Genomic DNA, 57671 nt, shown 5'->3' with positions numbered 1-57671 from the left:
TCTCGGCGGTCAAGCGCAGCGCCCTGAACGCGCGCATCGTCAACACCGAGTTCAAGGACTGGAAGAACGGCCAATACAAGATCATCAGCTTCTATGCGAAGAAGGCGCGCGGCATGATGAGCCGTTACGTCATTGAAGAGCGGATCAACGATCCGGCAGACCTGAAAGAGTTTGATATTGAAGGTTATCGGTACAGCGCCGAACAGTCTAAACCGGACAATCTGGTATTCCTGCGCAACCCCACTTCAGAGTAAGCATTTGATCGGTGTGCGACTTGCAAAACAGTCGTGCGCCGACGCTTGATCGTCTAACAATCCCCCGCCTATTCGTCGACCTCTTGACGCCAAAAAAACCACACTCCGATTTCTAACTTTTGTTTCACTCGACTTCCATGATTTTTTTCAGTAGTGGCACTGAAAATTTTTTTCAGTAGTGGCACAAAACTACCAAGCCGAGAATTAGCCAATATATAAAGGGCCAAACCGACATTGCTATCAGTGTGAAAGCAGTGCCATCTTCTTCAATATTTCAAGAAATTTCAGAAATCGCGATGGGTGGACAGGAACTATGTCCAAATGCGTAGTTCATACCACCGGTAACGATTATCTCAATGCGTGTACGAGATAACTTACGCAGAGAAGAGATCCACCTAGCAAAGTTGTCACATTAACTTCAGCAGACTGATCTTTGATTTTGGCAACACATTTAAGGACAGGAGATACGCCTATGACTATCCCCTTTCAAGGCCAAGGCTGCGCCCCTATAAACGTGCTCGCCTGAGCACTAAACCGCTTGATTTACGGGCTTCACGGCCTGGCTTTGAGCGCGCAAGACCTTTGCACGTTGTCTTCTGACTGGAAGACCGGCTGCATAACAGGGCACATCAGAATAATAAGGCCTAGTTGCGCACATTTTGAGTGATCTTATTTAGACGCTCGGAACTTTGTATGCCTGCACGCGGCATTGTGGCGCCTATAAGCCGCACTTGCGCGTGCACTATGACCGCTGAACACCATTAACTCCGGCCATGTAATGGCTTGATAAAACACTGAGGTAATTGCGATGCGCATCAGCATATTTGGTTTGGGTTACGTCGGCGCAGTCTGTGCCGGTTGCCTGTCTGCACGGGGCCATGACGTCATTGGCGTCGATGTTGCCAAAGACAAAATCGATATGATCAACGCTGGCAAATCGCCAATCGTTGAACCGGGTCTGGGCGAACTTCTGCAGAAGGGTATCGCGACAGGCAAACTGCGCGGCACGACCAACTTCGCCGAAGCGATTCGTGACACCGACCTGTCGATGATCTGCGTCGGCACGCCGAGCAAGAAGAACGGCGATCTGGAACTGAACTACATCGAAGCCGTGTGCCGCGAGATCGGTTTTGTCCTGCGTGACAAGACCACCCGCCACACCATCGTGGTTCGCAGCACCGTCCTGCCGGGCACTGTCGCAAACGTTGTCATCCCGATCCTCGAAGACTGCTCCGGCAAAAAAGCCGGTATCGACTTCGGTGTTGCCGTGAACCCTGAGTTCCTGCGTGAAAGCACCGCGATCGCCGACTACGACCTGCCGCCAATGACCGTTATCGGCGAGTTCGACAAAGCGTCGGGCGACGTTCTGCAATCGCTGTACGAAGAACTCGACGCACCGATCATCCGCAAGGACATCGCTGTCGCCGAGATGATCAAATACACCTGCAACGTGTGGCACGCCACCAAGGTGACCTTCGCCAACGAGATCGGCAACATCGCCAAGGCGTGTGGCGTCGACGGTCGCGAAGTGATGGAAGTGGTCTGCCAGGACAAAACACTGAACCTGTCCCAGTACTACATGCGCCCAGGCTTCGCGTTCGGCGGCTCGTGCCTGCCAAAAGACGTGCGCGCCCTGACCTACCGCGCCGGTGCCCTGGACGTGGAATCGCCGCTGCTGAACTCGCTGATGCGCAGTAACGAGTCCCAGGTGCAGAACGCCTTCGACATCGTTTCCAGCCACGACAAACGCAAAGTCGCCCTGCTCGGCTTGAGCTTCAAGGCCGGCACCGATGACCTGCGCGAAAGCCCGCTGGTTGATCTGGCGGAAATGCTGATCGGCAAGGGTTACGACCTGAGCATCTACGACAGCAACGTCGAATACGCTCGTGTCCACGGCGCGAACAAGGACTACATCGAGTCGAAGATCCCTCACGTCTCGTCCTTGCTCAACTCGGACTTCGACGACGTGATCGCCAACTCCGACGTGATCATCCTTGGTAACCGTGACGAGAAATTCCGCGCCCTGGCGCAGGAAGCTCCAGCCGGCAAGCAAGTGGTCGACCTGGTCGGCTTCATGTCCAAAGCCACCAGCGTGAGTGGCCGGACTGAAGGCATCTGCTGGTAACAAGCGGTATCGGGAGGGTTTGCGGTGCTCGATGAGACTGCAAACCCTCCCGGCTTTTTCGCCTGCCTTAACCCCATCGGGCCACCCCACAGGCTCGCCCGAGATAGAGACGGATGCAGATTATGCACAGGCTAAAGCACGGCCTACTTCAGGCCGCCGGTTGGCTGTTTTACCTAAGTTTACTGATGGGCATCGCCATGGTGTTGCCTACGTCCACGTTCGACTCCGAGTCGAAGGACTTTATCTTCCTGATCGGCTTCATCGGGATCTGGCGTTACTCGATGGGTGCCACGCACTTTCTGCGCGGGATGCTGTTTCTGTACGTGGTTTATCCGCACCTGCGGCGCAAAGTGCGCAAGCTGGGCGCAGCGGCAAACCCGTCTCATGTCTATTTGATGGTGACCAGTTTTCGCATCGACGCGCTGACCACGGCGCAGGTGTACAGCTCGGTAATCCGCGAAGCGATTGACTGCGGTCTGCCCGCCACCATGGTTTGCTCCATCGTCGAAATGTCCGATGAGCTGTTGGTGAAAAGCCTTTGGGCCCGGATGAATCCACCGGATCGGGTCAAGCTCGATTTCGTGCGCATTCCCGGCACCGGCAAACGCGATGGCCTGGCCTACGGTTTCCGCGCCATCTCCCGTCACTTGCCGGACGACCGTGCTGTTGTGGCCGTGATCGATGGCGACACCGTGCTCGCCCCTGGCGTCGTACTCAAGACCGTGCCGTGGTTCCAGCTGTTCGGCAACGTCGGCGGCCTGACCACCAACGAGTTCTGCGAAGTGCGTGGCGGTTACGTCATGGCCGAATGGCACAAACTGCGATTTGCCCAGCGCCACATCAACATGTGCTCGATGGCCTTGTCCAAGCGCGTACTGACCATGACCGGCCGGATGTCGGTGTTTCGCGCGACGGTCGTTACCAACCCGGACTTCATCGCCGACGTGGAAAGCGACTCGCTGCAACATTGGCGCCTGGGTCGCTTCAAGTTCCTGACCGGTGACGACAAGTCGAGCTGGTTCAGCCTGATGCGTCTGGGTTACGACACGTTCTACGTGCCGGATGCCGCGATCCACACCGTGGAACACCCGCCGGAAAAAAGCTTCATCAAGGCCAGTCGCAAATTGATGTTTCGCTGGTACGGCAACAACTTGCGCCAGAACGCCCGTGCCCTGGGCCTGGGGGTTAAACGCCTCGGTTTGTTCACCTCGGTGGTGCTGTTCGATCAGCGCGTGTCGATGTGGACTTCATTGCTGGGCCTGACGGTGGCGATCATTGCCAGCTTCAAGTACGGCACCGCGTTCATCCTCGTTTACCTGCTGTGGATCGGTATTACCCGCCTGATCCTGACCCTGCTGCTGTCGTTGTCCGGTCACCGGATCGGCCCGGCCTACCCGGCGATTCTCTATTACAACCAGATCGTCGGCGCGATGGTGAAGATCTACGTGTTCTTCCGCCTCGACCGACAGTCCTGGAGTCGCCAGCCCACTTCCCTGACCCGTGATCTCGCCAGCTTTCAAGGTTGGTTCAACACTTGGTCGTCTCGGACCATGACCTTCTCCGCCGGCAGCATTTTTGTTGCCGTGCTGCTGATGATGGTCTGACCGAACTCGCCTGAATTAACTAGGAAATCGCCCATATGAATACCGCCGTCAACGCCAACGTAGTGCATGAGTCAGAAGCCCAGCGCCAACACGCCCGAGTGAAAATTCCGGCCAAGCTGCGCTTCTTCGGTCCTGACCGGACCCCGATGGAAGCTCGAGTGCTCGACCTCTCCGCGGGTGGCCTGTCCTTCAACGCCGGTCAGATGCCACTGAAAATCGGCGACGTGTACAAGGCTCGCCTGCAATTCGTCATCGACAACCTCGGCCTGGCCATGGACGTGGAGCTGCAAGTGCGCTCCATCGACCGCCCGACCGGCCGTGTCGGTTGCCAGTTCCAGAACCTCGAACCGCAAGACATCTCGACCCTGCGCCACCTGATCACCTCTCACCTGGCCGGCGACATCGTCAGCATGGGTGAAGTGCTGGCGACCCTGCAGCGCGACAACTTCACCAAGGCGCGCAAGATGAAGGACGGCGGCCATGGCATGACCGCGTTCGGTCGTCTGCGTGCAGTGACCTTCAGCCTGGCGATTTTCCTCGTCGGTCTGGCGGCGTTCGGTTTCATCTTCAAGTCGGTGTACGGCATGTACTTCATCAGCCACGCACAGGCAGGCCTTGTCAGCGTGCAGGGCATGAACATCACCATGCCGCGTGACGGCACCGTGCAAAGCCTGATCAAGGCTGACGGCGTGGCTGCCAAAGGCGCACCACTGGCGACCTTCAGCACCAGCATGCTCGACGTACTCAAGGGCCATCTGGACGAAGACCAGCTGCAACCGGCCAAGGTTGAAGAGCTGTTCGGCAAGCAAATGACCGGCACCCTGACCTCGCCGTGCGATTGCACCGTGGCGCAACAAATGGTCGCCAACGGTCAGTACGCCAGCAAAGGCGACGTGATCTTCCAACTGGTGCCGCGCAACAGCGAAGCCAACGTAGAAGCCCGCTTCTCCTATCGCCAGTTCGCCGACGTGCTGCCAGGCAGCTCGGTGCGCTTCCTGATTGCCGGCGAGAACAAATCCCGCACCGGCAAGATCGTCAGCAGCACCAGCCTGAAAAGCGCCGACCTGTCGTCCGACATTCGCGTCCTGATTCAGCCTGACGAGCCGCTGGACAGCAAGTTCGCCGGTCGCCCTGTTGAAGTGAACAGCGATCGTGGCCCGAACCTGAACTGGTTGATCGACAAAGCCATGGCTTCCGGTCTTTAAGTAGAGGACATGCCCGTGACTAGCCCACTCAGAATCCTGCCGGTCCCGCTGACACTGGCCATGGCAATTGCCTTGGCCGGTTGCGCCGGCCTGCCCGACCAGCGTCTGGCCAATGAAGCCCTCAAGCGCGGCGACACCGCGCTGGCGCAGCAGAACTACAAGCAACTGGCAGACCTGGGCTATAGCGAAGCACAGGTTGGCCTCGCCGATATCCAGGTCGACAGCCATGACCCGGCGCAGATCAAGCAGGCCGAGGCGACTTATCGCGCCGCGGCCGATGTCTCGCCGCGCGCCCAGGCTCGCCTCGGTCGTCTGCTGGTGGCCAAACCCGGTTCTACCGAAGCCGAACAGCACGAAGCCGAAGGCCTGTTGAAAAAAGCCGCGGCCAATGGCGAAGGCAATACGCTGATCCCGCTGGCGATGCTGTACCTGCAATACCCGCACAGTTTCCCGAACATCAACGCGCAAAAGCAGATCAGCCAATGGCGCGCCGAAGGCAAGCCGGAAGCGGGTCTGGCCCAAGTGCTGCTCTATCGCACCCAAGGCACTTACGACCAGCACCTGGCCGAAGTCGAAAGCATCTGCAAAGCCGCGTTGAACACCACTGACATCTGCTACGTCGAACTGGCCACCGTTTACCAGAAACAGGCCAAGCCTGAGAAGCAAGCTGAGCTGATCAAGCAGATGCAAGCAGCTCACGCCCGTGGCACCGTTTCCGCTCAGCGCGTCGACAGCGTCGCTCGCGTGCTCGGCGATGCAACCTTGGGCAAGACCGACGAGAAAACCGCTCAGTCGCTGCTCGAAGGCATCGCTCCGGGCTACCCCGCTTCCTGGGTCAGCCTCGCGCAATTGCTTTACGACTTTCCCGAACTGGGCGACGTCGACACGATGATGAAGTACCTGAACAACGGCCGCGCCGCCGACCAGCCGCGAGCCGAATTGTTGCTCGGCAAGTTGTATTACGAAGGCAAATGGGTCCCGGCCGACGCCAAAGTCGCCGAAGAACATTTCCAGAAAGCCGTCGGCAAAGAAGTGGCCGCCGATTACTACCTCGGCCAGATCTACCGTCGTGGCTACCTGGGCAAGGTCTATTCGCAAAAAGCGCTGGATCACCTGCTCAAAGCCGCACGTAGTGGCCAGAACAGCGCCGATTTCGCCATTGCCCAATTGTTCTCCCAAGGCCGGGGCACCAAGCCCAACCCGCTTAACGCCTATGTCTTCAGCCAATTGGCCAAGGCTCAGGACACCCCGCAAGCCACCGAGCTTGCAACAACACTTGAAGCCCAACTGCCGCCTGCCCAGCTCGCCGAGGCCCAACGCCTGTTGAAACAAGAACAGGCCGTTCGTGGTTCCTTGAGCCAGAACACGCTGGATATGCATGCCCTGCAAGAAGAAGACGGCGAGGAATCCCTATGAAGTTGAATCCATTCATGAAGGCCGGCATCGGCCTCACGTTCGCGCTGATCTGGTCTTGCCCGACGCTGGCCGCGATCACTGAAACCAAAAACTTCGGCCTCGAAGTGAAAGTTACCGGCCAGTCCGAAGCCGACAGCGACCTCGGCACCAAGAGCGGCGGCGACGTCAACGGCGTCGGCCTCGACCTGCGTCCATGGGTCTATGGCGAGAGCGGCGCGTGGAGCGCCTACGCCATGGGCCAGGCAGTGACCGCCACCGACATCATCGAGACGGACACCTTGCAGGGGACCGCCAGCGACGGCACCACGCCGACCACCAGCGATGATCGCAAGACCAAGAAAAACTACCTGGCGATGCGTGAATTCTGGGTCGGCTACAGCGGCCTCACGCCGTATCCCGGCGAGATGCTCAAGCTCGGTCGTCAACGCCTGCACAACGCCGACGGCCAATGGCGCGACACCAACATCGAAGCCCTGAACTGGACCTTCGACACCACCCTGTTGCGCGCCAACGTCGGCGTCGCCGAGCGCTTCAGTGAGTACCGCACCGACCTCACGGAACTGGCCCCTAAAGACAAGGATCGCCTGCACGTCTACGCCGATGCGGACTATCAGTGGACACCGGGCAACTGGGTCGGCATTCGCGGTCATCACACCCACGATGACGGCAAGCTCGACTACCCACAACCAGGTGTTCCCACCGATTCGCTGGACAAGAAACAGAACGGTGATATCACCTGGCTGGGCCTGACCGCTGACAGTGACGCCTACAACTGGCGCAACACCAACACTGTCAATTACTGGGGCAGCATCACCGGCATGAGCGGCGACACCGACACGGTCAACCCGCTGAACGCCAACGGCACGCCTCCGACCGAAGCCAAACGCGGTCAAGACCTCAATGGCTGGGCCACGGATGTCGGCGTGCGTCTGCGCCTCGATCCGCAATGGCAAGTCGGTGCTGCCTATGCCCGCGCCAGCGCCGAGTACGAACAGAACGGCCTGGAAAGCAACCGCTCGAACTACACCGGTACCCGTTCGCGGGTTCACCGTTTCGGCGAAGCCTACCGTGGCGAAATGCAGAACATGCAGACCGCGACCCTGTTTGGTTCGTGGATGCTCAACGACGAATACGACGCCAGCCTGATTTACCACAAATTCTGGCGCGTCGACGGCAACAAGCCGGTTGGCAGCAACGGCATCAATGCGGTCGAGGACAACACCGACCCTACCGGCGCGATTCTTTCCACCACGTCCCTGCCACTGAACGATGGTGAAAAAGACCTCGGTCAGGAGATGGACCTGGTCGTCACCAAGTACTTCAAGCAAGGCTTGCTACCTGCTGCGTTGAGCCAGTCGATCGATGAGCCATCGGCCCTCGTGCGCTTCCGTGGCGGCGTGTTCAAGCCGGGCGATGCCTATGGCAAAGAAGTCGATTCGTACATGCACCGCGCATTCATCGACGTGATCTGGCGCTTCTGATGCGAACCGCGAAGGGAGTGCCCGACATGAACAGTGCAAAGCGAGGTTCGCTAACGCTATTGGCCGGCGCAATGCTGCTTGCCAGCGCCGCAGCCTTCGCCACCGTCGAACCGGTGGTGAAACCGGCTACAACGGCCAAAGGTCTGCAACAGGCCAAGAACTATACCGTCAGCAGCGCGCCAATCGCGCCGCTGGAGCTGGCCAAACCGACACTGCCGGACACTTCCGGCTACACCGCCGAAGCGATTGCCAAAAAGATCGTGCGCACCAAGGCCGGCAAGATCAGCGTGCGCCGGATGATGCAGGAAGACACCCTGAAGGACTTCATCGGCGGCGACAACAAGATGGCTGAGTGGGTGGTGCGTCAGCACGGCATCCCGCAGGCGATCTTTATCGACGACGGCTACATGAACCTCAAGGACCTGACGAAGAAGCTGCCTAAACAGTACTTCAGCGAAACGTCGCCGGGCGTGTTCCTGGCGAAGTTGCCGATCGTGGTTGGCCGTCATGGCATCCTCGAAATCGACAAACAGACCCAGGAATTGCGCCTGTCCCAAGAGTCCGGTTCGTTCCTGGTCAACGACGGCCAGCTGTTTGTGCGCGACACCAAAATCACTGGCTGGCGCGAGAAGGACAATGGGCCGGCGACGTTCAATTCGCCCAAGGAATTCCGTCCGTTCCTGCTGTCCTGGGGCGGCACCGAGACCTACATCGCCAACAGCAAGATCGCCAGTTTCGGTTACGCCAACAGTAAGTCCTACGGCGTGAGTATTTCCCAGTACACGCCGAACATGGCCAAGGTGCTCAAGCGTCCCGAGCCGACTGGCTGGATCGTCGGTTCCGAGTTCTCGGACATGTGGTACGGCTTCTACTGCTACGAAACCCGCGACTTCGTGGTCAAGGGCAACACCTACAAAGACAACATCGTCTACGGCATTGACCCGCATGACCGTTCCCACGGCCTGATCATTGCCGACAACACGGTGTACGGCACGAAGAAGAAGCACGGGATCATCATTTCCCGTGAGGTCAACGACAGCTTCATCTTCAACAACCGCAGCTACGACAACAAGCTTTCGGGTCTGGTGATCGACCGTAACAGCGTCAACAACCTGATCGCCTACAACGAGATCTACAAGAACCACACAGACGGCATCACCCTTTACGAGAGTGCCGACAATCTGCTGTACGGCAACAAGGTGATCAGCAACCGTCGCCACGGCATACGGGTTCGTAACAGCGTGAACATCCGCCTCTACGAAAACCTGTCGATGGCCAACGGCTTGACCGGCGTCTACGGCCACATCAAAGACCTGAGCGACACCGACCGCAACATCAAGCTCGATCCGTTCGACGCCCAGGTGTCGCTGATCGTGGTCGGCGGCGAACTGGCCGGCAACGGCAGCGGCCCGCTATCCATCGACTCACCGCTGAGCGTCGAGTTGTATCGCGTGTCCATGCTCGCACCGACCAAATCCAGCGGCATCAGCTTCAGCGGGATTCTCGGCGAGCGTCAGGACGAAATTCTCGACCTGCTGGTGCGCCAGCAGAAAGCCGTGCTGATCGACCCTGTCGAACGCCAGACTGAAATGCGGGACTGAGGATAATTTTATGCACTCACACTTGATCAAATTACTCAGCCTGTCGGCCCTGACCGCCGGCATTCTCGCGGCCAGCGGCGGTGTTCGCGCCGACGATGTCCAGGCACCGACATTCAGCGCCGAACCGTGCTGCAACCTGTGCCCTGAAGCGCATGACGCGAAAAACTACACCACGCGTTACCAGCAGAACTTCACCACGCTGGTGCAGGCCCAGGGCGATTGGCTGTTCCGTACGCAAGAAGACTTGCGCACCGAATTCGACACCTCCCCCGCCGGCTACAAACGCATGAAAGAACTGCACGATGCGTTCAAGAGCAAAGGCGTGGAGCTCGTTGTTGTTTATCAACCTACTCGTGGCTTGGTGAACCGCAACAAACTGAACCCGGAAGAAAAAGCCAAATACGATTTCGACAAGGCCCTGAAAAACTACAAGGCCATGCTGGGGCGTTTCGCCGCCATGGGCTACGTGGTGCCGGACCTGTCGCCGCTGACCAACGAAGCGCTGCCTGACACCCTGCCCGCCCACGACTTCTACTTCCGCGGCGACCAGCACTGGACGCCGTATGGCGCCCAGCGCACGGCAAAAATCGTCGGCGAGAAAATCAAGCAAATGCCTGAATTTGCGGGCATTCCAAAACGCGAATTCGAGAGCCACAGGTCGGGTCGCATGGGCAAGACCGGAACGTTACACAACATGGCCGGTCAACTCTGTGGCACCAGCTACGCGATCCAGTACATGGATCAATTCACCACCGAGCCAAAGGGCGAAGCAGCGGATGGCGACCTGTTCGGAGACTCCGGCAATCCGGAGATCACCCTGGTCGGCACCAGCCACAGTGGCAAGAACTACAACTTCGCCGGTTTCCTCGAAGAGGCCATCGGCGCCGACATCCTCAACGTGGCGTTCCCCGGCGGTGGCCTGGAAGGATCGATGCTGCAGTACCTGGGCAGCGAAGAGTTCCAGACCAAGCCACCCAAGATTCTGATCTGGGAATTCTCGCCGCTCTATCGCCTCGACCAGGAAACCATCTACCGCCAGATGATGGCGCTGCTGGACAACGGTTGCGAAGGAAAGGATGCACAGATGACCGCCAGCACCACATTGAAACCGGGCAAGAACGAATTGTTGGTCAACAGCACGAACCTGAACCTGCAAAACAGCGGTCACCAGGTCGATATCCGCTTCGCCGATCCGTCGGTGAAAAAGCTGCAAGCCACCCTCTGGTACATGAACGGTCGCCACGAGGACATCAAGATCGAAAAACCGGAAACCTCCGACACCGACGGGCGTTTCGCCTTTGAGTTGCGCACGGACGATGACTGGGCCTCGCAGAATCTGCTGGCCATCGAAGTCCAGGGCCCTGAAGCAGGTACCGCGCCACAGAAAGTCGAAACGAAAATCTGCAAACGCAACGTGTTCCCTGGCACTGGGCAGCGTACCGCTCAGGTTGGGCAATGAGGCAATCTCTTATGACCTGCATGCAAACCCGAATGTTGAAAAAACTGATCGCACCCTCCCTGTTGAGTCTGGCGATGTTTGCCGGCGCGACTCAGGCCGCCGCGCCGTTGCGTCCGCCACAGGGTTACTTCGCGCCGATTGAAAAAGTCAAAACCGGCGACAAGAGCGAAGGCTGTGATGCCATGCCGACGCCGTACACCGGCTCGCTGCAATTTCGCAGCAAGTACGAAGGCTCCGACAAGGCCCGTTCGACCCTGAACGAGGTCTCGGAAAAAGCCTTCCGCGACAGCACCGCCGACATCACCAAACTGGAGCGCGGCACCAGCAAGCGCGTGATGCAGTTCATGCGTGACGGTCGCCCGGAACAGCTCGAATGCACCCTGAACTGGTTGACGTCCTGGGCCAAGGCCGACGCGTTGATGTCCAAGGACTTCAACCACACCGGCAAATCCATGCGCAAGTGGGCATTGGGCAGCATGGCGTCTGCGTACATTCGCCTGAAGTTCTCCGACTCGCATCCGTTGGCAACCCATCAGCAAGAGTCGCAGTTGATCGAGGCCTGGTTCAGCAAAATGGCTGATCAGGTGGTCAGCGATTGGGACAACTTGCCGCTGGAACAAACCAACAATCACTCGTACTGGGCTGCCTGGTCGGTGATGGCAACTTCGGTCGCCACCAACCGCCGCGACCTGTTCGACTGGTCGGTGAAGGAATACAAGGTCGGCGCCAATCAAGTCGACGCCCAGGGTTTCCTGCCCAACGAACTCAAGCGCCAACAACGCGCCCTCGCCTATCACAACTATGCCTTGCCGCCGCTGGCGATGATCGCCAGTTTCGCCCAGGTCAACGGTGTGGACTTGCGTCAGGAAAACAACGGTGCCTTGAAACGCTTGGGTGATCAGGTGCTGGCCGGGGTTAAAGACCCGGCGATCTTCGAGAAGAAGAACGGCAAGGAACAGGACATGACCGATCTCAAGATCGACTCGAAATTTGCCTGGCTCGAACCGTTCTGCACGCTCTACACCTGCCCGGCCGATGTGCTGGAACAGAAGCACAAGATGCAGCCGTTCAAGACCTTCCGCCTCGGCGGTGACCTGACCAAGGTCTTCGACCCGGCCAACGAAAAAGGCAACAAGGGCTCCTAGGAAAAATACAAAACCTGTGGGAGCGGGCTTGCCCGCGATGGCGGTCTGACATTCAACATTGATGTCGACTGATCCACCGCTATCGCGGGCAAGCCCGCTCCCACAGGTTCAGTGTCGAGTTTGAGTTTTGTGTGTTACGCCCTCCGGATTTCGGTGGGGGGTTTGGGGGGGCTGCGGCCCTTGACTGTTGGTTAAACACGGAGAGATCGGGATGGTATTTTCATCCAACGTATTCCTGTTTTTGTTCTTGCCGATCTTTCTCGGCTTGTACTATTTGAGCGGAATACGCTATCGCAACCTGCTGCTGCTGATCGCCAGCTATGTGTTCTATGCCTGGTGGCGCGTGGACTTCCTTGCGCTGTTCGCGGCCGTCACGCTATGGAACTACTGGATCGGCCTCAAAGTCGGTGCCGCGGGCGTTCGGACCAAACCGGCCCAACGCTGGCTGCTGCTCGGCGTGGCAGTCGACTTGTGCATCCTGGGCTACTTCAAGTACGCCAACTTCGGCGTCGACAGCATCAACGCGATGATGACTTCGGTCGGTCTGTCGCCGTTCATCCTGACCCACGTGCTGTTGCCGATCGGGATCTCGTTCTACATCTTCGAGTCCATCAGCTACATCATCGACGTGTACCGTGGCGACACCCCGGCCACTCGCAACCTGATCGACTTTGCCGCTTTCGTGGCGATCTTCCCGCACCTGATCGCCGGCCCGGTCCTGCGTTTCCGCGACCTCGCCGACCAGTTCAACAACCGCACCCACACCCTCGACAAGTTCTCCGAGGGCTGCACGCGGTTCATGCAGGGTTTCATCAAGAAGGTCTTCATCGCCGACACCCTCGCGGTGGTGGCTGACCATTGCTTTGCCTTGCAACACCCGACCACGGGCGATGCCTGGCTCGGCGCGCTGGCCTACACCGCGCAGCTGTATTTCGACTTCTCCGGTTACAGCGACATGGCCATCGGCCTGGGCTTGATGATGGGTTTCCGCTTCATGGAAAACTTCAAGCAGCCGTACATCAGCCAGTCGATCACCGAGTTCTGGCGCCGCTGGCACATCAGTCTGTCCACCTGGCTGCGTGACTACCTGTACATCACGCTGGGCGGCAACCGCAAAGGCACGCTGATGACCTATCGCAACCTGTTCCTGACCATGCTGCTCGGTGGTCTGTGGCACGGCGCGAACATCACCTACATCGTCTGGGGTGCGTGGCACGGCATGTGGCTGGCGATCGAGAAGGCCCTGGGCCTGAACACTTCGCCGCGCAGCATCAACCCGATCCGCTGGGCGCTGACGTTCCTGCTCGTGGTGATGGGCTGGGTGATCTTCCGCTCGGAAAACCTGCACGTTGCCGGTCGCATGTACGGCGCAATGTTCAGCTTCGGCGAATGGTCGCTGTCGGAACTCAACCAGGCCAGCCTCACTGGTCTGCAAATCGCAACCCTGGTGGTGGCGTACGTGACCCTGGCGTTCTTCGGCATCCGCGATTTCTACACCAACCGGCCGCCTGAGAAGACCAAACCTGTTGTGAACGTCGAGGCTGACGGCCCGGCCACGGCAACACCTGGAATGATCAAAGCGGCACCGGGCGAGAACCCGGCGAGCATCCACGAACCTGGCTACACCGTCGGTGTTGAAGCGACTGTGCAACCGGCCTACTGGACCGCGGACTGGTCACGCTACGTGATGCGCACGCTGGTACTGGTGCTGTTCATCGCTTCGATTTTCAAACTCTCGGCGCAAAGCTTCTCGCCGTTCCTTTACTTCCAGTTCTGAGGGATCTGACCATGACCCGCTCATTACGCATCCTCTACATCGCCCTGTTCCTGCTGATTCTGCTGGTGCTGGGCGTGTGGTCCACGCGCAGTTTCTTCGGCTTCAATACGTCGGCCGAAACCACAGTGCTCAATGGTCGCTGGACCAAAGCCGTCGAGACTCACTACGACGCCGAGTTCCCGATCAAGCGTCTTGGCACCAACCTCTGGGCCGCGCTGGATTTCAAACTGTTCAACGAAGGTCGTCCAGGCGTTGTGCTCGGTCGCGATCAGTGGTTGTACAGCGATGAAGAATTCAACCCGATCGTCAACGAAGAGTTGAACCTGCAAGGCAACTACGCACTCGTAGAAGGCGTGCGCCAGGAACTGAAAGCCAAGGGCGTGAAACTGGTGATGGCGATTGTGCCGGCCAAGACTCGCCTGTACCCGGAACACCTGGGCGAGGTGAAGCCTTCAAGCATTCACGCCAACCTCTATGAAGACTTCCACGCTCGCGTGGCAGCCGACAAGATCCTTGCGCCCGACCTCTATGGCCCGATGCTCAAGGCCAAGCTGGACGGTCAGCAAGTGTTCCTGCGCACCGACACCCACTGGACTCCACAAGGCGCGCAAATCGCCGCCGAGACCCTGGCCAAAACGATTACTGACGAAGCCCCGCTTAGCGGCGAGCCGCAAAACTTCGTGACGACACCTGCGGAGAACGTGACACACAAGGGCGACCTGCGCTTGTTCCTGCCACTGGACCCGTTGTTCGAAAACATGATGCCGGCGCAAGAACCACTGCAAAAGCGCAACACCGTTGCGGTTGATGCTCAGCCTGCCGGCGACGACGCGCTGTTTGCCAACACCGACGTGCCGGTGGCCCTGATCGGCACCAGCTACAGCGCCAACCCTAACTGGAACTTCGTCGGTGCGCTGAAACAAGCGCTGCACAGCGACGTGGTCAATTACGCCGAAGACGGCCACGGTCCGATTCTGCCGATGCTCAGCTATCTGAAAAGCGACGCTTTCAAGAACAGCCCGCCTCAGGTGCTGATCTGGGAATTTCCTGAACGTTATCTGCCTGTGAACAACGAAATTGGTGACGCCGACCCGCAGTGGGTCGCAGAGCTCAAAGAAGCTGGCGTTCGCCAACAAAACGTAGCTGCAAACACTAAATCCGAGACGCCCGACCGGGCGCAAAACTGAAAGAGAGGTACTACCATGACTTTCACTACTACTCCTCGCCGTCTCGCCAAGACTCTTGCTCTGGTTGCTGGCATGAGCGTGCTGTCCATGCAGGCTTTCGCCGGTGGCGACTCCGCACTCTACGGCCCGACCGCACCGAAAGGTTCGAGCTTTGTGCGTATCTACAACGCCGGTAACGCTGAAGTCAGCGCCACCGTCGGCACTACCAACCTGAGCGACGTCGCGCCGTTGTCCAGCAGCGACTTCAGCTTCATGCCGGGCGGCGACTACAGCGCCAAGGTCGGCAGCCAGACCCTGCCAGTGAAACTGGCCGGCGATCACTATTACACCCTGGTCAACAACGCCAGCGGCGCGCCACAACTGATCGAAGAACCGCCGTTCAAGAACAAGCAGAAATCCCTGGTTCGTGTGCAGAACCTGAGCGACAAGGCACTGACCCTGAAAACCGCCGACGGCAAGACCGAAGTGGTTCCCTCCGTTGCGGCCAAGAGTCGTGGCGAGCGTGAAATCAACCCGGTGAAAGTCAGCCTGGCGCTGTATGACGGCGCGACCAAAGTCGGCGACGTGAAGCCGGTTGCCCTGGAACGCGGTGAAGCCGCCGTGCTGTACGTCACCGGCAGCGGCAGCAGCCTGTCGCCAGTCTGGGTTAAACGCCCGGTCTCGACGCGCTAAGCATTTTGCCCGACTGACGCAGCTCCCAATGTGGGAGCGAGCCTGCTCGCGATTGCGGTCTGACATCCAACATCGATGTCGACTGGCATTCAGTCATCGCGAGCAGGCTCACTCCTACAAGGAGCGAGGTGTCAGTCGGGACACGGAATAAGAACAAGAGTGAAACGACAGAACGCAGTAGCTCTGACCCATACGATTTTCAAGGAGTAACAACATGATTCCAGTGATCTTGTCCGGTGGTAGTGGCTCACGTCTTTGGCCGCTTTCCCGTAAACAGTTCCCTAAGCAATTCCTGGCCCTGACCGGCGAGCACACGCTGTTCCAGCAAACCCTGGAACGCCTGGTATTCGAAGGCATGGACACCCCGATCGTGGTCTGCAACAAGGACCACCGCTTCATCGTCAACGAGCAGTTGGCCAACCGCAAGCTGGAAACCCAGCGCATCCTGATGGAACCGTTCGGCCGCAACACCGCGCCGGCCGTGGCCCTGACCGCGATGATGCTGATCAATGAAGGACGTGACGAGTTGATGCTGGTGCTGCCGGCCGACCACGTGCTGGAAGACCAGAAAGCCCTGCAACGCGCCCTGGCCCTGGCCACTGTCGCTGCCGAAAACGGCGAAATGGTGCTGTTCGGCGTACCGGCCACCAAACCGGAAACCGGTTACGGCTACATCAAGTCGACCAATGATTCGCTGCTGCCGGAAGGCGTCAGCCGTGTCTCGCATTTCGTCGAAAAACCAGACGTCAAACGCGCCACCGAATTCGTCCAGTCCGGCGGCTACTTCTGGAACAGCGGCATGTTCCTGTTCCGCGCCAGCCGCTTCCTGGAAGAACTGAAAAAGCACGATCCGGACATCTACGACACCTGCCTGCTGACCCTTGAGCGCAGCGAACAGGATGCCGACACCATCACCATCGACGAAGCTACCTTCGCCTGCTGCCCGGACAATTCCATCGACTACTCGGTGATGGAAAAAACCCAGCGCGCCTGCGTCGTGCCGCTGACCGCTGGCTGGAGCGATGTCGGTTGCTGGGCGTCGCTGTGGGAAGTGAATGAAAAAGATGCCAACGGCAACGTCACCAAAGGCGACGTGGTCATCCAGGACAGCAAAAACTGCATGATCCACGGCAACGGCAAACTGGTGTCGGTGATCGGCCTGGAAAACATCGTGGTCGTCGAAACCAAGGACGCCATGATGATCGCCCACAAGGACTCGGTCCAAGGCGTGAAACAAATGGTCAACACCCTCAACGCGCAGGGCCGTACCGAAACCCAGAACCACTGCGAAGTCTATCGTCCGTGGGGCTCCTACGATTCGGTGGACATGGGCGGCCGCTTCCAGGTCAAGCACATCTCGGTCAAACCGGGCGCGTGCCTGTCGCTGCAGATGCACCACCACCGCGCCGAACACTGGATCGTGGTCAGCGGCACCGCTGAAGTGACCTGCGACGACAACGTGTTCCTGCTCTGCGAGAACCAGTCGACCTACATCCCGATCGCTTCGGTTCACCGTCTGCGCAACCCGGGCAAGATTCCACTCGAGATCATCGAAGTGCAATCGGGCAGCTATCTGGGTGAAGACGATATCGAGCGCTTTGAAGATATCTACGGTCGCTCGACCCCGGTCGAACGCGGCGTATCGGTGAAAACCATCGCGCAGTAAGCGTCAAGTAAACTAAAAGCCCCCGTCCAGTCCGCTGCGAATCCCCATCCGCAGCGGGTTGGTCGGGGGCTTTTTACATCTGGGTCGTTATCGTTAGAAAGGTTTCCACTCGGTGCTTTTCGCCTCCCTGTAGGCAACGATGTAGGCACTCGGAATCGGTGTAATAAAGGTCATTTCCACTGTCATCGGCGGAATCATCGCCACGAATTTCGACTGGTCAAGGGTTGACCCGCTCATCAAAAGTCTCGCATGCAGTCGGCCTTTGGGTATGAATTCGAAGGACGTATTGAGCCCCAGCGTCTGATCATTGATGGCTCGCTCCGCAAGACCCGGAATTTCCATCCGGTACAGGTAGGCCCTTGTGTCACCGTAACCCCCTGAATTTTCATCCATGCCAGTGGATACGTACCCGGGAACAGGACTTCTAACGTGCTCCTGGGACAAAGTGTTCATGGATTTGCCCACCGCGGCCTGTCTGAACTCATCCTTGATTTCGGGTCCCCTGTTATCCCTCGGGAAAAAACCACCCGCTTTACGGATTGTCTCGGGGGAACGATCGTCCCCCCTCATGGCGATGACGGCGCCTGATGGGCCAAGCAACAATTGATGTGAGCCCGCATTCATTGAACCACCGGCATAGGCAGGAAGCGCTCTATTTGACTTGACCGCGGTCGGCAGCGATATCGGTGGCGGTCTTTGAGGTGCGACCGCTGCACTCGAGGGCTGAACCGTCAATGCCGAATGGGGCCGAAACGGCCGCAATGGCACCACCGGCTTAACTGCAACCGGTGCATTAACAGACGATTGGGGAGGCCATGCGGGGACCCGAGGCTTATCGTTATTGGGTGCGAGCCCATCCGGATCGACCAACCCTGTCGGATTGTTTCGAACCATGCAGTAAAGGTTGAGACCGTCAATGGCCAAGGCCGGATCGGGACTGAGCCAACGCTGCAACCACGATATGTAGTATCGAAAACCGTAGTAATAAAGACTTGTCGCATCGCGTTCCTTACCCGAATAGCGAATGGTTTTATAGTCGACGTCCGAACCGGTAAACCATGCAGTTTCGCCGAAGGGATAAAAGACTTCCTGACTGATGATGTGTGCATCATCGGTCAATTCCACCGTGCAAGACGTCAGGTGATCGACCAGGTTGTACCGGTATTGATCGTTGACCCCGGACGGTGGGTCGCTTTCCCAATGCAACACCCGAACCGTATTGAGTCCGGCCTGCGCGGTGATGACGTGCAACACTTCTCCAGTGCCACTGTCAGTGCGCAGTTCCAACCCTTGCAGGTAACGCACTTCGGCTTTTACGGTGCGGGCATTGGTCTGCAATGAACGAATCTTGCGCACTCGCTGGCCGCCGGTATCGTAGAAATAACATTCACAGTCATTACGTTCGGAGTCACGTTCCACCGGGCTGACCGAGTGCAATTGATTGCGCAGGTCCCACGTCAAAAACCGTCCCTGATCCAGCTCCAGTAAATTGCCCCGGGCGTCGAATGCCGCTGCGATGTCGTCTTCGGACGGCGGTCTGCCGTTGCGCCAGGGAAGACAGCGATTGCTGTACCGGGCAGCTTCTAGTTGACGCCCCGGGCTTTGTGCGCCGACGTGTTCCAGCTTCACCAAGTTGTCGCCGTCGTCATAGCTGTAGGTCTGGCTGTAGGTACTGAGCGCCGCAGGATTGTTGCGCCCCACCGATGCATGCCCTTTGTTGGGAGCTCCCGCCTCCCGGCCCGTCGAGCCGATCAATCGGCCAAGGCTGTCATAGATAAAGCGACTGACAGGATTAATACGCTGGTTGTTGAAAAAACGCACCGCCTGCGCCTTGTCTTCGATACTCAGAACATTGCCCATGCGGTCATAGGCGTAGACCAGATGTTGCAGCGCGTCGGTGTGCTCGCCGTGCGTGCGCATCTCCATCAGGCGACCGTCTTCAGGACTATATTTTAGGGCGGTGCTTATGTTTTTACCCGACACTTGGTGAGTGATCTTCCCCTGGGCGTTGTACTCAATCTCCCGGACCAGCGTTTGCCACGTGAGCTTGCCGGCCAGTTTGAGTGCGCTCTGGCGCAACCGACCATCACGGGTGAAGGCAAACCTCTGGGTATTCTGCCGGGCATCGATACTTTCCAGCACATCACCATGCGGCCCGTAACGCCACGTCGAGATTGCGCCCTCCCCCGGCTCCAGTAATGCCTGACGCTCGACAATCGGCTCCGGCCAATCAGGGGCAACGGCGTCCAGCGTGAAGTGTTGAACGTGCCTTGTGCATTGGTCGGTGATTGCATACGCCTCAAACAACACGGTCCCGCCCGGGCCATCCTGGCGAATCAGTTGCCCGCATTGGTTATGATCCTGGGTGCTCGGTTCGGCACGACCATATTCCATGCGTTCAGCACAACGTCGTGGTTCGGTGGCCAGGTGTTCGAACACCACCAAGGGCCGAAGCAAGTCGTCGTATTCAACCTCGCGTCGTATCCCGCGACTGTCCCAGCTGAACAGCACCTGATCGGCCAGGCCAAACAGACTGACTGTCGAGCCGGCATCGACACTGTTCGTGCAAACGGGATGGCCAGGCAGCGAATGCACTGTCGTAAGGTTGGCGGGAACTGCGGGGTCGTCCTTGTGTAACGCCCACAGCCGAGGGTCCCACTGTTTTATCGGGAAACCTGCGGCATCGTGGAGTGTGCGATTGAATCGCGCCTGAGCGCAGATGCCTTCAACCTCACGCCAATAATCGACCGAACAGACGTGCAATCCTCGCGGATCGAAGACGGACACTTTGGGTGTGTTGTAGTGCATTCCCATTGTCGAGGCCGGCATGCCCTGGACGTCCTTTTTTTGCCAATGGCCATCTAATCGTCGCGGTGATTACCTGGCTACTGTCAGAAATTACAGTAGCGACCAGCGGTAGATGCCCCTTGAACCGCGAATGTCCATTCCCGCGGCCCTTCGGTAGGATGGTGGTCATGAGTTCAAGGAGCGTTAAAACATGTTCATCGGCGTCTTGCTGGTCATTACCTGGCTGATCCTGTTGCTGCGCTACCCGGCCAAGGCATTGCCGGTCTCTGTGGCGGCCGCCATCGGGCTGGGCCTGGTGGCCACGTGGGTGATCTGGTTGGACAACCGCGAGGTCAAGCAACTGGCGCGCCTTGAACTGCGCATTACCTACGCCCCCGAGCAATGCCCGGCCGACCGTCCCTTGCAACTGAAAATGAACAATGGCAACGACGTGCCGCTCACCGAGTTGCGCTGGCGCATCGCCGCGTACGCGCCGGGCGATACGGTCAACCTGGCCGACAATCAATACGCCGCACCGCGCTATCGCGGCCCCGGCGAACTGCAGGCCGGCGCCAATTGGGAAGACTGTCTGCCGTTGCCGCCGCTGCGCCCCGGTTATCGCCCGCAAACCCTGGAGTTTCGCGCCGAACATTTGCAAGGTAGTTTCTCAGACTAATCTTCCCTTTTTTCTATTGCACAAGGACCGCGCCATGCCTGTTGCGTTGATTACCGGTTGTTCCAGTGGCATTGGCCGCGCCCTGGCCGATGTGTTCAAGAGTGCCGGATACGAAGTCTGGGCCAGTGCGCGCAAGACTGAAGACGTCGCGGCGCTGGCCGCCGCCGGTTTTACGGCCGTGCAACTGGACGTCAACGACGCCGCCGCGCTTGAACAACTGAGCGAGCAGATCAATCAACAACGTGGCGGCCTTGACGTGCTGATCAACAACGCCGGTTACGGCGCCATGGGCCCGTTGCTCGACGGCGGTGTGCCGGCGATGCAGCGGCAGTTCGAAACCAACGTCTTTGCCATTGTCGGCGTGACCCGGGCGATGTTCCCGGTGCTGCGCCGCGCCAAAGGCCTGGTGGTGAACATCGGCAGCGTTTCCGGGGTGTTGGTCACGCCATTCGCCGGTGCGTATTGCGCCTCTAAAGCGGCGGTGCATGCCTTGAGCGATGCGTTGCGCATGGAGCTGGCGCCGTTCGGGGTTCGCGTGATGGAAGTCCAGCCGGGCGCCATCGAATCCAGTTTCGCCAAGAATGCCGGCCATGAAGCGGAACAATTGATCACCGAACAATCACCGTGGTTTCCACTGCGTGAAGGCATTCGTGCACGCGCCAAGGCCTCTCAGGACAAACCGACGCCGGCCAGGGAGTTTGCCGAAGGTTTGCTCAAGGCCGTGCAACACAGCAACCCGCCGCGCCTGATTCGCCTGGGCAATGGCAGCCGGGCGTTGCCGCTGTTGGCCGGGTTGTTGCCCAAAGGGTTGTTGCAGGCGGGGTTGATGAAGCGGTTTGGGTTGCGCGGGCAGTTGTAAGCAATTACAGCCACCACCTGATAAAACGCCGAGGGGATGCCATAATCGACGCCTTTGTATCAACCGACTGACCCTAAAAGGGCAACGTGATGGAAATCAAAAAAATCCGACTGAGTAATGTCGGACGTTTTACCGATCTGGAAGTTGCCTTTGCGCCGACGGACACGCTCGTTTCGAAAGTGACGGTGTTTGTCGGCAATAACGGCTGCGGTAAAACAACGATTCTGACGTCACTGGCGACATCGCTCAGTTGGTTGGTGGCGAGGATTCGCTCACAACGCAGCAAAGGAGTTTTGATTGATCAGGACTGCATCAACAATGACGCTAGCACTGCATCAATCACCCTCGACGTACACGAACCTGGATACTTCAATCTCCCACACGAGCAGGACTTTAGCTGGACGCTCGTGCGGTTACGTCCAGGCCATGTTGCGCTAGACAAAGGTAACCTGGCGGGCGCTGCAGATTTGGCTCACTGCTACGGTGAGATGCTATCTATCGCCGAAGTAGCAGCATCATTACCCTTGATTGTTTACTACCCGGTAGAAAGATCAGTACTGGACATCCCGCTGGAATTGACCTCACGCACCGATTTCAATCAGCTTGAGGGTTACGAGAATGCACTTGGACAAGGAGTCGATTTCACTCGTTTCTTCGAATGGTTCAGACAACGCGAAGATATTGAAAATGAATCTGGCATATCGAGCGTGCTGTTGAGTGACATCAAAAAAGCCATTGCAACCCCCGATAAGAAAATCATTCAAGAAATCGAGCGCATGCATGCTTCGTCTCGCGACAAACAGCTCAATGCCGTGCGCAAGGCCATCTCGGCATTCATGCCGGGCTTCGATAACCTTCGCGTACAACGCAAACCTCGTTTGCTGATGGCGATAGACAAGGGGGGCAAAACCCTCAACGTCGCTCAACTGTCGCAAGGGGAAAAGTCGATGATGGCGCTAGTAGGGGATATTGCACGCAGATTAGCGATGATGAATCCCGGGTTGGAGAACCCACTCGAAGGTAACGGCGTAGTACTGATCGACGAAGTCGACATGCACTTGCATCCCCGGTGGCAACGTCGGTTGATCCATCAATTGACAGAAACCTTCCCCAACTGCCAATTCATTCTTACAACCCATTCACCGCTGGTCATCAGCGATAGCAAAGACGTTCTGTGCTATGTCCTGGATGACGGAAAACTGGTCGAGAAAAAAGGTTTGTATGGACTGGATGCAAACCAGGTCCTCCTCAGCGTGATGGAAACCGAAGTTCGCAACACGGACGTTCAAGAGCGTCTGGATCAACTGCTTGATCTACTTCAGGACAAGAAGCTAAAAGCTGCAAAGACGCTATTTGAAGCACTCTCCGGCGAACTACCAGCCGGCCACATTGAATTGGCCAAAGCCGCCTTATTGATCCGCAAAATGGAGCTGCGTAGTGCGTAAGATTCACAAAGGCAAAGAGCCCGAATCACTTGGACAGTGGAAACGCGGCAACCCAGGAAAACGCTACAACGACCTACCCTACGCGCAGAGGCAAGCCATACGCGAGGCCTGCCTTGAAGAACAATTTGGATTATGTGCGTATTGTTGCCATGCAATCGCTATCGATACAGCGCACAACGAACATGTCGATGCGCAAGATTCGGCCCCGAATCGTACGATGAATTTTTCCAACATTGTTGCCAGCTGCAACCATCCAAATCAATGTGGCAATGCTCACAAATCCCAACCGCTTGCGCTCACCGCCCTGATGGATGAATGCGAAACCGAGCTTAAGTTCTACCTCTCTGGCGCAGTAGAAGGCCTCACCCCCAGAGCAGTTGGCGCGATAAAAGTGCTCAACCTGGGTGATACGCGCAAAAACAATCTGGCGTTGTTTAACACGCGTAAAACACTCATTGAGTCACTCCTGTTTACGCAATGCATCGAGCCATCGGAGCTCAAAATTGAAAGTGACGAAGTCCTTTCGATCTTGCTTGAAGAGTTACAACTCCCCGATCAAGACAATCGGTTGCAGCCCTTCTCTCCAGTCCTTGTCAACGTCCTCCGCCAAATCCAGCGCTGAGCCTATTGGCTCTACCTATATCGGAAGAACTCCATGACCGACTACAGCGAATATTTTGACGAAGTCATCCAGGCTCACATAGCTATCGAAAAATGGTTGGCCCTGGAACTGGACGAGTCTGTGCTTGAACAACTGCTGGCGCGTTTTTCGCCGCAATTTTCCATGATCTCGCCGTTGGGCCGGGTGCTGGATTTCGACGCATTGAGCGAGTTGTTCATGCTGGCGGGCGGCAGGAAACTCGGGTTCAGGATTGAGCTCAGCGAGCTGCGCGGCATTGTGCTCTACGACGGTGGAGCGACCGTGAGTTATCGCGAACGGCAGACCGATGCAACCGGCCTGCATTCTGATCGACGCTCGACGGTGGTGTTCGAGAAGCAGGCCGACGGCAAGGTGCTTTGGCGTCATTTGCATGAGACGTTTTGCAAGGGCTAAGTCCGCGTCGCGCCCATCGCGAGCAGGCTCGCTCCCACATTGATCGAGCCCGCCGCAGATTCTGCAAACACCACAAATCCCCTGTGAGATGCGGCGAACACCACAAATCCCTGTGGGAGCGAGCCTGCTCGCGATGGCCGCAACTCGGTCCAACGTCTAGTTAACCACCACCGTGCACGTAATCCCCGCCGCCAACAGCACTCCTTCCGGCACTTCATCAATGTGAATCCGCACCGGCACTCGCTGCGCCAGGCGCACCCAGTTGAACGTCGGGTTCACGTCGGCAATCAGCTCGCGACTTTCCGGGTTATCGCGGTCATAAATACCGCGCGAAATGCTCTCCACATGCCCCTTCAACACTTCGCCGCTCATCAACTGCATGTCGGCTTTGTCGCCCACCCGCACATGCGGCAGTTTGGTCTCTTCGAAGAAGCCATACACCCAGAACGAGTTCATATCGACCACGGCCATTTTCGCTTCGCCCATGCGCGCGTAGTCGCCGCGATGCACGTTCAGGTTGGTGACGTAACCGTCCACCGCCGCACGGACTTCGGTGCGCTTGAGGTTGAGTTCGGCCGCTTCAAGTTGTGCCTGTGCGTGCTGATAATCGGCCAGCGCCGAGTCGGCGATGTTGCTGGCGTCGTCGCGGTTTTCCTTGGAGATCACCAAGGCATCCATGTCAGCGCGGCGATGGGCGTTGACCTTGCGCATCTCCCACGTCGACTTGCGTGAGGCCACCAGCGCCTGCGCTTGTTTGACCGCGATGCGGTAATGCTCGGGGTCGATCTGCATCAGCAAATCGCCCTTCTTCACCTGTTGGTTGTCGCGCACCGGAACGTCCACCACTTCGCCGGTGACATCGGCGGCGACGTTGATGATGTCCGCGCGCACCCGACCGTCGCGGGTCCACGGCGTGTCCATGTAATGCACCCACAGGGTCCGGCCGATCCATAGCGCGAGGGCCAGTACCAGCAGGGTGGCGAGGAGGCTGAAAAGCTTTTTCATCAGGGCCTTCTTCAGTGATAAAAAGTCAGTGATAGACAGTCAGCGCCAGGGCGCCGAACAGACAGGTAAACAAACTCAGGCGCAACAGCGCCGGGTGCCAGAAGAAGCGGTACAAGTCGAAACCCGACAGGAACCGGTCCAGCGCCCAGGCGAGCGCCGCGGCGATGAAAAACATCAGCGTCATGGTCGGCATGTACACGCCGTGGAAGGCGATTTCACGAGGCATGTTCAAGTCCTTGGGGCTTGGCGACAGCGCTGGCCTTCAGGTAGCCGGCGAGCGGTGATTGCGGGTCCAGCAGTGAGGTGCGGATGAAGTGCAGGTAGCTCTTCACCCGGCGCAAGGCCGATGTGTCGAAATGCGGCGCGAACGGCTCGTCGGTGGCTTGCACGCGGCTGATCGCATGGTCGACCGCGATCAATCCACGTTCCAGATTGCTCTGGCTCGGCTGCAGAAACAGCCGCACCAGCGAACGTCCCATCACGCGGATCGCCTGGCGCCACGGCTGGGATTCGGCATAGGCCGGATGCACCGGCAGGATCGCCTGTTCCTTGCGCAACTCGATGATCGCGTGACCGACCTCCAGCACCACGAACATCCAGCGCAGCAAGTTTCGTTGCACCTGCGGTTGTCCCGCCGCGAGACCGTAGGCCTGGTGCAGCAGGTCCCGCGTACTGCTTTCAAACCCCGACGTCAAACCCTTGAGCTTGCCGCTGATGGCGTACACCACTTGCCCGCGCAGATCCTGCTCCAGTCGCCGCCACAACCAGCGACTGTTGGGCGGCAGGATGATCGCCCCGGCCGCCGCGCACACCAGCATACCCAGCACCATGGCGATGTAGTCATTGATGAACGCGTAAGGGTTGTAGACCGTGAGATTGTCTGGCACCGAACCGGTGCTGAAGAAGATCAGCAAGCCGAGGCCGACACCGGCGTATTGCGGCCGCGAAGTGAGGAACGACCCGAGCACGATCACCGGCGCGAGCATCACGCACAGCAGTGGAAAACCATCGATCAACGGGAAGATAAAAAACATCTCGAAGAAGCCGATCAGCGCCCCGAGAAATGTCCCGCTCGCCATTTGAAACGCCATGCGCTTGGGGTTCGGCGTGGCCGCAGAAAGGCCCACGGTGGCTGCGGCGATCAGGGTCATGGTCGCCCCGCTCGGCCACGCCGTCGCCACCCAATAGCTGCCCAGCACCACCAGAATGAACGCCGCGCGGATGCCCGACGCGGCCGAGGCCATCCAGTTGGTTTGCGGGGTGAACGGCTCGTCCCATTGCTCCCGCGCATGGCTGTGATCGGCCAGCGAGGCGTGGGTCTGTGCATAACTGTGCAACTCATCGACGAAGCGATACAGCAGCTCGTACGCGGTGTGGAAATCGAGCTGCTCGGCGTCGCTCGGCTCGCTCTCCTGAAACGTCGCCCGCAGGCTCCGGACCCGGGCCGGCAGGTTTTCCTTGTAGCTCGCCAAGGCGTTCGTAAGGCGGGCAGCGTCGGGGCTGGTCAAGGCGCGACCGCTGAAGCCGTCGAGCAATTCGGCGAGGTCCTGCAGCCCCGGTTTGATCGCCGCGACCACATGATCCGCACCACTGCTGCGCAAGCGTTCGAGCAATTGATGCAAGGCGTTGAACCGCGTGGTGATGCCCATGAATTCGCTGTTCAGGCGACTGAGGCGGCCGTTGCGCCGACGCATGTGCGGGTCTTCGAACACGGTGACGCTGCGCAGCCCTTCGAGCCCGACAGCCTCGGCGATAAAGCGCACGTTGCTCGCCTCAAAAGCCTCGGGTTTGCTGCGACCGCGCAAGCCGTCGGTGACGAACAAGGCGAACACGCCGAAGCGTTGATACAAGGCGTTGCGCATCGCCGCGCTGGCGGTTTGCGGCAGGATCGCGGCGCTGACCACGGTTGCGCAGAGAATCCCCAGCGAGATTTCCAGCACCCGCCAGACCGCCGCCATGAACGCGCCATCCGGGTGCGCCAGCGCCGGCAGACCGACCATCGCGGCGGTGTACCCGGCCAGCACAAAACCATAGGCGCGAAAGTTGCGATACCGCGCGGCGCCGGCCGAACAGATGCCGACCCAGATTGCCAGCGAGCCGAGGAACAGTTCAGTGTTCTGCGCAAACAAGGCAATCAGCGCGACCATCACCGCCGACCCGGTCAGGGTGCCAAAGAAGCGATAGAAACTCTTGGCGAACACCTGGCCGCTTTGCGGCTGCATGACGATGAACACGGTGATCATCGCCGTGCGCGGTTGTGGCAACTCCAGACGCATGGCCAGCCACAACGTCAGGAACGCGGCGAACAACACCTTGAAAATGTACACCCAGGTCACGCCGTCGCTGCGTGCCCAGTCGAACAAACCCCGGCGCCATTCAAGGGAGTACAGCCAGCGCAAAGGTGCGGGCAAGGGAGTCATGGAATCCTGCTCACTGTAATTCAGTCAGGTAGAGAACCTGTGGGAGCCAGCCTGCTGGCGATGGCGGTGTGTCAGTCAATGCTGATGTCACCTGACCCACCGCCATCGCCAGCAGGCTGGCTCCCACAGGTGTTGTGTTCACTTGAGAAGCGCCGGGGTTTTCGGAGCCTGGGTCTGGCTGTCTTTGGGCACATCGTCGCCCGCACCGAGTCCACCGCCGAGCGCCGTCACCAGTTCAGCGTGGGCGCTCAGCCGCGCGGCCTGCACCTGTTGCTGGACTTGCTGCTGCTTGAACAACAAGGTCTGGGCGTTAAGCACGTTGAGGTAATCGGTGAGCCCGCGTTGATAGGCGATCATCGCGATGTCGTAGGTCTTTTGCGCCATCGCCACCGACTCGGCGGCGAAGGCTTGCTGCTTGTCCATGGATTCGCGACGGATCAACTGGTCCGAAATGTTTTTCAGCGCATTGACCAGGGTCTGGTTGTACTTGGCGACAGCGATATCAAACCCGGCCGAGGCTTCACCCAGCTCCGAACGCAAACGGCCGCCATCAAAGATCGGCAGCGAGATCGCCGGGCCGACGCTGTAGTTGAGTTTCTTGCCGGTCAAAAACTCCAGCGCCCCGCCGCCGGTGGCCATGTAGCCAAGGCTGCCGACCAGATCGACGTTGGGATAAAAACCGGCGTGAGCGACATCAATCCCACGTGCCTGGGCCGCCACTTGCCAGCGACTGGCGACCACGTCCGGGCGTTGACCGAGCAATTGCGCGGGCAATGACGACGGCAGTTTCAGCGGCGCGGCCAACGACAGCGTCGGGCGTTGCAACTGCGCACCCTCCCCCGGTCCCTTGCCCGCCAACGCGGCGAGTTGATTGCGGCTCAGGGCGATTTCTTCGTCCAGGGCGTCAATCTGGCGGTGGGTTTCCGGCAGCGGCGCTTGCGCCTGACTGACCTCGAAATGGGTGCCGATGCCGCCATTCAGGCGTTTCTGCGCCAGGTCGAGGATTTGCTCTTGCTGCTTCAGGGTGGCCTCGACGATGTCCCGTTGCGCGTAGTGCAACGACAGTTCGATGTAGGCGCGCACGATGTTGTTCTGCAATTCGAGCTGGGCCAGACGCGCTTCGGCGGCGCTCATGTGCGCCATGTCCACAGCACGCTCAGTGGTGTTGCTTTCGCGACCCCAAAGGTCAAGGGCATAGCTGAAGCCCAACGCGGCGTTGTTGTCCCAGGTCGTGGTGTTGGCCAACTCGCCCGGCCCGTAGAACTGATCGGTGGGCCAGTTGTGGCGCTTGAGGGTGGACTCGCCATTGATCTGCAATGATTCGGCAGACTCGGCAACCCCCGCCATGGCCTTGGCCTGACGCACACGAGCGGCGGCCATGGCCATGCTCGGGCTGCCTTGCACGGCGAGGTCGATCCAACGGTTGAGTTGCGAGTCGCCATAGGCCTGCCACCATCGGGCGGTGGGCCAGTGAGCGTCCTGCGCGGCGCTCTGGATAGCTTCGTCGGTGGCCAATGAATTGGCCTCCAGTGCCTTGCCCTGCGGGGCAATACCTCCGGTTCCGATGCAGCCGCTGATGGTCAGGGTTAAAGCCAAAACACTGAGCGTCTGAAGCGCTCTGCTGATGCGACGCGGCACTGCTGAAAATTCCTGAGGTGGGGAGTTGTTCCTGAGGCCGCAATTCTAGGGGGGGGCTTTGTTGGCGATAAGCTGGGAATCCTGTGAATCTTTGTTACCGTTAACGCGATAATCCGTTGGTCGGGGTCACCGCCCCCGTAACTTCGTGTCACAATTTGCCATCGCACCCGAGAGCACCCCATGGACACTTTGCAAAACATGCGCGCCTTCAGTTACGTGGCCGAGGCCGGCAGCTTCACCGCCGCCGCCGTGCAACTGGACACCACCACGGCCAACGTTTCGCGCGCGGTCTCCAATCTGGAAGCCCATCTGCAAACCCGCCTGCTCAACCGCACCACCCGCCGCATCGCCCTGACCGAGGCCGGCAAGCGCTACCTGTTGCGCTGCGAGCAGATCCTGGCCTACGTCGAAGAAGCCGAAGCCGAAGCCAGCGACGCCCACGCCCGCCCCGCCGGGCAGCTCAAAGTGCACACCATGACCGGCATCGGCCAGCACTTCGTGATCGACGCCATCGCCCGCTACCGCAAAACCCATCCCGACGTGACCTTCGACCTGACCATGGCCAACCGCGTGCCGGACTTACTCGACGAAGGCTACGACGTGTCCATCGTGCTCGCCAGCGAACTGCCGGACTCGGGTTTCGTGTCCCAGCGCCTGGGCATCACCTACAGCATCGTCTGCGCCTCACCGGCGTACGTGAAAGCCAACGGCTGCGCGCAAAAGCCCAGCGACTTGCTCAATCACATGTGCCTGCGCCTGGTGAGCCCGGTGATCCCGCTGGAGAAATGGACCTTCGACGGACCTGAAGGCCAGGAAATGGTCACCATTAACAGCTCGCCGTTCCTGGTGAACTCGGCCGACGCCATGAAAACGGCCATCACCAGCGGCATGGGGGTTGGCGTGTTGCCGGTGTATGCGGCGATTGAAGGCCTGCGCAACGGCACACTGGTGCGCGTGATGCCGAACTACCGCTCACAGGAATTGAATCTGTACGCGATCTACCCGTCGCGGCAGTACCTGGATGCGAAGATCAAAACCTGGGTCGAGTATCTGCGGGGTTCGTTGCCGGAAATCCTCGCGGCGCATCAAGCGGAACTGGCGGCGTATGAATTGAGCGGGACGCTGGGTGGGGCTCGGCTGGCGAACTGATCTCACGGTCCTACAGACGCGGTGAATTTGCGGGATGTTTCCGACGAACTCTGTCGGTTGTTGGGTCAGACGGGAAATGGGTAGGCTTTGTGGGTCGCTGCGAAATCAGCGGCCAGGTCTGGAAAACCTGACAACCCCCCATCACACCTCATGGCATACTGCGGCGCTTTTTTTGCTCGCAGTTCTTTGTTATGGCGGCTGTGCGCGGGAGGCCTTCGGGTCTGCCGGGTGTGATGGTGGTCCGGTTTTTCCAGTCCGCGCACAGTTGCCACCCTTTCGCCTGGAAATCGAAAGATGGCAGCTCCATTTCATCGCCATTGAGTAACTTCCAAATGATCAAAGAAACTCCGAATCCCCCGGAAGCTGACGACGTTTCCCCCTACGAATCCGCCGACTCCAAAAAATTCAACGAAGCCGCCGAACGCGCGCTGGACCATTACCTCAACCCCGCAGCCCTCAAATCACCAGCCAACCGCAAGCCCAGCACCATGTTCCTGGTTGCACCGGACATCAAAGACGAAGACCTGCTGGCCCACACCTACGAGTCGTTGGCCCAGGCCAGTGTCATGGCCAGTGATTTTGCGGGGTATCTGGAAGGCCCGCATCGACACACAGCAATGGCGATTCAGCAGATAGTGATGCTGGCCGAGCTGGCGGTGAATCGGATGCTGGATAACGTCGAACTGCCGAAACCTGCGCTAAACCGCTAATCCCTTGTGGGAGCGAACCTGCTCCGGGCGGCGTTCCGACGATGGCGGTCCGACATCCAACATTGATGCTGACTGACACACCGCCATCGCTGGCAGGCCAGCTCCCACAATAGACCGGCGTACACGCTTCGCTCCTCACCACTCAACAGGCCGAGCGGTAGCTCGCCTGCAGCTTTTGATCTTGATCCACCCGCCCCATTGGAACGCGGAGCGTCCCTGGCTGCATTCCCACGCGGAGCGTAGGGAACGATCAGTAAGGTAGCAGGAAGAGATTGGTCGGCTGGCAGGGCGCCATCGCTGGCAAGCCAGCTCCCACAATAGACCGGCGTACACGCTTCGCTCTTCACCACTCAACAGGCCGAGCGTTAGCTCGCCTGCAGCTCTTGATCTGGCTTTTGATCTACCCGCCCCTTCGGCAGGCTGAGTGGAGGCGTTCATCTGGGGGCAGGCGCGTAGCGCCGTGCGGCGAAGCCGCACACATCGAGAGGAGGTCGTCGCGAAGCAGACCGGAGGCGATGCCCCCAGATGAATGCCGGAACGAAGGAACACCGAGCCCCAGCGAGGGGCCGAACGCCGGGGCAAGCCTTTTTGGGTACTTTTTTGGCGTTTGAAAAAAGTGCCTCGCCGTAAGGGCGAAACCCTAGGTGGCCGTTACCGCAGAAATGGATATGTACACCTGAAAGAAAATGGTCGGCTGTCAGGCCGCCTTCGCGAGCAAGCCCGCTCCCACAGGGTTCGGTGTACACCTGCAGGAGACTGGTCGGCTGGCAGGTCGCCATCGCTGGCAGGCCAGCTCCCACAGGGTTCGGTGTACACCTGAAAGAAACTGGTCGGCTGTCAGGCCGCCATCGCGAGCAAGCTCGCTCCCACAATTAGCCCAGGTACATCCAAGAGAACATGGTCGGCCCAAAGGCCGCCACGCATACACCCCCAACCACTCGCACAAAAGCGAAGAACAATGCTAGCGTGCCAGCCATTCAAAAAGCCCCGACGAGCCCCCCCATGAAAAAGACCGTCCTAGCCTTCAGCCGCGTCACCCCCGAAATGGTCGAGCGCCTAAAACAAGACTTCAACGTCATCGTCCCCAACCCGAAAAACGGCGACATCAACGCCCAATTCAACGAAGCCCTGCCCCACGCCCACGGCCTCATCGGCGTCGGCCGCAAACTCGGACGCGAACAACTCCAAAACGCCACCCAACTCGAAGTCGTCTCCAGCGTCTCCGTCGGCTACGACAACTACGACGTCGCCTACTTCAACGAACGCGGCATCATGCTCACCAACACCCCCGACGTCCTCACCGAAAGCACCGCAGACCTCGCCTTCGCCCTGCTCATGAGCAGCGCCCGCCGCGTCGCCGAACTGGACGCCTGGACCAAGGCCGGCCAATGGCAAGCCACCGTCGGCGCCCCCCTGTTCGGTTGCGACGTACACGGCAAAACCCTCGGCATCGTCGGCATGGGCAACATCGGGGCCGCCATCGCCCGTCGCGGTCGCCTGGGCTTCAACATGCCCATCCTCTACAGCGGCAACAGCCGCAAGACCGAACTGGAAAAAGAACTCGGCGCCCAGTTCCGCACACTCGACCAACTCCTGGCCGAAGCCGATTTCGTCTGCCTGGTCGTCCCGCTCAGCGAAAAAACCCGACACCTGATCAGCCACCGCGAACTGGCACTGATGAAACCCAGCGCCATCCTGGTCAACATCGCCCGCGGCCCGGTCGTAGATGAACCCGCCCTGATTGAAGCGCTGCAAAACAACCGGATTCGCGGCGCCGGCCTCGACGTCTACGAAAAAGAACCACTGGCCGAGTCGCCATTGTTCCAACTGAAAAACGCCGTGACATTGCCACACATCGGCTCCGCCACCCACGAAACCCGCGAAGCCATGGCCAACCGCGCCCTGGCCAACCTGCGCAGCGCCTTGCTGGGCGAGCGACCGCAAGACCTGGTCAACCCGCAAGTCTGGAAAGGCTGATTAAAACGGGCAGACGTTTTCAGACGTCTGCCCATCAAATCAAGCGAGTTTGCCGTTGCCCTGCACCATCGGTGCCTTGGGTTTACGAAACACCAGCACATTGCCCAACATCACCAACACCAGCCCCACCAATGCCGGCGCGGTCCATTGGTAGCCTTCGGCAAACGCTGACACATTCAGCGCCACGATAGGGAAAAGCACGGTGCAATACGCCGCACGCTCCGGTCCCATGCGCCCGACCAGTGTCAGGTAAGCGGTGAAACCGATCACTGAGCCTGGGATCACCAGGTACAGCAGCGAACCGACATACCGCGCGCTCCATTCAATGTCGAACGGGATGCCTTTGACCAGGCACCACACCGACAACATCGCCGCGCCATAGGCCATGCCCCAGGCGTTGGTGGTCAGCGGTTTCAGACCGGCCTTTTGCTGCAAACTCGACAACATGTTGCCGGCCGAAAAACACAGTGTTCCGAGCAATGCCAAGCCCAGCCCGAGCAAGGTTTGCGGGCTGGCGGTATGGCCGGCCAGCTCAGGCCAGAACAACAAGCCCAACCCGAACAACCCCAGCGCCCCGCCCATCAATACGTTACGGGCGATTTTCTGACCGAAGAACACCCGCGCATTCAAGGCATTCCACAGGGTTGCGGTGGAAAACACCACGGCGACCAGGCCGCTGGGAATCCACTGGCTGGCGGTCAGGAAGCACATGAAGTTGACGCAGAACAGGCACAGGCCCTGCGCCAGGCAGATCAGGTGTCCGCGACGGTTCATCACTTGCAGGCGACGACTGAGCAGCAACATCACGAAAAGCACCAACGCCGCAAGGCCAAAGCGATAGACGATCGACACCGGAATCGCCACCACCCCCAGCTGCCATTTCAGGGCAATCCAGGTGGTGCCCCAGATCAGCACAGTCAGCAAGTACAACGACAGGTTCATGGCAAACACTCCTCAATAGGCGTTCAGTGTCCTGCGCCACACCTTTTCGCACTTGCATAAACTTGCGCTTTTGTCGGTCGGGAGGCTGGCACGGCAAGGCCTACGGAGTAGGATGCAAGGCGTTGGAGAGAAGCGATCATGCCCGCACTGGAATCCCTGCAAGTCTTTCAAGCCCTCAACCGCTCGCCCAATGCTCGCCTTGAGCACAGCGCCGAGCTCGGTGACGGCATGGCTGCAGCCTTGTGGAGCAACCATCACGATGCCCAGGATTATGAAGCGCCGAGCCATCACACCTTGTCCTGCTACATCGCCGGGGGCACCGGTACGTTTCGCCGCGACCAGCCCGGCACCAAGGGTGGCCCGGACAAGTTGTGCATTCTTCCGGCCGAGCATCAATCGGGCTGGGTGATCAATGGCGACATTCGCCTGGCCCACGTGTATTTCAGCCCCGAACAATTCGCCCTCGGCTGCGTCACGCTGCTGGACCGCGAACCGCGCGAACTGCAATTGCGCGAAGCGACTTTCCTGGACGATCCGCTGCAAGCACGGCGTTTTCGGCAAATGCTCACACTCAACTGGGACGAACCCGGCGAACGCCTGCTCACCAGCAGCCTGGCCCATGAAATGCTCAGTCACGTCTTGCTCGGTCAGGTCGGCATGCGCGAGGGGTTGCGGCTCAAGGGAGGATTGGCGGCGCATCAGCGGCGACAGTTGGTGGAGTTCATCGACACTCAATTGGCCGAGGCCATCAGCCTGGGACAATTGGCGGCGTTGTGCGCGTTGTCCGAATACCACTTTGCGCGGATGTTCCGAGAGAGCTTTGGCTTGCCGCCGCATCAATATGTATTGGCGCGCAGGCTGAGCCGGGCGCGGGAGTTGTTGCGCTCAACGTCTCAACCGTTGGGAGAGATTGCACTGGCCTGCGGGTTTGCCAGTGCGAGCCACTTCACCAATCGGTTTCGGCAGGTTTTGGGCGGGACGCCTGGGGAGTACCGGCAGGCGTTTTTGCGGTAATGCTGAAATTTGCAGCGAATGTCAGGCCGCCATCGCGGGCAAGCCCGCTCCCACATGAGATCTGTGGCGCTCACAAATCCTGTGGGAGCGAGCCTGCTCGCGATGAACGATGACGCGGTTTTCGATCAGAACTCCAGCGTGCTGGACAGTGAGATCTGCCGCGAATCCCCCATCGACACAAAGAACCGGCTCGCCGCTGACGTGTAGTAAGTGCGATCAAACAGGTTCTTCACATTGAGCTGAAACTTGACCTTCTGCCCTTCGACCTTGGTGTCGTAGGTGGCGAACGCGTCGGCCACGGTGTAGCTCGGCAAGTCGAAATCGTTGACTGCGTTACCCGCTCGCTCACCGACATAACGCGCACCCGCGCCGACTCGCAACTGATCGCCGCCAACGATGGTGCCGAAGTCATAGACCGCCGACAGCGAGCCGCTGTTCTTGGCGACGTTTTGCAATTGCTTGCCCTGGTAGACCGGGTCTTCAGTGACTGAAGCGTCGGTGTAGGCGTAGCTGCCGATCATGCTCCAGCGATCACTGAGCTGGCCGCTCACATCCACTTCCAGGCCACGGGAACGTACTTCACCGGCGGCGCTGTAAATCGTCACCGGGCCTTCGGAGTTGGCCACCAGCACATTGCGTTTCTTGATGTCGAACAGCGCGATGTCGCCGGTGATGCGCCCCGGCATGTCGAGCTTGGCCCCGATTTCCCAGGACTTGGCTTCTTCCGGGGCGATGCTGCCGTCTAGCACGGTGCTGCTGCCGCTCAACGGTGCGATGGTCGAGTTGGGTTTGAACGATTCGGTGTAGCTGCCGTAGAACGACAGTTCATCGGTGAAGCGATAGACCAGGCCGGCACGCGGCACCCACTTCTGCCCGTTGCCGTCGGTGTTGGCCTGGAATGGCACGCCTTTGCCGGCGTACTGGTCGTATTCCTGGAAGCGTGCGCCCGCGACGAAAATCCATTGATCCGTCAGGTGAATCGAGTCCTGCAGGAAGATCGAGTCGCTGCGCAGTTGATCGGTCTGCGCGCTGTCGGCCGGGCTGACAGTGGTCCCGGCGACTTCACGGCCATAGACCGGATTGACGTAGCTGAAGGTGCTCAGGCTTTTCTGGCGGATCAGGTCTTCGCGGTAGATCTTGCGGTATTCGTCATCGATGCCGACCACCACGTCATGTTGCAAGCCCAGCACATTGACGTTGCCTTCGAGGCTGGCGGTGGTGAAACGGTCGGTGCTGATCGCATTCTGCGTGCCGTCCATGCTGCGGGTCAGCGTGCCTTTGTTGGTGTCGATGGCGGTGATGCGCACCTGGCTGGCGTCGTAGGTTTCACGGTTCCAGCTGTAACCGAAGTGGGCCTTCCAGTTGTCGTTGAGTTCATGATCGGCTTCGAAGTGGTACAAGTCCGAACGGCCTTCCATGTTGTTGAACGGCTCGTCCAGGCGCTCGTTGCGCGAGATATCCAACGGGTGGTTGGTGCGCGGATCGATGACGGTGCCACGGTCGAACGGGGTCAGGAACTCACGGTGTTCGTAGGCGAATAACAGCGTGGTGCTCTCGCCGAACCAGGCCAGTGATGGCGCCACCAGCGTCTCGCGGTGGGTGCCGAAATTGCGCCAGTAATCTTCGTCTTCATGGTCCAGCACCATGCGGTAAGCGAGGCCGGAAGTGCCGAGCGCGCCGGTGCTGTCGAGGCCGCCACCGCTGCCGTTCTTGCCGTCGCCGTACGTGGAACCACGCAAGGTCAGGGCGTTGTATTGCTCGAGCTCGGGTTTCTTGCTGACCATGTTGACCACGCCGCCCGGGTCTTGAATGCCGTACAGCAGCGAGGCCGGCCCCTTGAGCACTTCGACGCGGTCGACGCTCGCGTTCATGCCACGGCCCTGCACGATCGGCATGCCGTCGCGCATGATCGAGCCGTTGCGGTTGTCGCCAAAACCGCGGGTCATCACAGAATCCTGAGTACTCGCCAGCGTATTGCCCTGGGTGATGCCGCTGACGTTGGCCAGCGCGTCATCGAGGTTGCGCGGCGCCTGATCGCGAATGACCTGGGCCGGGATCACGTTGACGGTCTGGGGGATTTCCTGAAGCAAGGCTGACGAGCGCATTACCGAACTGGTCGGCGGCGGTTGGTAGCTTGTGGATTGATCGGCCACCGAGGTAATGGTCGTCGCGCCCAGATTCAACGTGCCGGCGGTGGGCACCGGTTCCAGTACGAAGGTGTGGGCATCGGTACGGCGGAAGGTCAAACCCGAACCGCTGAGCAGACGCTGCATCGCCTGCTCGGCGCTCAATGAGCCATTGATTGCCGGCGCGGTGAGACCGTAAGGCGCTTCATCGGTGTAGACCACGCTGATGCCGGTGAGGCGGCTGAAATCGCTCAGGGCCTGGGGCAGCGGTTTGGCGGCGATGGCGAAGCTCAACGGCGGGCGTTGCGGCGTGCCGGCAGCCTCAGCGGCCGACGCAATACTCAACGGCAGCAATGCCAACGCCGAAAAGCTCAGTGCAGAGGCACCCAACCATTGTTTGACCGAACCCGATTTTGCCCTGGACTTCATTGCTCAATGACCTGTGTAGAACCTACGGAATGCGAATGACTCGCAGTTTCAGTCACTACACGGATGGGGCTCGGGTTTACCTCACCAAAATGTTGAAAATAATTTAATTGAGTGTCGGTGGTGTTTGATCAGGCCCCATCGCGAGCAGGCTCGCTCCCACAGGGGAATGCATTCCAAATGTGGGAGTGAGCCTGCTCGCGATGAGGCCCGCCGCCTCAGCGCAAAATAATCAGATGTCCCATGACCTTGGTCTGCTCAAACCCCACCACTCCCTGCAACGAACTCAACACCGCTTGCGGGTCCTTGCTCGGGAAACTGCCACTGACCCGCCGCGCCGCCAGCTCATCGTTGAGCAACACGATCTGCCCCGGGTAATAACGCCGCAGATCCTGCACCACCTCGGCCAGCGTCGCCTTGTAGTAATTGAGCCAGCCCTGACGCCAGGCCAGCTGCGCTTCGCTGTCGACAGGGTGCAGTTTTTCCGCCGAGCCCTCGCCGTACGCCACTTGCTGGCCGGCGGTCAGGATTTGCTGCTCGGCTTGATTGTCCGCAGTCACGCCGACCCGTCCGGACAGCACAGTGACTCGCGCGCCGTGCGGTTGCAGGCGCACTTCAAACTGCGTGCCCAACACCCGCGCCTGACCCTTTTCGGCTTCGACCACAAACGGATCGCCGGTGTGCGTCACGCTGAAAAACCCGGCACCGCGCCGCAATTGAACATGGCGCTCACCGCGACTGAAATCCACCGCGATGGCGCTGTCGGCATCCAGCGTGACTTGCGACTGATCGGCTAACGTAACGGTTTTGATTTGCCCCGGTGCCGAGACATAGTCGGCCCCCAGATCATCGATCCATCGCAACGGCTGCCATCCAACGCCGAAACCGATCATCAGCAACAGACACGCCGCCACGGCCAGCGCCCCCGACCAGCGCCGCACGCTGTGGCGGCGAGAGGAATTGATAGCGTTGAGGTAACCCTGCAAGGCAAACGCTTCTTCATCCGCCAGGGTTCGTGCCGGCCCTTCACTGAGTTCCCACAGCACTTGTGCCTGAGCATAGGCCTCGGCATGCGCGGGATCGGCCTGCAGCCAATGACTGAACGTGAGCTGGTCGCCGCTGCTGGGCTGGTCGTGCAAAAGGCGCAGCCAGGCCAACGCGGCCTGCTCTTGTGCGGGCGTCGGGGTGACGCGGTCGAATGGGTTCACGGTGCTTTCCCGGGCGTGCGCGTGGGCGGTTCCCGCAGGCTGGCCTTGCAGGCCTCGAGGGCGCGCATCATGTGTTTTTCCACAGCGCTTTGGGACAGGCCCATGGCCGTGGCGATTTCGGCGTATTTGCGACCGTGGATGCGATTGAGCAGAAAGATGTGCCGGGTGCGCTCAGGCAACGCGCGCAACGCCGCTTCGACATGACGCAGATCGTTGCCCGCCTCCAGGGCGGCTTGCGGCTCACTGCTCTGGCTGTCTGGCGGGTCCGGCGCCCAGCCTTCGTTGACCCGCACCCGTGCGCCTTCGCTGCGTAAATGATCGATGGCGATGTTGCCGGCGCAGCGCAACAGGTAAGTGCTGAGCTCCTCGACTTGCACCAAAGGCCGGCGCCAGAAACGCAGAAACAAGTCCTGCACCAGATCAGCGGCAGTCGCCTGGCAGCCGACACGCCGGTTCACCAGCGCTTCCATTTGCGAGCGCTGGGACAGGAACACCTGAAGAAAATGCGCGCGGGCACCCCGGTGTTCATCGTCGCGCAATTCCGGGGGGCTGGTGATCATCGGCTCGGCCACTGCGCCGGCGCCGCAACGCCATAGCCACCCAGCATCCGGCAAGTGACCACCAGTCGGTAGCAAACAGATAGCGTGCTGATCTTGCCTTTCATGCTTCGACCTTGAAACGGTGAGGCCGCGTGAACGTCACACGGTCAACAAGGCCGCAATACTAATGATAAATATTCTCATACGCAAAGCCGATTCAATTGCCGGATGCCCGCCTGCGTCGCAAAGGTGTTGAGCAGCACCTCTGATCGTTCTCGACACAAACAAAAACGGGCCTGCATAAGCAGACCCGTTTGTCAGTGGAAAAGTAGAAATTAACTCAGGACTTAGCCGTTCTGTGCAGCCTGTTCGTTTTCGAGAAACTCATCTTCCAACAGCGCATCGGCTGTGGCTCTTTCGAACGGCACCACAGCGGCACGTGGTTTGCCCCGCAGTTTGCCAAACAGGTGATCCAGCGCATGTTCAAGTTTTTCGGCCGCACCGTCGATGGCTTGCTCCAGGGTGTCGGCTTTGTGAGTGACAGAAATCGGTTGATGGCCTTTTGGCCGCGCTTCCAGCTGGCAGCGCAAATCGTGGGGACCAGGCTTGTCGCCGTTCTCGTCCCGCAGATGAACCTCGACGCGGGTCAGGTTCTCTTCATAGCGTTCGAGCGTGCTCTCAATGGTAGTACGTACCCACTCCTCCAGTCGGTTGCTGCTTTGAATATGGTTATCACTGTTGACTTGGATTTGCATAGTTCATCCCTTATTTCAGCTAGCTCGCGAGAGGCCCTTCGACTAGCCCTTGGGCGTCATTACCGTGACCTCTTGTTTACACAATCGGTCTGCTCGACAAACATTTCAACCCCTAAAAAAAGATAATTCCGGATTCGCAGAAAAAGCCGGACAAGGAGCAAAAGCGCTGTTAAGGTCGGGAGTTGGCTCGTATCGCTCGTTTGTCATAATTGCTCACATCTGTCGCTCCGCCAGTGGGTGCAAGCTGCGGAAAACCGCGGCCTCTTCTACCAGCCAGTCATGCACCGCGCGCACGCCCGGATGGCTCAACGCCCCCGGCGCATAAAGCAACACGTAGCGCTTGTGATTGGGCACCGCCAAGCCAAACGGCACAATCAATGTCCCCCTCTCCAGCTCATCGTTAAGCAGTGTCCTTCGCGCAATCGCCACGCCCATGCCGGCAATCGCCGCTTCGATGGTCAGGTGATTGCGGTTGAAGGTGTGGCCGCGCCGCACGTCCGCCCCCTCGAAGCCGATGGCGTTGAGGTAAAACTCCCATTCCGCATACTCATAACTGCCGCGCCAGGCGGTGATGTCGTGCAACAGCGGAAAGTGCACCAGATCCACCGGGCCGTGCAGCGGCGGCCGACCACGCAACAGGCTCGGCGCACAGACCGGAAAGATCTGCTCGTCGAGCAAGGTTGTGGATAACAAGCCCGGGTAACTGCCGTCATTCAGATCGATCGCCAAGTCGAAATCACCCTCGTGCAGCGGCACGCTGCTGTCCTCAGCCACCAGACGCAACTGGATGTCCGGAAAGCGTTGCTGCAAGCGCGGCAATCGCGGTGTCAGCCATTTGCTCAGGAATGACGGAATCGAGCGCAGCCGCAGAATTCCGCTGATCATGCCCGCGTCCAGTCGTCGCAATTCCGCATCGATGCTGCCGTATGCCTCATTGACCGTGATGGCCAGTCGCTGGCCTTCGGCGCTCAGCTCCACGCCTCGAGCGCGACGGTGGAACAGTCGGAATCCCAGCCGTTCTTCCAGTTGGCGGATTTGCTGACTGACCGCACCCGGCGTGATGTGCAGTTCTTCGGCGCAACGGGTGAACGACAAGTGCCGCGCGGCACAGGAAAACACGTGCAGCCAGACGTAAGTCTGGGCGTGCAATTGGCGACTCATTGTTTAGTCCTGCTAAAGGCTGTCTTAGGAAGTTTCGTTGGTCACGTCGGACCGAGGGAGGCAGTATCGCCGACATTGCGCTTGTCCTACAAAACATGGCAGCGATTCCTCTTCCATTGCTTGTATAGGCTTTAGCATGGCTATCAGTGTTTTCGATCTCTTCAAAGTTGGCATCGGTCCGTCCAGCTCCCACACCGTCGGCCCGATGCGCGCCGCCGCGACCTTCGCCCAGGCGCTGATTGACCAGCATTTGCTGGACGCCGTACGTCGGGTAGAAATCCGCCTCTACGGCTCGTTGTCGGCGACCGGGGTCGGTCACGCCACCGACCGCGCCTGCATCATGGGCCTGATGGGCGAATGGCCGGACAGCATCGACCCGACCACCATCGATAGCCGAATCCAGGCCCTGCGCGAAACCGGCGAATTGTCCCTGGCCGGCAAAACCACGATTGCCTTCAACTGGCAACGCGATCTGCTGCTGCTCGACGAGAGCCTGCCCTACCACCCCAACGCCATGTCCCTGACAGCCTTCGGTGAAAACGGCGAATTGTCGGAGCAGACTTACTATTCGATCGGCGGTGGTTTCATCATTGAAGCGGCCGAAGCCGAGTCCGGTATCGCGCCGACCAGCGACGTGGTGCTGCCGTACGATTTTTCCAGCGCCGCTGAGTTGCTCAAGCTCTGCAACCAGCACGGCCTGCGGGTTTCCGAGCTGATGATGGCCAATGAACTGGCTTGGCGCAGTGAAACGGAAATTCGTCAGGGCCTGCTGCACATCTGGTCGGTGATGCGCGAGTGCGTCGAGCAAGGCCTGCTCCACGAAGGCATCCTGCCCGGCGGTCTGAATGTTCCGCGCCGCGCGGCGAAATTGCACCGCAGCCTGCTGGAAATCGGCAAGCCCAATGTCATCACCTCCACCCTGTCGGCCATGGAGTGGGTCAACCTGTTTGCCCTCGCCGTGAATGAAGAAAACGCGGCCGGCGGAAGAATGGTGACGGCGCCGACCAACGGGGCGGCCGGGATCATTCCGGCGGTGCTGCACTACTACATGAAATTCAACCCGGATGCGTCGGACGACGACGTCGTGGCGTTCTTCCTGGGCGCGGCGGCCGTGGGCATTCTCTGCAAGAAAAACGCGTCCATCTCCGGCGCCGAAGTGGGCTGTCAGGGCGAGGTCGGTTCCGCCTGCGCGATGGCCGCCGCCGGTCTGGCCGATGTGCTTGGCGCCACCCCGGAACAACTGGAAAACGCCGCCGAAATCGGCCTGGAACACAACCTCGGCCTGACCTGCGATCCGGTCGGAGGCCTGGTCCAGGTGCCGTGCATCGAGCGCAACGCGATTGCCGCCGTGAAGGCCATCAACGCCACGCAAATGGCCCTGCGCGGCGACGGCAAACACTTCATCTCCCTGGACCGGGTCATCCGCACCATGCGCGATACCGGCGCCGATATGCACGACAAATACAAAGAGACTTCACGGGGCGGCCTGGCGGTGAGCTGGGTGGAGTGCTGAGGAGCATTCCGAAGCAGGTAGTTTGAAAACGTAGCGAGCGAAGGCAAGACAAGGCAAAAACAGGCAAGGACGCGGAGTTTACGGGTTGTAAATGAGCAGTCCGCGCCTGTTTTTAACGCAGTATTGCCGAGCGCAGTAGTTTTCAAACTGCCTGCCTGACCGTCCGGAACACGTGAGCCCTAGCAAGAATAATAACGAGGCCAATAACGATGACCGATGTACGTACACCTGCTGCCGATAATCCCGCTGTAGACCTGACACGCCCTACCGAAACCGCCCACAAGGGTTGGAGTAAACACGACACCACCTGGATGCTCGGCCTCTACGGCACGGCGATTGGTGCGGGCACGCTGTTCCTGCCGATCAACGCCGGCGTGGGCGGTTTCTGGCCGCTGCTGATTCTGGCCGTGCTGGCGTTTCCAATGACTTATTTTGCTCACCGGGGCCTGACCCGTTTCGTGCTGTCCGGTCGTTCCGGGGACATCACCGAAGTGGTGGAAGAACACTTCGGCGTCGGCGCCGGCAAACTGATCACACTCCTGTATTTCTTTGCGATCTTCCCGATTCTGCTGGTGTATAGCGTGGCGCTGACCAACACCCTGAGCAGTTTCATGGAGCATCAGTTGCACATTGCCCCGCCACCCCGGGCGATCCTGTCGCTGGTGCTGATTCTCGGTCTGATGACCATCGTCCGTTGTGGCCAGGGCGTGATCGTCAAATGCATGAGCGTGCTGGTTTACCCGTTCGTCGCGGCGTTGCTGCTGCTCGGCCTCAGCCTGATCCCGAACTGGAACGGTGCATTCTTCGCCACCGCCAGCGAGGGCATGCCGCTGCCGTTGTTCTTCAAGACGCTGTGGCTGGCGATTCCGGTGATGGTGTTCTCGTTCAATCATTCGCCGATCATCTCTGCTTTCGCCGTCGATCAGAAACAGCGATATGGCGAGCAGGCTGAACGCAAGAGCAGCGGCATCCTCGCCATTGCCCACGCGATGATGGTGGTGACGGTGATGTTCTTCTGCTTCAGCTGCGTGCTGGCGCTGTCCCCGACGGACCTGGCGGCGGCCAAGGCGCAGAACATTTCGATCCTGTCGTACCTGGCCAACCACTTCCAGACCCCGGTCATCGCGTATGCCGCGCCGCTGATTGCGCTGGTGGCGATCACCAAATCCTTCCTCGGCCATTACATCGGCGCCAGCGAAGGCTTCCAGGGCCTGATCGTGAAAAGCCTGCGCGGCCGTGGCCGGGTGATGTCGTCCAGTTGGCTGAAACGCATCACCGCGCTGTTCATGATTCTCAGCTGCTGGGCCGTGGCAACGTTCAACCCGAGCATTCTGGGCATGATCGAAACGCTTGGCGGACCGATCATCGCGTGCCTGTTGTTCCTGATGCCGATGTACGCCATCCGTCGGGTGCCGGCCTTGCGCCAGTACTCGGGGCAGGCATCGAATGTGTTCGTGGTGTTGATCGGTTTGATTGCACTGTCAGCGATCATCTACTCGTTCATGCCCTGAAACGGGCAGGCAAAAAAAAGGCGGGCCACCGTGCCCGCCTGTTTTTTGCCGGGTTTATTGTTCGACAATTTTTCCGGCATGCCCCTTGCTACATCACCTGCGAGGCAAAAGGATTTTTGAAACCTCGGCGAGCAATCTGCCAATGGTCTGGTGGGGCGAACCAACCCGATCATGGCCGGTCAACTACTGCACGTTCAATCAGGCGGTGACGCATCATGGACAACCCCTTTCAGCTCATTACCGATGCCTTTGCGCCGGACTATCAGATCAATCTGAGCATTCAAGGTCTGGACGGCAGCATCATGCTGACCCTTTCCAATGGCGGTCGCGTAGTCGCCAAACGGATGATCAGCGCCGAGCAGCGCAATGATCCCAAGCGCCTCAAGCGCCTGGTGCAAAGCATTCAGTTCGGCATTGCTATCGAACAGGGTCACAGCGCCATGACCATCCTTGAAGCCATGACCGACGGCGACAATCGCAACCTGCCGCCGCCCTCTGTCAAAGGCCAGGCTCGCCCGGCCAGCAGGCTTTAAAGCTCGCCCTTCTCCACTTCGGGATGCTCACTGGACCCCGCACCGATCTTGCGCTGCGGGTGTTCGATCTTCACTGAAGGAAACTGCGACGACGCGTAGCGCACCACCAGAATCGAGAACGCCAGCAGCAAAATTCCGCCGCACAGGTAGATGATGCCGATGTCCGGCGGATTGTGGTGCGAGACGTTGGAGATCAACAGTCGCGTCAGCGCCGTGATCGCCACGTAGATCAGGAAACGCACCGGCATGTGGTTGGTCTTGAAGTAAATCCCGACCATCGCACCCAGTTCCAGGTAGATGAACAGCAGCAAGATGTCATCGATCTTGATGTGCCCTGCCTCGATCATCCCCAAAAACTCCATCACCGCCGCCCATGCAGTCACGGCACCAATGGCGAACAGCGCCATGTAATGGAAGGTTTCGACGAACAGGTTGCCCAGTGACTCGGCGAGTTGATGCACGTTCTGCCGCAGGTTCTCGGCCCAGTTGATTTTCACGATGATGCTTCCTTAGGTCGGTTCGACCGGATAATGCAAGTTGGACGTGACGGTTGTTCTGCATGCAGAAAAAAGGCCAGAGGCTGTGAATTGAGATGAAGGCCGAGTGACATGAGGCACGTCGGTGGTGTCTGGATAGACGCCATCGCGAGCAAGCTCGCTCCCACAGGGTCAGCGCTAATCCTGTGGGAGCGAGCTTGCTCGCGATGGCGGCACCACGGTTTAGCTGACAAACCCTGATTTCGGTCTACATTAAAAAGCCACTACCCAAAGCGCAGGGATTCGCTTATCCTTTTCGCTGTATATAAATACAGTGGTCGAAACAGACAACTAATGTGAAGGCATGTGAGGTGGTGAATGGCCGTCGAAGTGGTATACCGCAGCAGCCGAGATCTGGAGCGCTTGTTCATCGTTTTGCGGACCGACCAACTGCCTAGATACTACCTCTGATTTACATTGGCCTAGCATGAGCTGCTCTGGATCAAGGATCTGAGACGAACGGCCTCGTCGAGACCCTTCTCAAAAAAATTCGTGACTGTACAGTTTTGTCTTTGGCGAGGTGCCTAGATACGACGATCTGAACACGAAATCAGTAGGGCATTGGCCATGCACTGCATTATCTGACTGATTCGTAATGTGGAAGTCGTTTGATTTTTGTAAGCGAAACCGGGGATAGCTCCTCTTAAAATTGCACCTGATGACGAGGCCAAAAATGGCTGTTGAAACCCTATATCGCAGTACCCGCGACTTGGAGACTACATTCGTGGATCGTAAGCTAGCCGATGCACACGACCAAATGCTCGAACTGGCAGAGTCACTGACTGATGTCTTACTCAAAAATGTCGCCGGCTTGACTGAAAAGCAGGCTGAAGATGCCAGTATTTTTATGGCAAAAAATCGTGTGGTATTTGCAGCGGCTTTTAAAAACAACGTGGGAGCATTAGCAGAGCTCACGCAGTTGAACGATGAGGCAATCTAAATCTCTTTTTGATAGTAGACCTCGGCAGATCTTCACTTTTTCTGCCATACCGCCAACCAGTTGGCTCACGCTGAGGGACCCGGGCAGATGGGAGAACTCAGCGATACACGCAATGCGGTAGCCACCAAGCTAAGAAAACGCTTAAAACTGTCTAGACTGAGTTTAAAAATCTCTGACCCTTTCCACAAGAATCATGCTTATGTAAAGTGATGCCATTTAGGCATCATGGCTAAATGTCAGCCAATGTGGCTACGGAATGGCAACGCCGGTAAGGATGATAGCTTCCAAAAAACTAACATTTTTCGGTGCTCTTGAGGATAGGAAATAGTATGGACACAAAAATCAATTTCGCAGTAGTTCACGAACTGATAAAGGAGCAGCACAAAGCTATTCAGGAATCGAACATCAGGCCCAACGTTCTGGACATTACGATCCCTGCAGTAGATAAACTCATAGTTGGTGCCACTAGTATATATGGCCGAAAAAACAACACTGCTCACTATGGAACTTTTGCCGCAAAAACCGCTAGCGACTTCCCCAACGATTTTTCATCATACGCCTCACTTGCTAGCCATACCGAAAAATCCTTCCTGGAAATAACCTCCTCTGCCATGGTCGAACTTTACGACCAAGCAAAATCAGCTCACGCTTCCTCTGGTGGATACATCCTCTTCATTGATTATGAGAACGCTCAAGGCCGATTCTTAATGACATCAATGCTGAAGAAAAAAGATGGTCTTCGCCTAAATGAAAACCTCGTTCCGGAGGAGTTGATCGAACTGGACCTTAGCAGTCTTTACCATGCAGCGCGGATAAGCTTTAAAAGATTCGCCGAGTATAAGAATGCATCAGAATCAGAAAAACATGAGCTTAACTACTTGAGCTTCCTTAGCCAAAATGCTGGTCGGTCCGCAGCAGGCTATTTTGTTACTGCTCTTGGATGCGCCCTTGGTACAGCCTCTAGCACCGCAACCAAAAATCTCATAATAGAAAGTGCAAAATTCTTCCGAGATCGACCAGATCTAAAAAAACACCGACTGGCAGTCAAGGACGACATTCTTCGATACTTGGAAAAACAGAAAGACGCACAGGAATCAGCAAAACTGTCAGAAATTGAACATATCGCAAGGGCTTACTTTCCAGCCAGCTATGATGGCCAAGCGGATGACCTTGCAGATGAATTCACAAGCTATTTAAACAGCGAAGCTGTGGGCGTTCCAGTTGAGTTTCCGGTAAACAAAAGCGTGTTAGACAAGCACACCCATATTTTTTACAAATCTGAGAACTGGCAATTAAAATTTGATAGAGACGCGTTGGGCACCGGAATTGGCGCTGAAATCAGATTTATAAAAGAATCCAATCAACTAGTAATAAACAACTTACCTACCGATGTAATCACATTAATTCAAGAGGCGCTAGCTGATAGGACCGAGCCTACTGACTCGGCATCGAAATGATTTCCATCTCTGACTTCGTCAAAGCTTATAGGTGCCTTGAGCGGCCCCACTTTTCCAGCGAACTTAAGCTCGATTTAACTTTTGATAAATTCGATCCGAAAATTTGCGAAGTAATTAAGCTGTTACGTTCGTCAGATGCTGGACGCGTCGAGGAGATAGTTATAGATGGTGACGAAATAAAGGTTGACGCTTCAATCCCTGACGCCTGGACCAAGTTAGAGTTTTCTTTCAAACTGCACTCAACTGGCGACGTACACATTTATCAAAACCTCTCGCAACTAATAAATAAATCTAAAATAGTCAACCGAGGAACTTTACCAGAAGTTTTCTTTGTCATAGACGAAAACTACCTTTCTTCTGAAAAAACATGCTCAAACAAAAAAATCGACTCGCTGCGAAACCTGTGCCAATTAATATTATGCTTAGCAGACCTTGCTCACTATCACGATCAAAAATCCAACAACGAGTCTTACAAACTAGTATTCGTTAAAGAAGAAAGCATACAGTCGACAAAAACAATCATAATCGAACCTCACATCACTGAGGAACTACTTACTTTTGAAATTGAACCAACAACCATACAAGGACTGATGGAAAAAAATATCGACAAAAACCCTCAACTGCTCAAAGAGCGATCTATTTTCCGCACATCGGTAACAGAGTTTTTAGATGGTACAGTAGACACCAAAGAAAAATTCTATCTACTTGTACAAGCATGGGGCAGTTTCATATCTTTATTCCAGAACAACCTTGATACTTATCTGAGCGGCTTCTCATTCCACAAAGCCAAACAGGAAGTCGCTAACGCAGAACTAACAATTGCTGAACAACTATCAAAAATCGTTAGTGACATCAGCGGAAAAGTTTTAAGCATTCCGATCTCCCTAGTTGCTACCATCGCGATCGTCAAAGCCGATAATTGCCTTGAGAGCTCGGTTATAGTACTAGGAGTACTAATGGCTTCTGGAATCCTCGCCGAAACACTTTCCGCTCAAAAATTACAATTTGAGAGAATCAAACATTCTCGCTCAATAATATTTTCTTCACATGAGAAAAAGTCTACGCAATACCCTAAGGATCTGCAGGCCTTTTTGTCGTCAGCGATATCTGGACTTGACAAGAATGAACGCAAACTAAAAAACTCACTTAGATTTTTACGACTACTTTGTTGGTTGCCTGCCTTAACCGCTGCGACGGCGCACGCGTATCTATATAAAGCGGAGCTTGTACTGTCTTGGACCACCATCATTGGTTACTTTATTAAAACTCAAGATGAGCTTATTCAAATGCTACCCTCCATTCACCTCCCTTACTAAAAGCGCCTCGTACCACCGCCAATTTCCCACGCATTGCTGACATCGATTAAACAGAACTTGGCGCCCTTGCAACTTCGTTATTTCACGTCGACTTCAAAGTTACCCAGATCATTACGCGGCGCTCTATGCGCAACCCGGCGCAATGCGAGCAAGCTTTGCTCAGTTCCTTGAGTTCAGTCAGGATGCAATCGACAACAGGACGTTCCTTGCGCAGGGCAAGCTTCAAATGCCTGTCTTGGCCTTAGGTGGAGAAGCTACATTTGGCCCTATGATCGGCGAGGTTTTGCGATGTGTCGCCGATAACCTCGAGCATGTGATCATTCCGGATTGCGGGCACTGGATCACGGAAGAGCAGCAGGTGACAACAGACTTAGTGGTCGACTTCCTGCATCGTCGTACGTGAGTTAATCAGCTTGATATAGCAGAGAAAAGGGACGGATCAATTTTCCAGAAAATAAATCCTAACCCTATTCCTGCATCCTTGGTGCGTCGAGCCTCTACTTGCCGTACGAATCTGTACCAAGATTGCAGTCTCAGACAGTAGAAAGATAGCTATAGTGGCGAAATAGGCCCTTCGTGACGGACAGCAATCGGCCAAAAGCGGTCGGTCAGTAATGGCTGCTACGCACCAAAGCAAACGTTCGATTGAAGCGAGGTGAGCTTTGGCTACTAAGCATTGTAATGTTCCCACACAACTATACCGTCATGCTGGCACGCATACGGTACAAAATCATTTTTTTCAGGATTGCTAATCTCTGATCGAGATTTCGTTGATATTAATAGATCAATCTTCTTAACGCCGTGCTGCTGATAATACTGACGGAAGCTCTCAAGCAACTGTTCGTTGCGCCCTATAAGTACGTCCTGCGGTGCATCGTCGTCCACTACTGCAACAAAATCGTGATCACTGTCTGCTCTGTAATCCCCGCGTGCGCGACTACCTATTAGAATAAGCTTTTGATAGCCACTGCCATTTAGTCGCAGCAGACAGAACGAATGCGTTAAGTTTTTTATGCGTTCGTCAAGCATAGATATTCCACCTATCTAAATTTTGTGTATGGCTGTGTGGCCGCACAATTGAATTTCTCTCAAAGTTTAACATTGATAAAAATACGCTTTCAATCTATCTGAGCAGTGATGAAAAATCCCACAACGCACAACGTATAGAATTGCATCCGCAAACCTATAACATGGGGATTTATCAATCGCTTGCCTCTATCGGGTCTTATACTAATAACACCACTAATCGGTAGTTGTTACTGCTAGCCGCTGCGAAGAGGCCATAAACAGGTGATTTAACAATGGCTACTAAAGCCTGTAAATCCTGACGCCTGGATTTTTTGTATGGTATTCAATATGGCATGCGCGGCATAAAGGAATAATTATATGACTATCCGCAGCACCTCCTATGTGATACTCGATAATATGGTGGCCTTGGGCGTCATCCGCTACTAGACCACATTTCCTACAGCGATAGCCTGCTTCCTTTACAGCTTCACGCTGAGCTTTTCGATGCGCATATGGGCGAGGCTTACTCATTTGCTTCAATGGCCGCCCAATCTTCATCACTCCACACATCGCCATCGTCTGAATCTCCAAGCAAGTCACGGCGAGCTTCAGGTGCAAGAAGTTTTTCAGGCGGCCCAGCAACTACGACTATATCGTCAGTGAATTGCTTTAGGCCAGTCGCGTATTTAAGAATATCGCCCTCATCATCTTCATCAACTCCCTTTACCCAGATGAGCATGTCTATTTTCTTGCCGCTCATACTAACATCCTCTTTAAAGAGTATAAGCTCGAACAGTTTTTTCATCCCCTAACGAATCACCGCTGCCCTTACAGGTTTTTACCAAAGGCGTACTTTGCACCTTGGAAACCAAAATCTCATGATCCGTTTTAATTTTAAACAAACCTTGATCATTTTTTTCTACAAGAAAAACCTTGTAGGTATTATCGCTTTTCTTGACGGTCAAGGTAATTGATTCGTGCTGGCAAATCGTGCTTACAAGCTCATCACCTTCCGCAAGTATCTGAATATCTATCTTCTGAGTCTTACTCATGCTGATTCTCGATAGTTAGAAATTGCCATTTTATTACGGTAAATTTGTATAATTCCAGAACCTGATCTGTGTCAACTCTACTTTAGGTTTACTTGTTCACTGGATGTACTCCTTAATTTGAGTCTGGAGTTGTACGGCTCAGGTCGTGGCTGTACCAAAGATTCTACGATTCAGATCAGACGAGCCTATACCTTAGCGAGCAATGATAGCCAATGCCAACCTCTGAACCGAATTGACCAAGACTAGCTTATGCTATGGAGTGGCACTGGGAGTGCCATCCCTGTCGATCAGCTCTCAGCATCGAGTCCAGGCTCGACTTCCAGATTGCTAAACAATAACTGTCTCATTGCCGCTCTGGAAGCTTTTAGTCATTCCGTCTACATGACCGTCTACACCAGCCTCCAAGTCTGAAAGACCCGGCAGAAACCTGAAGCCCATCGTTCAAATGTTCGCGAGCACCTTTGCGAGCGAGCGCTTACTCTGGCAGTTTGAGGCAACCAGATGGCAACGGGATGACACCTATGGGTCGAAAAGGGCCGCTCGCTATTAGCCGTTCTCTGCCTGTCATGCCCACACGGTGTACTGGTCAAATGCGATGCAAATGGGTGGGCAAGCCTGTGCAATTACCCATCAGCTTTTACTTGGGGTCAGGATATGGCCAACACCTGGGTTGTTGGTGATTCTTGGGGAGTTCAATACGGCCCTGATAATTGGACAATTGGTTATGATGAGCCAGCGGCAACTGCGCAGGTTGCGGGGCAGTCCAGTGTGGGATTTCAGTTTCTGGTGGTCGCGACAAGAATGGGCTTTGTACCGTTCCGCCCTTTAAAGACCATTGTCACATCGACCACCGTATCCATTCCCTCAAAAAACACATCCGCGTTGACCCCATCGAGCCGTTTCTTCAGAGGGGTAGTGCTGGTGATGTGGCGGCTCAGTAGGCTTTCAAAGTCAGCCATATTGCTATCAATCCAGCTCTTCAGATCGGTTCTGAGCTGATCGATTGGCTTGAGCTTTTTACCCGTGGGCTTTCGCTTGGGTCCTAGCGTGTCGAGAACGCTGATCTCGTCGATTGAGTAGAGAACCGGGACCATGCACAGTTCGGTCCCGCTCTCGTTCTTCAAGATGGCAACAAGAGTCGTGTCGGAAGGCGCCCGAGCAAGATCTTTTGGGGTGACGGAGAGTGTCACATCCACCCGATCGAACGGTTTAGGCAGAATCCCACCAATGGTCATGCTTTGAGCGAATTTCGTGATTTGTTGGCTCGCAAGCCGTGCCCAGCCGACCTTCTGTTGATTGAGCACGCATAGGCAACGGCTCGACTTAATCATCCGGGGGAGGTCGATGCCGTTCTTCCTGGTCCACTGGAGCAGGTCAACCTTCGCATCAAATTTCAGTCGTGCAGAGCCCTCAGATGGCTTTACTGTTCCGGTGTATATCGTGCCGGAAGGTGCACCAGACCGCACGGCAGCACCAATTGCAGCTAGGTTCTTAGCCTTTCGTGCAGCTCTCTCTTGTTCCTGCTGATCCCGAGCAACCTGGACTCGGTTGGCTTGGTAGGTATCGGCTTCACCCTGAATCTTGGACATCGCTTCGTTGAATTCTTCGAAAGCCTTTTTGGCTACGCGAACATCCTTCTCCATCCGAAACACCCTGGCCCAGTCGATCAATTCCAGATCCGGGTCGTCAATCCAATCATTGACCACGCTCCGAACTCGGTCACAAGAATTGGCTTTACTGTTATCGAAACAAACACTCAACTCCTTATTTTTCGAGGCCCCCCTGAAGGTAAGGTTCTGGCTGCCGAGTGTGACGAAGTCAGCCTCGTCCATGATGACTTTCGCATGAAGGTCCTTTACCTCGTAAATCGTGCACTTGTTGATGAGCAACAGCTTGAAGGCAGCGATTGTTGACGCCATACAGACGAAGTCCCTTACCTCGAACCGTGTGTAAAACGTTGCTTGCTTCTTGGCCAAGAGCTTAAGCGTGCTGTTTTTTGTGATGTAGGGGGACAGCACTGTCAGAGGCGTGGTGGCTTCTCGGATCTGCCGATTCCATCGAGGAGCCAAATTGGTTCTGATTCGGATCATTCAACCGTCCCTGGTCTGCCTGGGCGCGAGGCGCGGGGTATATTGGAATACCTCCAGTATACCGCTGGCGCAGCTGACCATCACACGCTGTAACCTTGATCGGCAGAGAACGGCCGATTCTGTTGAAAAAGTAGCTCCCCTGTCTGGCCTGCGGCAAAATCCGCGCATCGGCCAGCAGGGAAGCACGCAGCATGATGGGACAGTTATCGAGTGGGCAGGAACGACTGTTTTACTCGTTCAACCTTGAAGATCACATCCCAGCCAATCACCTTCTGCGCAGCATTGATCGGTGTCTCGATCTGAGCGACTTGCGCCATTACCTCGCCGATTTTTACAGCCCAATTGGGCGTCCTTCGATTGACCCTGAGCTGATGATCCGCATGCTGATCGTGGGCTATTGCTACGGTATTCGCTCCGAGCGGCGGCTGTACGAAGAGACCCTTTTGAACCTGGCGTATCGCTGGTTCTGCCGGTTAAGCCTTGAAGATGAAGTCCCCAATCACTCGATCTTTTCCAAAAATAGACACGGCCGTTTTCGGGACAGCGATCTCTTTCGCTGGCTGTTCAATGAAGTGCTGCGTCGTTGCATGGACGCCGGCCTGGTCAAAGGTGAAGGATTTGCCGTGGACGCCAGCATCATCAAAGCGGATGCCAGCCGGCAGCGCGGTGTACCGGGTGATGAACCGGTCAACTGGAGCGATCCGGCCCTGAGCACCCGCGCCGTGCGTGAGTATCTTGAAGCCCTCGATGAAGAGGCTCTGGCCGAAACGCTACCGAAGCGCCTGTCGCTGACTGATCCTCAAGCCCGCTGGACCGCAGCTCCAGGTGGCCCAGCGTTCTACGCTTACTCCACGAATTATCTGATCGATACCGAGCACGGCGTGATCATGGATGTGGAACCCACACCGGCTCATCGAACCGCAGAAGTCGAGAGCACCAAGACGATGATCGATCGCGTTGAGGCGCAGTTCGACATCAAGCCGGAACGCCTCATTGGCGACACCGCTTACGGAACCGCGCCGATGCTGGCCTGGATGGTGGAGGAAAAAGACATCGAGCCACATGTGCCGGTGTGGGACAAAACCGAGCGCAAGAACGACAGTTTTTCGAGCAACGATTTCCGCTGGAATGAAGAGACTGAGGAATACCGCTGCCCGGCTGGCAATGCATTACGTAGCGAATGGCGAGCCTTCAAGAACGAGCGTTCGCACGTCACCAAAGCCAACACCATCATCTTCCGATCCAGGCAGACCGACTGCTTTGCCTGTCCGATGAAAGCCAAGTGCTGCCCGAACACTGCGTTTCGCAAGATCGCCCGCAGCGTCCATGAAGCCGCGCGCGATGTGGCTCGGCGCATCGCAGCGACACCTGCGTACGTGCGCTCTCGCCACGAACGTAAGAAGGTCGAAATGTTGTTTGCCCACCTCAAGCGCATCCTGAAACTGGATCGCTTGCGACTACGTGGCATGAGTGACGCGACCGATGAATTCACGCTGGCCGCTGCGGTGCAGAACCTGCGACGGCTGGCCAAATTTACCTCTCAGGGGCCACCTGTCACGGGATAGGTGCGCCTGCACTCAGCAATAAACCTCAAATTAACCCACTAACTGAGCAGCAACGGTCAACGAAGGGCCGAGAAACCACTCAATGTGGTGAGTCGGTTCTTAGGCGATGGTCGTGCCTGAGTTCAGGTCAGCTGAAAATCCGACTTTTTCAACAGAATCGGCCAAAAGCGGTCGGTCGTGTCCGTCTGCTGCGGGCCGATTCTGTTGATCACGGACCACACGCTCGGCGGGTAGCGACAGGTCGATTTCCAAACTCGCATGCTACCTGTTGATCAAGATTCTGCAAAAAACCTCGAAAAGTAAAATCTGACAATCTCCGGGTCCTTGAGCCCCATACCGAGAAACATCTCAAGCTGATCTCCGAGGGCGGAGAGAAGCGCATGGCGAGCTATAGTGACGGCGCTTATCGTTTGCGGATCGGTAGCTTTGGTAATGCCACAGCAGGCAAGATTCCAAGGAACATCATCACCAGAGGGCATCGTTGTGCGTACGGCCTTCAGTATCAGAAGGCAGCTACAGCACTGGGGCTGCCGGTGCATGGGGCTGGCCAGCCATTGTCGATCGCAGATTTTCTCATCCGATTCCTCTCGGAGGAGCTTGTGGTAGATCCATTCGGAAGTCGAATGATGACAGGCCTAGCGGCCGAAATGCTGAACCGGACTTGGACGTGCGGGGAATTGAATCTTCAATACGTTCGGGGCGGAGCAGAGCTTTTTCAACCTCAATCCGGAAAGTGAAAGGGCCTTCGCATAGTTGGCCTGGTACCAAGGAGCGCGATTTGACCGCAATTGATGTGAAACTTCTTCCCGGGTATTTCAAGAAGTATCACTGGGGAAAGCACCATGGTGTCTACGGCTACCCAGCCGACACCTTCCCTTCGTTCAGCTGGATAAAGTCGCTTGAGGAGCGCGGGGCCTGGCTTGTCTCGGTGACAGAGGTGAAGACGGCTCCGACGAATTTGATTCGTGAAATACTGGATTGGGGCGGCGGCGCTGGGCCTCGAATGAAGTTCGAGGTGGGTTTGGGGAATGATTGTCTGCTGGCGCAAGTTCAGTTGGTCGTCGGCAACATCGATAATCCCACAGTTGCGATTGAAAACGCCCTGCAGATACCCGGTTGTGGTCTCACGTACGCATCCAAATTTTTGAGATTTCTCCGACCAGAGATCCACGCAAGCTTAGATAACCGGATTCGACGGGCACTGCTGAATGGAAGTTTGTTGAGGAGAATCACAGATGGTGACGACCCGTCTATGATCCGTGGTTACGTTGCGTTCCTAGAACTTCTCACGACCCTCTTGAGGGAGCTAGAGGAAGCTGGTATCAAGCGACCGGACTGTGACCTACCCAGAGGTAAGTCACCTACAGGCTGGCGAGTGGCTGACATCGAGATGGCCATTTTTGCCTGGGCGGATCAGTAGCCGCAGAAGAATCAAGAAGGCCAGGTCTTTCCGCCCAAAGCAAACGACACGCTCGTTGCTGGGTAATTGCACAGACTTGCCCACCCATTTGCATTCGACCTGACCAATCATTTACATCGGATTGACCATCACACTGCGTGGCCATGACCGGCAGAGAACGTCCCATAGCCGCCGGTCAATTGTGTCTACAAAATCGGGGGGCATTCAAATCAGAGGGCAGTCTTGCGCTGAGTAATTTATGACTGGCGTATCATCAAAATGGAATCTGTAATGGCTTGAGCATTAGTGTCCAGCGTTTCCATGGCCGACATCGCATTTGCGGCGACACTGCCTACCCCGTTTTCTGAGAGCCACTTGGTTATTTCTTCTATAGCTGCACTTAAGGCGTGCTGGTTGTGGAGGAGTAATGTCAGAGCGTCCGCCGTGGCGATCTTGCGGTCTGAGTTATCTGGCATGGCGGTCGTCCTTGAGGAATGATGCCGGAAGCCTAGCTCATCTCGTCCTTGGCTGAGACTGGCCGACAGTTGCCCGCCATGATAGGCGGCAGATGGACAGATGCTGCCGCTCGCCGTTTCTGCTTTGGTGGCCTTTGTCACTTCAGGTCAGACCCTGCGACGCTTTACTACAGAGTCCGGCCATCCTGATAGAATCGATCAGGTTATCGATAACACCCTTCTGAGAAAATGGTATGAATAGGGAATTGATGGAAGATGAGATGCGCCGGGCGCTATTCGGTGATTCTGAGCCCTCTGCGCCGGCAATTAACTCAGACGTGCAGGACACAGTCCCGGATGTTGTGATCTTGCAACCGTTGAAGGCAGCGAAGAAAAAGGCAGTTTCAAAAGGCTTCACACCTAGGTTGAGAGTTACGCTCCGTGTGGGAAACGAATTTGAAGGCGAGATGCACGAGATGGTACATGAGGCCGATACGCTGAGCTCCCTAGTTGCAGAACAAGAAGCTACTAAGACGGCCAGAAAGAAATTCAGGTTTGTGGAAGTAGTCTCGGTCAAATCGATGTAAGTGGGTACTCTCACTTTTCGCCCGCTGGGCATTAAGGCGCATTAACTTACCGCGGGTCACCAAACAGATTCGTGTCGATTGATGCCTCAAATGTCAGGGGCGTTAGCCGTATCCCGGATTATCACACCATCCCACTCTCAATGTTTAACTGGTCGCCAACCCGAGCCACATATCTGAGGGTGACGAAAGGCACGACCCATAGCTGCCTGTGGTGAGTGGCGGCAAC

The 57671-nt window shown here is 57.2% G+C and carries 49 protein-coding genes (1 of these 49 running past the window's edge); 31 read left to right on the top strand and 18 right to left on the bottom strand.

All coding sequences use genetic code 11. The annotated features are described in order from the left end of the window. From yaaA to ACM6I0_RS27635, 13 genes are all read left to right on the top strand, one after another. Positions 1-254, top strand: the final stretch of a protein-coding gene (gene yaaA / locus ACM6I0_RS27695; protein ID WP_414923781.1) for a peroxide stress protein YaaA. 526 nt of this gene lie to the left of the window's left edge; only the last 254 of its 780 coding nucleotides appear in the window; its start codon lies beyond the left edge, outside the window; the stop codon is at positions 252-254. 808 nt (positions 255-1062) lie between these two features. Further along, a complete protein-coding gene (locus ACM6I0_RS27690; RefSeq protein WP_285430957.1) occupies positions 1063-2379 on the top strand; it encodes a nucleotide sugar dehydrogenase in 1317 nt (438 codons plus the stop codon). Between the two features lie 122 nt (positions 2380-2501). After that, complete coding sequence (alg8, locus tag ACM6I0_RS27685; RefSeq protein ID WP_414923780.1) at positions 2502-3983, top strand: mannuronan synthase; 1482 nt, start codon at positions 2502-2504, stop codon at positions 3981-3983. Between the two features lie 35 nt (positions 3984-4018). After that, a complete protein-coding gene (locus ACM6I0_RS27680) occupies positions 4019-5188 on the top strand; it encodes a PilZ domain-containing protein (RefSeq protein ID WP_414923779.1) in 1170 nt (389 codons plus the stop codon). A gap of 9 nt (positions 5189-5197) precedes the next feature. Further along, positions 5198-6604, top strand: a complete 1407-nt coding sequence (gene algK / locus ACM6I0_RS27675) for an alginate biosynthesis TPR repeat lipoprotein AlgK (protein WP_285430955.1) — start codon at positions 5198-5200, stop codon at positions 6602-6604. Beyond that, positions 6601-8085, top strand: a complete 1485-nt coding sequence (locus tag ACM6I0_RS27670; RefSeq protein WP_414923778.1) for an alginate export family protein — start codon at positions 6601-6603, stop codon at positions 8083-8085. Before algK ends, ACM6I0_RS27670 begins: the two co-directional genes overlap by 4 nt. A gap of 26 nt (positions 8086-8111) precedes the next feature. Beyond that, positions 8112-9686 (top strand): mannuronan 5-epimerase AlgG, encoded by a 1575-nt coding sequence (algG, locus tag ACM6I0_RS27665; RefSeq protein ID WP_285430953.1) that lies wholly within the window; start codon positions 8112-8114, stop codon positions 9684-9686. 10 nt (positions 9687-9696) lie between these two features. After that, a complete protein-coding gene (locus tag ACM6I0_RS27660) occupies positions 9697-11145 on the top strand; it encodes an alginate O-acetyltransferase (RefSeq protein ID WP_414923777.1) in 1449 nt (482 codons plus the stop codon). 11 nt (positions 11146-11156) lie between these two features. Beyond that, the gene (locus ACM6I0_RS27655; protein ID WP_414923853.1) at positions 11157-12290 is read left to right on the top strand and encodes a mannuronate-specific alginate lyase; all 1134 of its coding nucleotides are present in this window, start codon (positions 11157-11159) and stop codon (positions 12288-12290) included. Between the two features lie 211 nt (positions 12291-12501). Further along, positions 12502-14067, top strand: coding sequence for an MBOAT family O-acyltransferase (locus tag ACM6I0_RS27650; RefSeq protein ID WP_285430951.1), 1566 nt, complete (start codon positions 12502-12504; stop codon positions 14065-14067). A gap of 11 nt (positions 14068-14078) precedes the next feature. After that, the gene (locus ACM6I0_RS27645) at positions 14079-15254 is read left to right on the top strand and encodes an alginate O-acetyltransferase (protein ID WP_285430950.1); all 1176 of its coding nucleotides are present in this window, start codon (positions 14079-14081) and stop codon (positions 15252-15254) included. A gap of 15 nt (positions 15255-15269) precedes the next feature. Then, complete coding sequence (locus ACM6I0_RS27640; protein WP_285430949.1) at positions 15270-15926, top strand: alginate O-acetyltransferase AlgF; 657 nt, start codon at positions 15270-15272, stop codon at positions 15924-15926. Between the two features lie 214 nt (positions 15927-16140). Beyond that, positions 16141-17592: a mannose-1-phosphate guanylyltransferase/mannose-6-phosphate isomerase gene (locus ACM6I0_RS27635; RefSeq protein ID WP_285430948.1), complete on the top strand. Its 1452-nt coding sequence runs from the start codon at positions 16141-16143 to the stop codon at positions 17590-17592. A gap of 93 nt (positions 17593-17685) precedes the next feature. Here ACM6I0_RS27635 and ACM6I0_RS27630 read toward each other — a convergent pair whose 3' ends face one another. Beyond that, on the bottom strand, positions 17686-20421 hold the full coding sequence (locus ACM6I0_RS27630) for an RHS repeat domain-containing protein (RefSeq protein ID WP_414923776.1): 2736 nt from the start codon (positions 20419-20421) through the stop codon (positions 17686-17688). 169 nt (positions 20422-20590) lie between these two features. Between ACM6I0_RS27630 and ACM6I0_RS27625 the strand changes: the two genes are divergently transcribed. The 5 genes from ACM6I0_RS27625 to ACM6I0_RS27605 all read left to right on the top strand — a co-directional run bounded on the left by ACM6I0_RS27625 (position 20591) and on the right by ACM6I0_RS27605 (position 24413). Further along, on the top strand, positions 20591-21055 hold the full coding sequence (locus ACM6I0_RS27625) for a multidrug transporter (RefSeq protein WP_285430946.1): 465 nt from the start codon (positions 20591-20593) through the stop codon (positions 21053-21055). A 34-nt stretch (positions 21056-21089) separates the two neighbouring features. Then, complete coding sequence (locus ACM6I0_RS27620) at positions 21090-21914, top strand: SDR family oxidoreductase (RefSeq protein WP_414923775.1); 825 nt, start codon at positions 21090-21092, stop codon at positions 21912-21914. 89 nt (positions 21915-22003) lie between these two features. Further along, positions 22004-23359 carry an AAA family ATPase gene (locus ACM6I0_RS27615; protein WP_285430944.1) on the top strand — a complete coding sequence of 452 codons (1356 nt, stop codon included), beginning with the start codon at positions 22004-22006 and terminating at the stop codon, positions 23357-23359. After that, entirely contained in the window at positions 23352-23981 is a 630-nt protein-coding gene (locus ACM6I0_RS27610; protein WP_414923774.1) for a TIGR02646 family protein, read from the top strand. The genes ACM6I0_RS27615 and ACM6I0_RS27610 overlap by 8 nt, the downstream gene beginning before the upstream one ends. A gap of 33 nt (positions 23982-24014) precedes the next feature. Next, positions 24015-24413, top strand: a complete 399-nt coding sequence (locus ACM6I0_RS27605; protein WP_285430942.1) for a DUF4440 domain-containing protein — start codon at positions 24015-24017, stop codon at positions 24411-24413. A 156-nt stretch (positions 24414-24569) separates the two neighbouring features. Here the strand turns inward: ACM6I0_RS27605 and ACM6I0_RS27600 are convergent, their stop codons facing one another. From ACM6I0_RS27600 to ACM6I0_RS27585, 4 genes are all read right to left on the bottom strand, one after another. Continuing rightward, complete coding sequence (locus ACM6I0_RS27600) at positions 24570-25418, bottom strand: HlyD family secretion protein (protein WP_285430941.1); 849 nt, start codon at positions 25416-25418, stop codon at positions 24570-24572. Between the two features lie 25 nt (positions 25419-25443). Then, a complete protein-coding gene (locus ACM6I0_RS27595; RefSeq protein WP_008153498.1) occupies positions 25444-25644 on the bottom strand; it encodes a DUF1656 domain-containing protein in 201 nt (66 codons plus the stop codon). Then, entirely contained in the window at positions 25634-27838 is a 2205-nt protein-coding gene (locus ACM6I0_RS27590) for an FUSC family protein (protein ID WP_414923773.1), read from the bottom strand. The genes ACM6I0_RS27595 and ACM6I0_RS27590 overlap by 11 nt, the downstream gene beginning before the upstream one ends. Before the next feature lie 138 nt (positions 27839-27976). Then, a complete protein-coding gene (locus ACM6I0_RS27585) occupies positions 27977-29476 on the bottom strand; it encodes an efflux transporter outer membrane subunit (protein ID WP_414923772.1) in 1500 nt (499 codons plus the stop codon). A 180-nt stretch (positions 29477-29656) separates the two neighbouring features. On the opposite strand from ACM6I0_RS27585, the gene ACM6I0_RS27580 reads away from it, so the two are divergent. From ACM6I0_RS27580 to ACM6I0_RS27570, 3 genes are all read left to right on the top strand, one after another. After that, entirely contained in the window at positions 29657-30625 is a 969-nt protein-coding gene (locus ACM6I0_RS27580; protein ID WP_208669924.1) for a LysR family transcriptional regulator, read from the top strand. Between the two features lie 332 nt (positions 30626-30957). Continuing rightward, positions 30958-31335 carry a DUF6124 family protein gene (locus ACM6I0_RS27575; protein WP_414923771.1) on the top strand — a complete coding sequence of 126 codons (378 nt, stop codon included), beginning with the start codon at positions 30958-30960 and terminating at the stop codon, positions 31333-31335. Positions 31336-32337: 1002 nt separating this feature from the next. Then, positions 32338-33312 carry a 2-hydroxyacid dehydrogenase gene (locus tag ACM6I0_RS27570; protein WP_414923770.1) on the top strand — a complete coding sequence of 325 codons (975 nt, stop codon included), beginning with the start codon at positions 32338-32340 and terminating at the stop codon, positions 33310-33312. 39 nt (positions 33313-33351) lie between these two features. On the opposite strand, the gene ACM6I0_RS27565 is transcribed toward ACM6I0_RS27570, so the two are convergent. Further along, complete coding sequence (locus tag ACM6I0_RS27565) at positions 33352-34254, bottom strand: DMT family transporter (protein WP_208669930.1); 903 nt, start codon at positions 34252-34254, stop codon at positions 33352-33354. 138 nt (positions 34255-34392) lie between these two features. On the opposite strand from ACM6I0_RS27565, the gene ACM6I0_RS27560 reads away from it, so the two are divergent. Beyond that, positions 34393-35268, top strand: a complete 876-nt coding sequence (locus ACM6I0_RS27560) for an AraC family transcriptional regulator (RefSeq protein WP_285430932.1) — start codon at positions 34393-34395, stop codon at positions 35266-35268. Between the two features lie 125 nt (positions 35269-35393). On the opposite strand, the gene ACM6I0_RS27555 is transcribed toward ACM6I0_RS27560, so the two are convergent. From ACM6I0_RS27555 to ACM6I0_RS27535, 5 genes are all read right to left on the bottom strand, one after another. Next, a complete protein-coding gene (locus tag ACM6I0_RS27555) occupies positions 35394-37823 on the bottom strand; it encodes a TonB-dependent siderophore receptor (RefSeq protein ID WP_414923769.1) in 2430 nt (809 codons plus the stop codon). A gap of 215 nt (positions 37824-38038) precedes the next feature. After that, the gene (locus ACM6I0_RS27550) at positions 38039-39028 is read right to left on the bottom strand and encodes a FecR family protein (protein WP_414923768.1); all 990 of its coding nucleotides are present in this window, start codon (positions 39026-39028) and stop codon (positions 38039-38041) included. Then, positions 39025-39588, bottom strand: a complete 564-nt coding sequence (locus ACM6I0_RS27545) for an RNA polymerase sigma factor (protein WP_414923767.1) — start codon at positions 39586-39588, stop codon at positions 39025-39027. The genes ACM6I0_RS27550 and ACM6I0_RS27545 overlap by 4 nt, the downstream gene beginning before the upstream one ends. Before the next feature lie 326 nt (positions 39589-39914). Next, complete coding sequence (locus tag ACM6I0_RS27540) at positions 39915-40322, bottom strand: HPF/RaiA family ribosome-associated protein (RefSeq protein WP_414923766.1); 408 nt, start codon at positions 40320-40322, stop codon at positions 39915-39917. Positions 40323-40535: 213 nt separating this feature from the next. Continuing rightward, positions 40536-41483 (bottom strand): LysR substrate-binding domain-containing protein, encoded by a 948-nt coding sequence (locus tag ACM6I0_RS27535; RefSeq protein ID WP_414923765.1) that lies wholly within the window; start codon positions 41481-41483, stop codon positions 40536-40538. Positions 41484-41619: 136 nt separating this feature from the next. On the opposite strand from ACM6I0_RS27535, the gene ACM6I0_RS27530 reads away from it, so the two are divergent. From ACM6I0_RS27530 to ACM6I0_RS27520, 3 genes are all read left to right on the top strand, one after another. Beyond that, positions 41620-42996, top strand: coding sequence for an L-serine ammonia-lyase (locus tag ACM6I0_RS27530; RefSeq protein ID WP_285430926.1), 1377 nt, complete (start codon positions 41620-41622; stop codon positions 42994-42996). Between the two features lie 209 nt (positions 42997-43205). Then, positions 43206-44507, top strand: a complete 1302-nt coding sequence (locus tag ACM6I0_RS27525) for a serine/threonine transporter (RefSeq protein WP_414923764.1) — start codon at positions 43206-43208, stop codon at positions 44505-44507. A 215-nt stretch (positions 44508-44722) separates the two neighbouring features. After that, positions 44723-45040, top strand: a complete 318-nt coding sequence (locus tag ACM6I0_RS27520) for a DUF3509 domain-containing protein (protein ID WP_285430924.1) — start codon at positions 44723-44725, stop codon at positions 45038-45040. On the opposite strand, the gene ACM6I0_RS27515 is transcribed toward ACM6I0_RS27520, so the two are convergent. Further along, positions 45037-45537: a phosphate-starvation-inducible protein PsiE gene (locus ACM6I0_RS27515; protein WP_222589840.1), complete on the bottom strand. Its 501-nt coding sequence runs from the start codon at positions 45535-45537 to the stop codon at positions 45037-45039. The two genes, ACM6I0_RS27520 and ACM6I0_RS27515, sit on opposite strands and share 4 nt — an antisense overlap. A gap of 712 nt (positions 45538-46249) precedes the next feature. Here ACM6I0_RS27515 and ACM6I0_RS27510 point away from each other — a divergent pair. The 3 genes from ACM6I0_RS27510 to ACM6I0_RS27500 all read left to right on the top strand — a co-directional run bounded on the left by ACM6I0_RS27510 (position 46250) and on the right by ACM6I0_RS27500 (position 49289). Further along, entirely contained in the window at positions 46250-46516 is a 267-nt protein-coding gene (locus ACM6I0_RS27510) for a YebG family protein (protein ID WP_414923763.1), read from the top strand. 329 nt (positions 46517-46845) lie between these two features. Then, entirely contained in the window at positions 46846-47973 is a 1128-nt protein-coding gene (locus ACM6I0_RS27505; RefSeq protein WP_414923762.1) for a nucleoid-associated protein, read from the top strand. Further along, on the top strand, positions 47970-49289 hold the full coding sequence (locus ACM6I0_RS27500) for a hypothetical protein (RefSeq protein ID WP_414923761.1): 1320 nt from the start codon (positions 47970-47972) through the stop codon (positions 49287-49289). Before ACM6I0_RS27505 ends, ACM6I0_RS27500 begins: the two co-directional genes overlap by 4 nt. Positions 49290-49958: 669 nt before the next feature. Here ACM6I0_RS27500 and ACM6I0_RS27495 read toward each other — a convergent pair. From ACM6I0_RS27495 to ACM6I0_RS27475, 5 genes are all read right to left on the bottom strand, one after another. Beyond that, positions 49959-50318, bottom strand: a complete 360-nt coding sequence (locus tag ACM6I0_RS27495) for a nucleotidyltransferase domain-containing protein (protein WP_414923760.1) — start codon at positions 50316-50318, stop codon at positions 49959-49961. A gap of 279 nt (positions 50319-50597) precedes the next feature. Then, a complete protein-coding gene (locus ACM6I0_RS27490) occupies positions 50598-50828 on the bottom strand; it encodes an HNH endonuclease signature motif containing protein (RefSeq protein ID WP_414923759.1) in 231 nt (76 codons plus the stop codon). Next, positions 50821-51057: a hypothetical protein gene (locus ACM6I0_RS27485; RefSeq protein WP_414923758.1), complete on the bottom strand. Its 237-nt coding sequence runs from the start codon at positions 51055-51057 to the stop codon at positions 50821-50823. Before ACM6I0_RS27485 ends, ACM6I0_RS27490 begins: the two co-directional genes overlap by 8 nt. A gap of 13 nt (positions 51058-51070) precedes the next feature. Beyond that, the gene (locus ACM6I0_RS27480) at positions 51071-51349 is read right to left on the bottom strand and encodes a hypothetical protein (protein ID WP_414923757.1); all 279 of its coding nucleotides are present in this window, start codon (positions 51347-51349) and stop codon (positions 51071-51073) included. A gap of 776 nt (positions 51350-52125) precedes the next feature. Then, the gene (locus tag ACM6I0_RS27475; RefSeq protein ID WP_414923756.1) at positions 52126-53439 is read right to left on the bottom strand and encodes a hypothetical protein; all 1314 of its coding nucleotides are present in this window, start codon (positions 53437-53439) and stop codon (positions 52126-52128) included. A gap of 191 nt (positions 53440-53630) precedes the next feature. Between ACM6I0_RS27475 and ACM6I0_RS27470 the strand changes: the two genes are divergently transcribed. Both ACM6I0_RS27470 and ACM6I0_RS27465 read left to right on the top strand, forming a co-directional pair. Further along, the gene (locus ACM6I0_RS27470; RefSeq protein WP_414923755.1) at positions 53631-55004 is read left to right on the top strand and encodes a transposase; all 1374 of its coding nucleotides are present in this window, start codon (positions 53631-53633) and stop codon (positions 55002-55004) included. Positions 55005-55782: 778 nt separating this feature from the next. After that, complete coding sequence (locus ACM6I0_RS27465; protein ID WP_414923754.1) at positions 55783-56424, top strand: hypothetical protein; 642 nt, start codon at positions 55783-55785, stop codon at positions 56422-56424. Between the two features lie 236 nt (positions 56425-56660). Here the strand turns inward: ACM6I0_RS27465 and ACM6I0_RS27460 are convergent, their stop codons facing one another. Next, complete coding sequence (locus tag ACM6I0_RS27460) at positions 56661-56879, bottom strand: hypothetical protein (RefSeq protein WP_414923753.1); 219 nt, start codon at positions 56877-56879, stop codon at positions 56661-56663. 233 nt (positions 56880-57112) lie between these two features. Here ACM6I0_RS27460 and ACM6I0_RS27455 point away from each other — a divergent pair, with 233 nt between their 5' ends. After that, on the top strand, positions 57113-57445 hold the full coding sequence (locus ACM6I0_RS27455; protein ID WP_414923752.1) for a hypothetical protein: 333 nt from the start codon (positions 57113-57115) through the stop codon (positions 57443-57445). Positions 57446-57671 lie beyond the last annotated feature (226 nt).

This window comes from Pseudomonas sp. IT-P294, from assembly GCF_949767865.1.
In the GTDB taxonomy this organism is placed as follows: domain Bacteria; phylum Pseudomonadota; class Gammaproteobacteria; order Pseudomonadales; family Pseudomonadaceae; genus Aquipseudomonas.
This window is presented reverse-complemented; position numbering and strand designations above follow the sequence as displayed.

What these genes read in the sequence shown, in the direction of transcription:
- ACM6I0_RS27530 (WP_285430926.1), top strand. Translation starts at nt 41,620, where the DNA reads ATGGCTATCAGTGTTTTCGATCTCTTCAAAGTTGGCATCGGTCCGTCC.
- ACM6I0_RS27525 (WP_414923764.1), top strand. Translation starts at nt 43,206, where the DNA reads ATGACCGATGTACGTACACCTGCTGCCGATAATCCCGCTGTAGACCTG.
- ACM6I0_RS27545 (WP_414923767.1), bottom strand. Translation starts at nt 39,588, where the DNA reads ATGATCACCAGCCCCCCGGAATTGCGCGACGATGAACACCGGGGTGCC.
- ACM6I0_RS27595 (WP_008153498.1), bottom strand. Translation starts at nt 25,644, where the DNA reads ATGCCTCGTGAAATCGCCTTCCACGGCGTGTACATGCCGACCATGACG.
- ACM6I0_RS27630 (WP_414923776.1), bottom strand. Translation starts at nt 20,421, where the DNA reads ATGCCGGCCTCGACAATGGGAATGCACTACAACACACCCAAAGTGTCC.
- ACM6I0_RS27500 (WP_414923761.1), top strand. Translation starts at nt 47,970, where the DNA reads ATGATTTCCATCTCTGACTTCGTCAAAGCTTATAGGTGCCTTGAGCGG.
- algK (WP_285430955.1), top strand. Translation starts at nt 5,198, where the DNA reads ATGCCCGTGACTAGCCCACTCAGAATCCTGCCGGTCCCGCTGACACTG.
- ACM6I0_RS27625 (WP_285430946.1), top strand. Translation starts at nt 20,591, where the DNA reads ATGTTCATCGGCGTCTTGCTGGTCATTACCTGGCTGATCCTGTTGCTG.
- ACM6I0_RS27615 (WP_285430944.1), top strand. Translation starts at nt 22,004, where the DNA reads ATGGAAATCAAAAAAATCCGACTGAGTAATGTCGGACGTTTTACCGAT.
- ACM6I0_RS27480 (WP_414923757.1), bottom strand. Translation starts at nt 51,349, where the DNA reads ATGAGTAAGACTCAGAAGATAGATATTCAGATACTTGCGGAAGGTGAT.
- ACM6I0_RS27655 (WP_414923853.1), top strand. Translation starts at nt 11,157, where the DNA reads ATGACCTGCATGCAAACCCGAATGTTGAAAAAACTGATCGCACCCTCC.
- ACM6I0_RS27495 (WP_414923760.1), bottom strand. Translation starts at nt 50,318, where the DNA reads ATGCTTGACGAACGCATAAAAAACTTAACGCATTCGTTCTGTCTGCTG.
- ACM6I0_RS27455 (WP_414923752.1), top strand. Translation starts at nt 57,113, where the DNA reads ATGAATAGGGAATTGATGGAAGATGAGATGCGCCGGGCGCTATTCGGT.
- algG (WP_285430953.1), top strand. Translation starts at nt 8,112, where the DNA reads ATGAACAGTGCAAAGCGAGGTTCGCTAACGCTATTGGCCGGCGCAATG.
- ACM6I0_RS27535 (WP_414923765.1), bottom strand. Translation starts at nt 41,483, where the DNA reads ATGAGTCGCCAATTGCACGCCCAGACTTACGTCTGGCTGCACGTGTTT.
- ACM6I0_RS27560 (WP_285430932.1), top strand. Translation starts at nt 34,393, where the DNA reads ATGCCCGCACTGGAATCCCTGCAAGTCTTTCAAGCCCTCAACCGCTCG.
- ACM6I0_RS27490 (WP_414923759.1), bottom strand. Translation starts at nt 50,828, where the DNA reads ATGAGTAAGCCTCGCCCATATGCGCATCGAAAAGCTCAGCGTGAAGCT.
- ACM6I0_RS27565 (WP_208669930.1), bottom strand. Translation starts at nt 34,254, where the DNA reads ATGAACCTGTCGTTGTACTTGCTGACTGTGCTGATCTGGGGCACCACC.
- ACM6I0_RS27590 (WP_414923773.1), bottom strand. Translation starts at nt 27,838, where the DNA reads ATGACTCCCTTGCCCGCACCTTTGCGCTGGCTGTACTCCCTTGAATGG.
- ACM6I0_RS27470 (WP_414923755.1), top strand. Translation starts at nt 53,631, where the DNA reads ATGATGGGACAGTTATCGAGTGGGCAGGAACGACTGTTTTACTCGTTC.
- ACM6I0_RS27640 (WP_285430949.1), top strand. Translation starts at nt 15,270, where the DNA reads ATGACTTTCACTACTACTCCTCGCCGTCTCGCCAAGACTCTTGCTCTG.
- ACM6I0_RS27555 (WP_414923769.1), bottom strand. Translation starts at nt 37,823, where the DNA reads ATGAAGTCCAGGGCAAAATCGGGTTCGGTCAAACAATGGTTGGGTGCC.
- ACM6I0_RS27605 (WP_285430942.1), top strand. Translation starts at nt 24,015, where the DNA reads ATGACCGACTACAGCGAATATTTTGACGAAGTCATCCAGGCTCACATA.
- ACM6I0_RS27575 (WP_414923771.1), top strand. Translation starts at nt 30,958, where the DNA reads ATGATCAAAGAAACTCCGAATCCCCCGGAAGCTGACGACGTTTCCCCC.
- ACM6I0_RS27580 (WP_208669924.1), top strand. Translation starts at nt 29,657, where the DNA reads ATGGACACTTTGCAAAACATGCGCGCCTTCAGTTACGTGGCCGAGGCC.
- ACM6I0_RS27505 (WP_414923762.1), top strand. Translation starts at nt 46,846, where the DNA reads ATGGACACAAAAATCAATTTCGCAGTAGTTCACGAACTGATAAAGGAG.
- ACM6I0_RS27680 (WP_414923779.1), top strand. Translation starts at nt 4,019, where the DNA reads ATGAATACCGCCGTCAACGCCAACGTAGTGCATGAGTCAGAAGCCCAG.
- ACM6I0_RS27540 (WP_414923766.1), bottom strand. Translation starts at nt 40,322, where the DNA reads ATGCAAATCCAAGTCAACAGTGATAACCATATTCAAAGCAGCAACCGA.
- ACM6I0_RS27475 (WP_414923756.1), bottom strand. Translation starts at nt 53,439, where the DNA reads ATGATCCGAATCAGAACCAATTTGGCTCCTCGATGGAATCGGCAGATC.
- ACM6I0_RS27690 (WP_285430957.1), top strand. Translation starts at nt 1,063, where the DNA reads ATGCGCATCAGCATATTTGGTTTGGGTTACGTCGGCGCAGTCTGTGCC.
- ACM6I0_RS27460 (WP_414923753.1), bottom strand. Translation starts at nt 56,879, where the DNA reads ATGCCAGATAACTCAGACCGCAAGATCGCCACGGCGGACGCTCTGACA.
- ACM6I0_RS27645 (WP_285430950.1), top strand. Translation starts at nt 14,079, where the DNA reads ATGACCCGCTCATTACGCATCCTCTACATCGCCCTGTTCCTGCTGATT.
- ACM6I0_RS27620 (WP_414923775.1), top strand. Translation starts at nt 21,090, where the DNA reads ATGCCTGTTGCGTTGATTACCGGTTGTTCCAGTGGCATTGGCCGCGCC.
- ACM6I0_RS27510 (WP_414923763.1), top strand. Translation starts at nt 46,250, where the DNA reads ATGGCTGTTGAAACCCTATATCGCAGTACCCGCGACTTGGAGACTACA.
- ACM6I0_RS27670 (WP_414923778.1), top strand. Translation starts at nt 6,601, where the DNA reads ATGAAGTTGAATCCATTCATGAAGGCCGGCATCGGCCTCACGTTCGCG.
- ACM6I0_RS27635 (WP_285430948.1), top strand. Translation starts at nt 16,141, where the DNA reads ATGATTCCAGTGATCTTGTCCGGTGGTAGTGGCTCACGTCTTTGGCCG.
- ACM6I0_RS27650 (WP_285430951.1), top strand. Translation starts at nt 12,502, where the DNA reads ATGGTATTTTCATCCAACGTATTCCTGTTTTTGTTCTTGCCGATCTTT.
- alg8 (WP_414923780.1), top strand. Translation starts at nt 2,502, where the DNA reads ATGCACAGGCTAAAGCACGGCCTACTTCAGGCCGCCGGTTGGCTGTTT.
- ACM6I0_RS27660 (WP_414923777.1), top strand. Translation starts at nt 9,697, where the DNA reads ATGCACTCACACTTGATCAAATTACTCAGCCTGTCGGCCCTGACCGCC.
- ACM6I0_RS27485 (WP_414923758.1), bottom strand. Translation starts at nt 51,057, where the DNA reads ATGAGCGGCAAGAAAATAGACATGCTCATCTGGGTAAAGGGAGTTGAT.
- ACM6I0_RS27520 (WP_285430924.1), top strand. Translation starts at nt 44,723, where the DNA reads ATGGACAACCCCTTTCAGCTCATTACCGATGCCTTTGCGCCGGACTAT.
- ACM6I0_RS27570 (WP_414923770.1), top strand. Translation starts at nt 32,338, where the DNA reads ATGAAAAAGACCGTCCTAGCCTTCAGCCGCGTCACCCCCGAAATGGTC.
- ACM6I0_RS27600 (WP_285430941.1), bottom strand. Translation starts at nt 25,418, where the DNA reads ATGAAAAAGCTTTTCAGCCTCCTCGCCACCCTGCTGGTACTGGCCCTC.